Here is a 56,507-nt window from a genome sequence, read left to right as displayed (position 1 = left end):
ACTCCCCCGGTCAAAAAGCGAGCGTCCGATTCGTCATAGCCGCGCTCTTGGTATCCCCACCCGCGCGGCGTATGACAAGCGCCGCAGTGTCCGAGCGATTGAACGAGGTAGGCGCCGCGAGTCCATCGAGGGTCGTCCGGCGAGCGCGACTTGAATCCGCCGCGCGGCATGAAGGCCCACTGCCAGCCATACAGCGTCCAACGCTGGTTGAACGGAAAAGCGACGTCGGCCGGCTCGGTCGGCTTCGCGACCGGCGGGATGCGAAGCATGATGTAGGCGTAGAGCGCGTGCAGGTCGTCGTCCGACATCTTCGAGAATTCGGGGTAAGGCATCGCCGGATAAAGCACCTTGCCGCCCGGGGCGCGGCCGTGGCGAACGGCGCGCTCGAAGTCCTCGTAGGTGTAGGCGCCGATACCGAAACGCGGATCGGGCGTGATGTTGCTCGTCTTGATGGTGCCGAACGGCGAACCCATGCCGAGCCCACCCGCGAAAGGCGCTCCGCCTTGCGTCGCCGTGTGGCAACCGGCGCAGTCGGCGGCCTTGGCGACGTACTCGCCGCGCGCGAGCGTCGCCGCGTCGGCCTGCACGTGCGCCGGGGCGGCCGGCGGTGGGCCGTGGCGCGGGCCGCCCATCGCGATCGCCAGAACGGCGGGCAGTGTCAGCATGACCAAATCGGTTGCCGTGCGTGGCGGCTTTTTCATCGTGTTTGCTTCCCCGATATAAGGCGAGGCTGCGCGCCGAGCGGTAGCCGTTCGTGCGGCTGCGACGTCCTCGGCCCTCGAGCGAGCCATTGCCATGCGACCGTCAGCGCGCCGAGGAGAAAAGCCACGCCGCCCGGCACCCACATGATGAGGCCGCCTAGCATCCGGGGCGCAATGTAGATGACCGCATAGATCGGCAGCCAACTCAATACGACGAAACACCAATACAGTGCGTTTTCGCTCACATCGACGAATCATTTTCCTTCGAACGGCCCCAGATAGAGCAACGCCCGTGAGGAGCGACCGGCACGGCCCTTGCAAGGACATGCGCGCCGCGTGTGTCGACGATCGACGTCAGCGAGCGCCGGAAGCGAGTGGGCAAGGCACGCGGTAGTTTCATTCGACGCCATCGTTGCGCGAAGCGGACGCGATGCTGTCAGCACGATGCATTCCCGATTCTCCGAGCGCGCGGCAGCCGAAAGCGCAAAACGCTGCCAAACTCCATGTGTCAGCACTAGGCGCGAGTAGGAAAGTGGGGTGCGTGCCGCTTCGCCGCTAGGCTCGTCATCGCCGGCGGGCCGGCGCCGCCCTTCTCCGTCTTGAAACGAGGCTTGCCCCATGAACGACACGCCGGTGTCAGAGCGCGAATCCAGTTGGAGTGCGCGTACGACCTCGCGATTGCGCGAAGCGTTGAGCGGTCATCGACGCGGAGTACGTTTTCTGCTGCCGTTTGCCGGTCCGGCCGTCGTCGTCTCCGTGGCCTACATCGACCCGGGCAATCTGGCGACGAACCTGCAAGCGGGCGCCGCATACGGCTATGCGTTGCTGTGGGCCGTCTTATTCGCGAACGGCGCCGCGATGCTGTTTCAAGCGGTGTCGGCGCGGGTCGGCGTCGCGACCGGGGAGAGCTTGGCCAAGCTGTGCGCGCGCAGGTTGCCGCGCCCCGTCGTCTGGGCGATGTGGGGTGTCAGCGAGATCGCGGCGATGGCGACGGACCTGGCCGAATTCCTTGGCGGCGCGATCGGGTTCTCGCTGCTCGCCCACATTCCCTTGATCGCCGGTATGGCGATCACGGCCGTTCTCACCTGGGCTCTACTCTCGCTGCAACGGCGTGGCTATCGTCCAATCGAACTCGCGATCGGCGCGCTCGTGGGTTTGATCGCCGTCGCCTACGTCGCGCAACTTGCGTTCGTGTCCGTCCCATGGCGTCCCGTACTGCAGGGTCTCATCGTGCCCACGATCCCCGATCGCGAGGCGCTGCTCGTCTGCGCCGGCATCGTCGGGGCGACGATCATGCCGCATGCGCTGTTCTTGCATTCCGGACTCAGCGGCGAGCGCATCAAACCGCGCAACGAACAAGAGCGAACGCAACTGGTGCGCTACGCGAACGCGGAAACGATCATCGCGCTGACCGTGGCCGGGCTCGTCAACATCGGGATGGTCATCATGGCGTGCGGCGCGTTTCACGATGGCCATCGCGAGGTCACGGAAATCGGCGCCGCGTATCGCACGTTGACGCCTCTATTCGGCTCGATGGCCGCCGGGCTTTTTTTGACCGCGCTGATGGCGTCGGGTATCTCGAGTTCGGTCGTGGGCACGATGGCCGGTCAGATGATCATGCAAGACTTCCTGGGCCTATCGCTGCCGGTGTGGTTGCGGCGTCTGGTGACGATGGCGCCGAGCTTCATCGTGGTCGCCTGCGGTTTGGGCGTGACGCGCTCGCTCGTGCTCAGTCAAGTGGTGTTGAGCTTCGCGGTGCCGGTTCCGATGTTGGCGCTGATCGGATTCGCGCGGAGCCGCGCGGTGATGGGCGATCATCGCCTGGGGCGCGCGCTGCACATCCTGGCCATTGCCATTTTCGGCGTCGTCGTGGCGATGAACGCCGTGCTCCTCGCGCGGACTTGGCCGTTTGCGTGAACGCGGGTTCTTACGTTGCGCCGTCATGCATCGCCGCCGGCGCAAAGGTGAGCGTTTGCGGGAGATAGCGCCGGTGAGCTTCATGGCCTCGCTCCGCCTCACGTTAGCGGTACAACCGGCTATCGAACCGGCCCTTTCTCGCCTAAAAACCACGCTAGCCGGTTCAGCGCAGGCTCATATGCCGCTCTCGAGTGAGACACTAAGCGCTGTTCGCCTCACTGTGATTCCCCGAAGGTGAGCGTTTTCGGGAGCACTGAATTCCAACATGTGGGCAACCCGGACAGCCTTGGTCTCCTGAGCGAGATTCATGCGATCATCGATAGTTCCGACGTGGCTTCGCCCGTCATCGCCATTGCGACTACTGCCGGACTGCGAGCCGGCTCAATTGGAGAATCCGACGATGCAGATCACGGGAGACATGCTGATCGCTGGCGGCTCGGTGCGCGGTAACGCCGGGACGTTGCGCGCGTTCGACCCCGCCCGTAACGCCGAGATGGAGCCGATCTTCGGGGCGGGCGACGCCGGCGACGTCGATCGCGCGTGCCGGCTGGCGCAAGCGGCGTTCGATCCGTTTCGCCAAGCGCCGCTCGAGACGCGCGCGCGGCTATTGGAGGCTATCGGCGAACGCATTCTCGCGCTCGGCGATGCGCTGATCGAACGCGGACACGCCGAATCGGCGTTGCCCAAGGCTCGTCTCGAAGGCGAGCGGGCACGCACGGTCGGTCAGCTCAAGCTGTTCGCGCAACTGGTGCGCGACGGCCGCTGGCTTGGCGCGACACTCGATTCCGCGATGCCGGAGCGCAAGCCGCTGCCGCGCTCGGACCTGCGCTTGCAAAAGATTCCCGTCGGCCCCGTGGCCGTCTTCGGGGCGAGCAACTTTCCGCTCGCGTTTTCGGTCGCGGGCGGCGATACGGCCTCCGCGTTGGCGGCCGGTTGCCCCGTCGTCGTCAAGGCGCATCCCGCGCATCTGGGCACGTCCGAACTCGTGGGGCGGGCGATTCAAGAGGCCGTGGCCGAATGCGGCTTGCCGGCCGGCGTGTTCGCGCTCGTGATCGGGGCGGGCAATGCCGTCGGTGAAGCGCTCGTCGCTCATCCGGCGATCAAGGCCGTCGGCTTCACGGGATCGCGCGGCGGCGGCATCGCGCTGATGAATATCGCCGCGCGCCGGCGCGAGCCGATCCCCGTCTACGCCGAAATGAGCAGCATCAACCCGTGCTTCGTATTGCCCGGGGCGCTGGCGGCGCGCGCGGAAGCGATTGCGACCGGGTTCGTCGATTCGTTGACGCTCGGTGTCGGGCAGTTCTGCACGAACCCGGGGCTGGTCGTCGTGCTCGACGGTCCGGACCGGCAGGCGTTCGTCGAGGCCGCGTCGAAGGCGCTCGAAAAGAAGGGCGCGCAAACGATGCTGACCGCGGGCATCGCCAGCGCCTATCGCGATGGCGTGGGCAAGCGGGCCGGGGTCTTGGGCGTGACGCAAGTCGGACAAGGCGCGAGCACCGATGCGCAACATGCAGCGTTGCCCGCGCTGTTCGCGACGTCGCAATCGCGCTTTCTCGCCGAAGCGCCGCTCGAGGATGAAATCTTCGGCCCCACGTCTTTGATCGTCACGTGCGCGAACGTCGATGAGATGGTGGAGCTGGCGGAGCATATCGAAGGGCAACTGACGGCGACGCTGCACATGGAGCAAAGCGACGTCGAACTCGCGCGCCGGCTTTTGCCGACGCTCGAGCGCAAGGCCGGACGCATTTTGGCGAACGGTTTCTCGACGGGCGTCGAGGTGGCGCATGCGATGGTGCACGGCGGGCCGTTCCCGGCTACGTCCGATCCGCGTTCCACGTCGGTGGGCACGCTTGCGATCGAGCGCTTCTTGCGGCCGGTTTGCTACCAGGACTTGCCGTCCGAGCTGCTGCCGTCCTCGGTGCAGGACGACAATCCGCTGAACCTTTGGCGTCTACGCGACGGCACGTTCGAGCGCCGTTGAGAAAAGTAGCGGCCGGGTTCGCCGAAGACGGTGCCGACCGTCTTCGGTAGCGGCCCGTTTCGCCTTTCAGGGCGGCTCCGCCGCCTCGGGGGCGCTCAACCGCCTACGCGATAAACCCGGCCCGTTTGCGCGCCTTCCACGCTGCGGCAGTATGCAAGCGCGGCGCGTTGCGCGCTGACCGGTTCGAATCCGCGGAAGTAGGGGCCGTAGGCGTCGAGCGATTCTTCGAGCACGGTCGGGCTGACGAGATTGATGCGCAATCCGCGCGGCAACTCGATCGCGGCGCCGCGAACGAAGCCTTCGAGCGCGAGATTCACCGTGGTCGCATTGATGCCGTCGCGAATCGGCTCGTCGGCCAAGATGCCGCTCGTCAACGTGAACGAGCCGCCGTCGTTGACATGATGCTGAGCCGCCAGCACCACGTTGATCTGTCCCATGAGCTTATCGCGCAGCCCGATCCAAAACTGGTCCGCCGTCATTTCATGAAATGGCCCGAAGTGGAGCTTGCCGATCGTCGTGACGACAGCGTCGACGCGCCCGATTTCATGGAAGAGACGCTCGACGTTCGGTAGGTTCGTTGCGTCGACGTGATAGTCGCCGTGCGACGCGCCGACGGTGACGATCTCATGGCGTTGCTTCAATTGAGCGCATACGGCCCCGCCTAGCGTGCCGCTCGCCCCAATGACCACGATTTTCATCCTCGCTCCTCGATGAACAACCACGCGTGGCACGCCCGCCTCGTCGGGGCGTCAGTGTGTCGGCGCATTATGGGCGCGTATCGAGCCGAATGCGCAAAGGCAGCACGAGTAACACCGCCGCGATCAGCTTGGCCGCCAACTCCAGGGCCGTCACCGATGCACCGAGCGGAAACGCGACCCACTCTTGCGGCAGTAGCGGCGATACGAGGACGATCGACGCGAGGCATAGCGCGACCGTCAGCCAGCGTGCCCAAGCATGGCGCAGCGCGACGAACGCATAGAGCACGCCGACGATTACGCGCGCCGTCAACGCGGCCGCGAGCGACGGCGACACCGGCGCGGCGTTCTCCGCCGGTATCGACGCGAATTGCGCGAGCGGCAGTTCCAGCCAGGCGAGCGCGTAGCTCAGCCCGAGACACGCGAGCGCGATCGAGAATCGCCGGGCCGAGGCGGGCTCGAGCGGCGTACGCCGCGCGCGTAGGGCCTGGCTCACGCGCCGCATCGGGGCGTCGGGTAACGGGTGGCTCGCGTTCATGGTCTGCTCGCTGATAGGTGGGCACGATTCGTCGGCTTGAACTCGAGCCAGCATCGAGCGTGCACACTCGTTCCGCCATCGTATCGCAGCCGCGAACAACTGCAAGTGCGGTGGGTGGGCCGGCGCACGGTTGCGGGGCACGACACGTTCGCGCAAACGGCCGGCGAGAGATGCAAAACCCGTTCCGGCTTCGGCGGGGCTTGGCCCCGCGGCCCGTCCGCCGTGGCGGGCGGAAAAACGGCGTTTTTTTCCATAGAACCGGCGTTCCCTACAGAGTATGATTCGAATCCTGCGAGCCGGCGCCCGTGGTGAAAACGCAGTCAGGCGCTCTTCTCTCGCGGCTGCGCGACGCATCGCACGACGTCGCAGCAAGCGTATTCAGGGAGGCAGGCGACTCATGCATCACCCCGACGCCGCATTCACGCATCGCGGTTACTTGCTCAATTGCGCGCCCGCGAGGGCTGGAGACGGCATGTTTCAGCCGTACGTCGTCATCTCGCGCTCCAGCGACGGAGAGCTCGTGGCGAACCGCTTTTTCCCCAACGATTTGCGTTTTTCCGAGGAAGCGGCGGCGATCGCTCATGCGCGCGATTGGGCGGTGCGCTGGATCGACGCGAGCAGTCTCACCGTTTAGCGCGCAACCGCGCGCGTGCCGCGCGTACAAGACGGAACGAAACGCGGTAATCTCTTCGGATTGTCCGACTTTCGAAGCTGCATCGCCGCTCATTTCATCATCATGTCGAATCCGCTTTCCCGCCATTGGGGCCTCGACCAAATCGTGGCCGAGCTACGCGCCTCGCGCGAAGAGCTGCATCGAACCCGGCATCCGCGCGGCATACGAGCGCTGCCTTCCCGAGAAGCGATCGTCGGCATCGTCGAAAACCTGCGCGCCGTCATGTTTCCGACGCACTACGGCGCGCCCGATTTGACCGACGAAAGCGTCGATTACTACGTCGGGCAGACGCTGGAAAACACGTTGCGGCTGCTTTGCGAGCAGGTGCGCCGCGCGCTGCGGTTTTTGCCCGAGCACGCCGATACGCCGGAACCCGAACTCGAAGTCCGCGCGTTCGAAATCACGCGCGAACTGGGCGCGCAGTTGCCCAGTATCCGCGCGACGCTCGTCAGCGATATTCAAGCGGCTCACGTCGGCGATCCGGCGGCGCAGCACATCACCGAAATTCTGCTGTGCTACCCCGGCGTGCTCGCCGTCATGCATCACCGGCTTGCCCATGCGCTGCATCGGCTCGGTGTGCCGTTACTTGCGCGCTTCATCAACGAGATCGCGCATTCGGCCACGGGTATCGACATTCACCCCGGCGCGCAGATCGGTCCCAGCTTTTTCATCGACCACGGTACCGGCGTGGTGATCGGCGAGACGGCGATCATCGGCGAGCGCGTGCGGCTCTATCAAGCGGTGACGCTCGGCGCGAAGAGCTTTCCGGCCGATGCCGACGGTACGCTCGTGAAAGGACATGCGCGCCATCCGATCGTCGAGGACGACGTCGTCATCTATGCCGGCGCGACGATTCTCGGGCGGGTCACGATCGGGCGCGGTGCCGTCATCGGCGGCAACGTGTGGCTCACGCACAGCGTGGCGGCGGGCACGAGCGTGTCGCAGGGCAACGTACGCGAAGGCGCGCGCGGGGAAGACCCCGAGACGCGGGGACGCGGGCGGCGATGAGTCGCGCCGACGTCGTCATGTATCGGTGCACCGTCGCCGGCGTACAGGCGACGTCGGCGGATACCGCGCGAACCTTTGCGCGCCATTCGCACGACACGTTCGGCGTGGGTCTCGTGCTGCGCGGCGCGCAGCGTTCGGCCAGCGGGCGGGGGCCGGTGCAAGCGCGGGCCGGCGACATCATTACGGTCAATCCCGGCGAGGTGCATGACGGCAGCCCGTTCGACGACCGCGGCAGGGCGTGGCGCATGCTCTACTTCGAGCCGGCGCTGGTGCACGACGTGGCGGGCGAGCTCGGCGCGGCGACGCCCGCGTCGGTCGAACTCGAGCAACCCGTGTTGCACGACGAGGCATTCGCCGCGCGCTTCGAGCGTGGATTCGCCGAGGCGACGGGTGCCGGCGTTACGTCGGAGCGGCTGGCGTGCGACGAGGCGCTGTACATGCTGATGGCCGAATTCGTTCGCCGTCATTCGACGGTGCGCTTGCGTGGGCAGGCCGGCGAAGCGGCCGACGGTACGAGCGCGAGTATCCGCCGGGCGAAGGCGCGCATCGACGACGATCCTTGCGAATCCATCACGCTGACGGGTCTCGCCGCTGAGGCGGGGTTGAGTCGATTCCAGTTGCTGCGCGGGTTCGCGCGCGATACCGGCTTGCCGCCGCATGCCTACCTCATTCAGCGGCGCATTGCGCTCGCCCGGCGTCTCATCGAGCGCGGCTTGCCGTTGGCCGAGGCGGCCGCGGGCGCGGGCTTCGCCGATCAGAGCCATATGACGCGAGCGTTCGCGCGAGCCTTCGGCATTACTCCCGCACAGTACGCGGGCGCGGTTCGTTAGCCGAACCGGCGATTTTCGATTCGCCGATGACCGGGCCTCCGGTCCAGTCCCTGCAATTTCGTTCAAGACCGCTTCTCTAGCGTTCTCTAATCTGCGTCGCATTCCTTTACTTCGGAGCGACGAGATGGGTTCGCGTTTGACAGGCTATCTCTTTTGCGCACTCGCCATGATCGGCGTGGGCAGCACGGTGGTGGCGAGCAAATTGATTGCGCATGGACTGCCGCCGTTCGCGGCTACCGCGCTGCGTTTTGCGATCGCCTTCCCGCTGTTCTTGTTGGCAATGAAACTGACCGGCGAGACATGGCCGCGCGTGAGCCGCCGCGAGGCGTGGCTGCTCGTGTTGCAGTCGGGCTCGGGCAGCGTGGGCTACACCGTGTTGCTGTTGAGCGGCATGCGGCTGACATCGGCCACCGATGCCGGTGTGATCGCCGGCACCCTCCCCGCGGTGGCCGCGCTCGTGGCCATCGTGGCGCTGCGCGAGCGGCCCGGCGCGCTGACGCTGGGCGCCGTGGCATTGGCGACGGCCGGTGTGATCGTCTGCACGGCGCACTCGGGCGAAGCATCGGCGCACGGCGCGGCGGGCGCGCCGGCGCCGATGCTGCTTGGCGATGCCTTCGTTTTACTGGCCGTGGTGTGCGAAGCGCTATTCATCTTGCTCAACAAGCGGCTGAAAACCCCTGTCTCGCCGTTGCAGATGTCGACCGCGATGTCGGGTATCGGGCTTGCGCTGTCGCTCGTGCCCGCGCTGCTCGAGCGGCCATGGACCTTGCATTACGACGGCCTCGCCGTTGCGGGCGTGGTCTATTACGCGCTCGTACCGACCGTCGGTGGATTCCTGCTTTGGTTTGCGGGGGCGGCGCGCATCGCCGGTGCGCAAGCGAGCGCGTTGACCGCGTTCGTCCCGGTTTCCGCGGCCGCATTCGCGGCGGCTGTTCTGCATGAAGCGATCGGCGTTGCGCAGTGGTGGGCGATCGCCTGCGTGCTCGGCGCCGTGTTGCTGATCGCATGCGACGGCGCCCGTTCGACACCGCGCAAGGCCAAGCCGACGCAGGCGGCTCGTGTGCGAATCGGTTAGTACGGAAGACGCGAGCGCGATCCTCGAACGTTTTACACGTTCGGGACGCTCATGCCGTCCGCGTTACCGACGATGGCTAGGAACTCGCGTCGCGTCGAGGGATCGTCGCGGAACGAGCCGAGCATGCGCGAGGTCACCATCTGAACGCCGGCCTTGTGCACGCCGCGCGTCGTGATGCATTGATGGGCTGCTTCGAGAATGACGCCGACGCCCTTCGGCTGCAGGATGTCATTCAACGTATCGGCGATTTGCACCGTCATCTTCTCTTGGATTTGAAGACGCTTCGCAAATGCATCGACGAGCCGTGCGAGCTTGGAGATGCCGACCACGCGATGGTTCGGCAAGTAGGCGACATGCGCGCGGCCGATGATCGGCACCATGTGATGCTCGCAGTAGCTTTCGAAACGAATGTCTTTGAGCACGACCATTTCGTCGTAGCCCTCGACCTCCGAAAACGTGCGGGCGAGGATCTCTCGCGGATCGAGCGCATAGCCTTTGAAAAACTCCTCGTAGGCGCGCACGACGCGGGCCGGCGTGTCGAGCAGCCCTTCGCGAGCCGGGTCGTCGCCGGCCCAGCGCAACAGGACACGCACGGCCTGCTCCGCTTCATCGCGGCTCGGCCGCGCGGGTGCCGCGGACGACGCCTCCGCGTGCTTGCGTGTGCCCGCCCGGCTTGCCTTTTTTTCTCGCGAAGCTTCCTTCATCGCTGACTCCTCGTTCTTTTCGCCCGTACGGCTTGCGCAATGAGAGGCATTGTTTCACGATTTTTCCCGATGCGCCTATGCGGTCCAACGCTGTAGCACAATAGCGCACAGTCGTCCCAACACCTACGATTGCCGAGGAATTGCCGCCATGTCATTCGTCGCCATCAACGGGATACGTCTTCATTACCGCATCGACGGTACGGAGCACAGCGATGCGCCTTGGTTGGTGCTCGCCAACGCGCTTGGCGCCGACCTCACGATGTGGTCTGCGCAGATCGCGGCGTTTTCCTCGCGCTTTCGCGTGCTGCGCTTCGATACGCGCGGGTTGGGGTGTTCCGAAGCCCCGCCCGGTCCGTATACGGTGGACGATTGGTGCGCCGACGCGTTGGGTTTATTCGACGCGCTTTCGATCGAACGGGCGCATTTCTGCGGGATATCGATGGGTGGACTGATCGGTGTAGCACTCGGGGCCCGCCACGGCGACCGTATCGACCGGCTCGTCTTGGCCCATACGGCGGCTCGCCTCGGCAGCGCCGATGTATGGAGCGCCCGAGCGCAACAAGCTCGCGAGCAAGGAACACGCTCGTTGGCCGATGCAACGCTCAAGCGGTGGTTCAGCAGTGCCTTCACCGCGCGCGAACCGCTCGTGCACGCGGCGATCCGCGACGCCTTTGTTCATATGGACGGTGAAGGGTATGCCGGCAACTGCGAGGCGATAGGCGACGCGGACTTGCGCGCCGAGCTTGGGGCGATCCGTGCGCCGACGCTGGTGATGACGGGCCGAGCCGATCCGTCTGTCCCCCCCGACGATAGCCGGGCGCTTGCGCAGGGCATCGAAGGTGCACGCTTCGTCGAACTGGAGGCGCAGCATCTCTCGAACATCGAGCGGGCCGACGAATTCACGCGCACGGTGCTCGGATTTCTCTCGGCACCGACCTCGCCCTGAATGCCGGTTTAGCGGTATGGCGATGCGCGGCCGCTATTCCTCCGCGTCATGCTCGGCTACGAACCGAAGTAGATACGCGCGCAGGGCGGCTTCGAGCGCCCGGTGATCGGCTACGCTTTTCGAGCCGGCTTCGGCTTCCTCGCCGAATAGGCTGGGCGGCGCGTCGCATACCCCCACTTCGAATCCTTCGCGCAGCACGCGGATTTCGTGCGTGGCTTCGAGGTATTCGGCGACCCAATGAATACCTTCGATATGGACACCAGTGCGAACGGGTGCGGTCATCGCGAGCCTCCTCGAATCCAAGTTAGCACTTCGGCTGGCCGCGGAGGGAGGGCGTTCATGCCCCCGTCTCCCGCGTGATGCCAAAAACCACTTTGGAAAAAGAGTACGCCACTCGCGCCGCGAGCGCACGCGCTATTCGGCCGCGTGCGTGCTGCAAGTGCCGTCAGTGGCTGATCGCCTCGAGCGAACGTCCCTTCGTGGACGGGCCGATGAGCATCATGCAGATGCCCACCACCATCGATGCCCCGATGAATACCGCCACGCCCGGTACGCCGTACTTGTGCAGCAATACGCCGATCGCGAGCCCCGCGAAGGCGACCGCCAGCCGGCTCCACGAGTAGACGAAGCCCACGGCACGCGCGCGCACGCGAGTGGGGAACAGCTCCGCTTGATAGCCGTGATACGCGTACGACATGACATTGGACGCGAGCGTGAACAGCACGCCGAGGACGATCAGCAGACCCGGGGCGGACGCTTGCGAGAAGAGCGCGATGACGATGCCCATGATGAGCAGACCGCCGCAGATCTGCGTTTTGCGCTCGATCTTATCGGCAAAGAGCGTGCCGAGCAGCGGACCGAACGGGTTCGCGATCGCGATGATGAACGCGTATTGGAGGCTCGTCGTGACATGCACGCCGCGGCTGATGAGCAGCGTCGGCACCCATGCGGCGAAGCCGTAGAAGCCGATCGCTTGCGCCATGTTGAAGACCGACAGCAAGAGCGTGCGCTTCAGATACAGCGGCCCGAAAATTTCGCGGAACGAGCCGCGGCCTTCCGTTTCGGTGCCGATGGGCTTCGGCGGCGGCAGCTTGATCCCTTTCTCGGCTTCGACGCGGCGCTCGATGTCGGCGACGATGCGCTCCGCTTCGTCCACACGCCCTTGGCGTGCCAGCCAACGCGGGCTTTCGGGCACGTTGCGGCGAATGATCCAGACGAACGCCGCGCCGAGTGTGCCGATCAAAATGACGACGCGCCAGTAGTCGAGTCCGAACGGATGCGTGCCTTTGAGAACGAATGCGAGGAAGGCGACGAGCGGCACCACGCAGAACGTAATGAACTGATTGACCGCATAGGCGCGGCCGCGCTCGCCGCTCGGGATGAGTTCGGAGATGTAGGAATCGATCGTCACCAGTTCCACGCCGATGCCGATGCCGGCGATGAGCCGCCAGATGTTGATGGCTTGGCCCGAGTGCTGGAACGCCATGATCGCCGTGCAGACGACGTACCAGATCAACGACCAGGTGAAGATGAAGCGTCGCCCGAAGCGATCGGCGACGAAACCGAACACGAGCGTGCCTAGCCAGAGACCCGCGAACGTCGCGAAGACGAAGGTGCCGAATCCCGCGACCGCAATCGGCGCGAGTGCCGCGAAAAAGCCCAGCGACTCGGGCTTGAAGAGCCCCGATTGCACCATGCCCGGTGCGACATAACCGGTGAAGAACAGGTCGTAGAACTCGAATACGCCGCCGAGCGATATGAGCATCACCATGGTCCAGACGGTGCGCGACGGCGGCAGGCGGTCGAACCGCGCTGCGATTGCTAAGGATTGCTGATTGGTCATCTTCGCCTCATCGGTTCTTCTGCGTTTTTGTGGCCGAATCCTTTGAGTGCCTATGCGGCCGGCCAAGCCGATCGACGCCCGTTTGGCATGGGCACCCCCGGCACAGCTTGGCATGTGGTTAGTTACTTAACAATGGGTGCGACTACGTATGATTGAATCGACGTGAGGCCGCGCCGAATGCTGCGCCGCGGCGAACCGCGAGCGGCAATTCGGCGTTCGAGCGAGTCGATTTTTTGGAGTCACTGGATCGTTGAGAGTGCTTGACGAACGGTGTCGAAGATGCGGCCGATTTGTTCTTCGCTGATGATAAGCGGCGGTGAAAACGCCAGGATGTCGCCCGTATATCGAACGAGCACGCCCGCTTCGAAGCACTTGACGAATGCCTCGTAGGCACGGGCACCCGGTGCGCCCGGGCGTGATTCGAGTTCGATGCCGGCCACGAGGCCGAGGTTGCGGATGTCCTTTACATAGGGTGCGTCGGCGAGGGCATGCGCCGCTTGCTGGAAGGCGGGCGCCAAATCGCGAGCGCGTTCGAACAGTTGCTCTTTGCGGTAGAGCTCGAGTGTTGCAATGGCCGCTGCACTGGCCACCGGGTGCGCCGAGTAGGTGTAGCCGTGGAAAAGCTCGATCGCGCCCGGCGTGCCGCCTTGGACGATCGTGTCGTGAACGCTCGTGCTCGCTGCGACGGCGCCCATCGGCACGGCCGCGTTGTTGATGGCTTTCGCGAGCGTGATGAGGTCGGGCGTCACCCCGAAATGTTCACTGGCGGTTGCGTGGCCGAGGCGCCCGAAGCCGGTAATGACTTCGTCGAAGATCAGCAAGATGCCGTGTTTCGTGCAGATCTCGCGCAGGCGTTGCAGATAGCCTTGCGGCGGGATCAGCACGCCGGTGGAGCCGGCGACGGGCTCGACGATCACAGCGGCGATCGTGGAGGCGTCGTGCAGGGCGACGAGGCGCTCCAGTTCGTCCGCCAAATGCGCGCCCCAAGCCGGCTGCCCTTTCGAAAATGCGTTGTGTTCGAGATCGTGCGTATGGGGCAAATGATCGACATTGCCGAGCAGCGACCCCGAGAACGTCTTGCGGTTCGGCGCGATGCCGCCGACCGAAATGCCGCCGAAGCCAACGCCGTGGTAGCCGCGCTCGCGGCCGATCAAGCGCGTGCGTTGCGCTTCGCCGCGGGCGCGGTGATAGGCGAGCGCGATTTTCAAGGCGGTATCGACGGCCTCGGAGCCCGAGTTCACGAAGAAGATTCGATCGAGCCCGGCCGGCATCATCTTCGCGACTTCGGCCGCGGCCTTGAATGCGAGCGGGTGGCCCATTTGGAACGTCGGCGCGAAGTCGAGTTCTTCCGAGGCGCTTTTCACGGCGGCGACGATCTCGTCGCGGCAGTGACCGGCGTTGACGCACCAGAGCCCCGCGCAGCCGTCGAGGATTTCGCGGCCGTCATGCGAGCGATAGTACATGCCGCGCGCCGAGGCCAACAGGCGCGGCGCGGCTTTGAACTGACGGTTCGCCGTGAAGGGCATCCAGAAGTTCGAGAGGTCTTCGTTGGAGGTGGGGGAGGTCAAGGCGTGTCTCCTGGGTTGCGGCCGGGTGGGACGGGCGAGTGGGGGTGTCTCCGGTTATCTACTGTAGCGCGCTTGTCGTGGAGCGGTGTGGGTGGGGTGGAAGGCGAGGGCTTAACTTGTCCATCCCGGCAACGCTCTGTGTGCAACCGCTTTCGGCTGTGCAAGCTGCGTCGTCGAGCAGTACCGATCAGAAGGTGGCGATGGCGGGCTTTGCGACGCTGCTCGGCGTTGGTCTAGCTGCGTTGGCGGGCGAGAATGTGCAGGGCGAGCCGACGCGTGCGCAGAACGAGGTGTTGAAGAACACCGATCCGCACGCGGCTGATGCAGCGAAAAATGGTGGTGTGCTGAGCACGCTGGCCGGTGCATTCATTGATGGGATGAATGCGGAGAAAGCTGGGGTGAACTAGGGCCAGGGGCCGATGAGCCAGTTTCTCGGATCAGTGCAATCCGGTGCGAAAAAGATAACGTCTGAATTGCCCTGGGCGCAGGCAGCCCAAGGGGCGTATAACGGGGCATCGGCGGCACCGGACGCGAGCGGTAGTATGCCTGGCGGTCCGGATTTAGCGCCCGCTACAGGCTTCGAAACTAAAGAATTGACTATGCAAATGTTGAAAGAACGAGTGCAAGATGTATGTGCGGAGGTCGTGAAGAAGTTTCCCGACTGGAAGTTTGTGTCCGGAAAATTTAAGAATAGCCTGCTGAAGCATACGGATTTAATTATCGATCCGGGCTTCTCTTTCGATCGAGGTTTTGTACATCTGCAGCCATGCGTTGTTGTTAAGAACAAGCGAGCAGAAAGCCTGACCAAGCGCTTGACTGATGAGGCCATTCCCGTATCAACGGTTAGCTTTCAAACAATCGCGCACTTATTAAAATTCATGCCGGAGCAGCTGAGGTTGTCGTGTCTCATTTGCGAAAACAAATCGACGTACCTGGCAGAGATTCGTAAGGCAAATCGCTTCGATGGCAACGCAATGAAAACTATCGAGGAACGATCGTTGGATTTTGGCGATATGTCTGTAGTGTTAGAGGCGATGATGAAAGATGGGATTTCGTTTTTCGATGATTATTACGATTTGACTGATGAGGAGCACCTCCTCAAGGCGTTGCCGCCACCGTATACTACCCGGAATGGGATTATTTATGATGAGATGGAAAGGGAGGAGGGTGTCGTAATGTGTGTCGTTCATATGATGTATGGTGATTTTGATTTTGTCGAGCGTTACTGCAGTGAGGAATTCAAGACCGTATATCCAAAGCGAACGTCGGAGCTCGAAAGGATTTTGGTTGCTTTGCCGAACTTGAGGCGGCGATATGATGAAGATGGCTCTTTGGTATAGAAATGATTAAATTTCAACGGCTGGCACCGTAACGGTATACAGCTCAGTTCCAAAGAGGAACGGCAATGAAGATGTAAAGTGGTGTTGTCGAATTGACGATCATGGTATTCGAGCGCGATCAGAAATGGTTTATCATCGGCAACATGCGGATGCCGATCGCTAATCGCAGCCGTGAAGCGAACCCGGTCGAGTATCGGTCGCTACCCACAAGCTCACTCAAGCATGCGTGATGACGAGCTTGCCGAGCTGAACGTCGATCTTAAGTCGTTGGTAAGGCATGAAGCCGGCTTGCTCGAGCCAACGGCCGGAGGGCTTGAACCAAGGCACGAGAGGCGGCCCGGGGTATCCCAAAGGCTTCAAGGCCCACCAGCAATGACCCAAGAGCCCGTTGATAAGTACTTTGGTATTCCGATGAGCGAGTGGATCGAACGTATCCCCAATGAACTGGAGCTGGATGCTGTCGGGCTGTGGCAAATTATTCCGGTTGGCGCAGACGGTTTTGGGTTATCGGGGGAGCGGCTTGATGACTTCGGATATCGGTGCATCCTAGCGCTTCTTAGACGAGGCGCGGCACCGGTAAAAAGTAAGCCAAACGCTGTCGGCTGGGCGCCCGCGACGGAATACACCGGGACCCATGAAGAGGTCGCCAGGCAAATCATCGACGATTGGAGAGCCGGCAGGCTAGTACCGGATCATGACGGGCTATCGTTTTCGATTTTCTGAAGACGTTGCGGCTTCGTGCCCCCACGGAGGGGGCTCATAGTGGGGCAGACAAGAGACAGATTTCGTCCATTTATCCGTTGTCGCTGACCCCCGTGTTCGACCCGATGCATGGTCGGGGCCATTGGGAGAGCGGCCAGTGCACTCGCGTCGCCGCTGTGGGGGCGGATGACGCAAATGATGCGCAACCACGTGCGAGCGGCGGGGCTGGGCAACATCGAGAGCTGTCACTTGTTCCGTGCACGCGATGGCCACGCAGATGCTGGAAAACGGGGCGGACGTTCGGTTCATCCAGGCGATGCTGGGTCACGCGGACATCAAGACGACGCAGGTCTGCACGCGGGTGAGGATCCGGGCGCTGAAGGATATCCATTCGGCTACGCATCCGGCACGGCTCACGCGTGCGACACTGAAACCCGATGAGGCGCCGGCGACGGTGGCCGACTTACTGGAAGCACTGGACGCCGAGGCGCAAGCCGAGGGCGAAACGGAGGAATAGGTGAATTTACGGGAGTGGTTAAAATGGCGCCATGCGTGACTGAGCTTAGGGGCCGAAAAATGGGAACGAGCTACGAGAAGGACGTGGTGGCATGGGCCAACGAACAGGCTGCGTTGTTGCGCGCGGGTAAGTTCTCTGCGTTGGACATCGAACACATCGCAGAGGAGATCGAGGACGTGGGTAAGAGCCAACAGCGTGAACTGGCGAGCCGCATGGCCGTGCTGCTGGCACACCTGCTCAAGTGGCAATGCCAGCCGGAAAGGCGTGGTGCGAGTTGGCAGACGACGCTGCAGATTCAGCGAGCGGCGATTGTGCGACGGCTGAACAAGACACCGAGTCTGAAGCCCATGCTGGTCGATGACGACTGGATTAGCGATATGTGGGGCGATGCACGTCAACAGGCCGCCACGGAGATGCAGATCGGCGTGGCGCTGCTGCCAGAGTCGTGCCCGTGGACGATGGAGCAGGCGATCGATCCGGAGTTCTTCCCGCAGTGAAGCCCAAGCCAATTGGGTTGCCCTGAATATGACGCCAGCCTTCGGGCTGGCTTTTTTACGGCCACTGCGGGATGCGGCGAGCCGGCTTCCTTCTTATCCGCCCTTGGGCGGTTCTCTTCCTTCCCGTTCTACCGCCTGTGCGGCCGATACAATCGGCGTGCGGCGCTTGCGCGCCATCGTTCTTTAACTACCTTCGCCGACGCCTCGGTGGGCTGCAAAACCGCGTCTGGGCAAAAAATCCCCGAAACGAACCGCGCCTAGGCGATGACGGCCTGCAAAGCCGCGCCGCGTCGAGGCTTGCGGGCCGTTGCGGAGGGAGGTTGCCTCGGGTGTTGGATATGGGGCCATTGGCAGGGCAGCGTCCGCTGCGTTCTCGCCGGATCCCTGCTGCATAAGTTTGTTGGACGCACGCTGCCTTTCTTGAATTCCCGCTCATCGTCGCCCTGCATCGCCTCTCCCCCCGGGCAAGCCGTCGCGCTGACGAACGCAAGCCCAGCCGCCCATCATCTACTCGAGCACGCGAATGAACTGAGCCGGCACCGCATCGGTAAGCCAAACTTCGTTCTCCGACAGGAAGAACTTAGCGCCGTTCCGATGCATTTTCAGGGCCTCGATCTCGAGCACCACTGGTTTGCCGTGGCGCTTCCCCACCGCGGTCGCCGTCGATATATCGAGAGATAAGTGGACATGGTGACGAGATCCGGCGCGCAGCCCATGCTCGACGATAGAAGTTAGAAATCGAGTCGCGGTGCCGTGGTATAGCACCTCGGGAGGGACCGACTCGGGGTATGTGCGTTGCACGGTCGAGCTCGAGTGCCCCTGGACGGCCCGGATTCGTCGGCCATCTTCGGAGAGCGCAAACCGCTTCTTGTTGTTCGTCTCAACGACGACTTCGATCATCGATCGTTCGATTGCTCGCCCGTGTTTGTCGGAGCACGAAATCAAAGCATCGATATCCGCCCATCCTTCCGTATCGAGCTGCAAACCAATGGCGTGTGGTTCGTGGCGGAGTATGTAGCTCAGATATTTGCTGAGTTCGTCCAACTGCTTGGGTGGCGTAGTCATAGCGTAAAGGGGAATGGCCTTGAGGGGCTACGTCGAAGGCAACAGGTACAGCCAAAGGATAGGAATTCGCGTCCGCCCGCGAAAGGATATCCGATCGGCCAGGTATGCGTCGGATCACAACCGTGCGACATTGAGGCCCTAACGCGTCCGCGACGCCGAGGCGTGCGTCGCGGACAGAGCGGGTAAAACGGGGAACCTCATGGGAGTGGTTAAAATGGCGCCATGCGTGACTGAGCTTAGGGGCCGGAAAATGGGAACGAGCTACGAGAAGGACGTGGTGGCATGGGCCAACGAACAGGTCGCGTTGTTGCGTGCGGGCAAGCTTGCAGACCTCGACGTTGAGCATATTGCGCAGGAGATCGAGGACGTGGGTAAAAGCGAACAACGGGAATTGGCGAGCCGTATGGCAGTTCTGCTAGCCCACCTTCTGAAATGGCAGTATCAGCCCGCGCTGCGAGGCAAGAGTTGGATTCGCACGATTGCCGTCCAACGAAAGGACGCGGCTTACGTACTGCACGAAGCACCCAGCCTGCGAGGTAAATTCAATGACGCGCAATGGCTGGACTTGGTGTGGAGCAAAGCCGTCTTGAGCGCCGAGAACGAAACCGGTCTTGAAGGGTTTCCGGAAAGCTGTCCATGGACGATGGAGCAGGTGTTGGATCCGGTGTTCTTCCCGGAGTGAGTAACGCCGAGGCCAATCGAGTTTCCCGGCACTCAATCGCCCAGCGTTGCGGTCGAACGGGCTTCGGCACGTCCTCGTTCGCCGCCCGTCATTGCAGCATTTTCTTGCAAGACGGACGTCGCCCGGCGGGACTGGATCGGCTCGGAACAAGCGGCCCCGCTAGCAACCGGCGATACTCCACCGAATGCCACACTGGCTAGCGATAACGATGTCAATGACTGCGTAGTCCCGCATCGTGCCCATAAAGACCTAAAGATTTGCGGCAACGCTGCCGAAAACGGAAATAGAGCGTCGACGTCCATCGTTCCGCTGCTCCATTTCCAGCCCCGCTCCCGGGGTTTGAACGACTACAACAAACTACCGGCCAATGAAAAGCTTTTCCCACCCCAAATGTCTCACCCTCGGCTTGTCCGCTGTCCTGCTAGCGGGCTGCGCGTCTCTGCCGAAGACCGATCTGAACGCGGATGCCCGTAGCAAACTGCATTCGATCGCCATTCTCAATGTCGCGGAACCCAAAACCGAGCCAGTTATGAATTTCGGCGGCGCGGCGGCGGGGTTTGGTCTTGTCGGCGCTTTGGTCCAAGCCGGCGTTAACTCCAGCCACACAAGCACCTATACAACCAAAATAGCGACCGGTAAGGTCGTGTTCGCACCCACCGTGGCCGATGGCGTGATGGACCGCCTCACTGCGGACGGGTATCAAGTCGTCAAGCTCGACGGTCAGGACGCGAAGCTCTCGGCTGACGGCAAGTCGGATGACTACTCCGGCATTCACACCGATGCCGATGCCATCATGAACGTGTCAATCTCTACGATGGGTTACGTGTCGCCGCCCGAGAGCGCCATGTTCGTTCCGTGGGTGGTTGTTCGCGCTCGCATTCTGGATGCGAAGACCAAACAGGACATGTACTTCAAAACGTACGCCTGTGGCTACGACATCAAGTCGAACAGCGTCCACGTCGATAGCGATGCGACCTATAGCTACGGCACCTTCGGCTCGCTCGAGGAGAACTTCGATCAATCGGTCGAGGGACTGCAGTCGTGTGAAAAAAACATCGTCGCGGCCATCGGCAAGGATCTGGTGCGAAACCAATGAGCGATGGAGCCGAACGGCGCCTTCTAGCAGGCTGTTGTCCGTTCGGCATGCCCCATTAGCTCAACGAACTACGAATCGATATGCACGGAAACGCCGGCACCCGTATACACCGGCGTAGCCTTATGCCCATCGACCGTGACCGTGGTGAACTGCTTCATCGACCCAGCACCATCGATTAACTCGACCACATCACCCGCTTTCGGCGAATAACCGTTGACGAGCTTCACGTGCAGCGTGCCGCCCGCGATCGTAATCAGATTGCCGACGCGCAACCGCCCCGCGCCCGTACCGTCGATATCGAGTTCGAGCGTCGTGCCGGCGAGCTGCGTGTAATTGCCCGCAACGGTCACCGGCGACGAAGCCGCGATCGTCACACCGCCTGCGCCAACGTACACGTCGCCGGTTCCAAATGCATTAGCCGACTGCGCTTGCAACACACCGCCGTTCACCTGCGCGCCACCGGACCACGTATTGTTTCCACCCAGCGCCAACGTCCCGCTGCCTTGCAGCGTGAGTTTTCCCGTACCCGAAATGTCGTTGCGCCACAGGTCCGCCGCGTTGAACCCGCCTTGCGACGCGTCCATCGAGACAACGACGCTGCCGTTGAACGCGCCATACCCATCGGCTGCGGCGAACATATTCAGACGTCCCCAACCTTCCGCGTCGTCCATCACCGGATACCCGGACGGCAGCTCGGTCGTCTTCAGCACGACGCGCCGCTGGTCCGCGCTCAAATACGGAAAGCGTGTTTCCAGCATGACTTCCGCGCCCTTCGGCACGACGGGAGGCGCATCGGTCGATTCGATCGGCGCGAAGCCGAAGGTCATACGCCGAATGAAATTCGCCTTGTTCGTCCCATAGTCCGCGAATCGGTCCGTCGTAGTCGTCCCCGAATGCGCAAACGCGGCGAACGTCGCCGCATTCGTGTTCGTCGCCTGCATCAGGGCCGCATGCGCCTGTGCGAAAGCATTGCTCTTAAGCGTCGCATTGGCCGAAGCGGAGAGGTTCGCGGCGGTCGCGGCCAGCGCGAACATACGGCCCGAGATCACATCGAGCGGGGAGTGCATGCCCGCGAAAATGCGGTTCTCGCCGAGCTCGAGGCCGCGGCTCGCCATTTCCTGGAAGCGCTCCGGTAGCACGTAGGCCATCGTCATGGCGTCGCGCATGGCTTCGGCTTCATGACCGCTGATGAACCCGCCGTCGGTTGTCGGCGTCGTGCTCTCGGCCGGCACCAGTGTGGGATCGACCACGACGCTCGTGCTCCAACGGTACGGACGCGCGTACTTGTAAAAGCGCTTGGCCGGCTCGGTGGACGCATTCGCACCCATGGCGTTCAACAAATCGACAACCTGCCCGAAGCCCGCGTTGCCGCCGCTGGTCCCCACGCCCGTGTTGTTCCCGCTGTCGTTGTAAAGCACGGTCGTCGCGTCGGCGGGAATCGTGGTGATGGAAGTGGTCTGCTGCGCGGCGGCGCGCCACGCGCTGGTGAGCGGTCCCATGCCATCCGTCACGCTATAGCCCTTGCCGCGCCGGTCGTCGTAATACGCGGCGTCGGCTTGCGCTTGGGTGCGGCTCGTCGTCTCGTTCACCACGAACTGGATGTTCGCCGCATGCACGGCGCTATTCAATACCGCCCCGCCCGGCGTTCCGTCGTTCGGCAACCCTGTCCACGTCGATTGAACGACGGCCGGGAATGAACCGTTCGCCGGTGCCGAGACGCCCGCATCGACGATCTCGGTGAGCGGTTGCCAGATATCGAGGAATCGGGACACGACGCGCACACCCGCGTTCGTTCCCAGCGTCGCGTATCGCGCATCGCCTCGCTGATTGGTGGCGATGTTGTCCACGAACGCGGGCACATCGGGGATCTGCGCACTGTCGACGAAGCTCGGCGTAGGCGGCGGCGCCGGGATGGACGCGTTTGTAGATTGACCATTGCCGCCGCCGCATGCAGCCAGAGCAGCAATACTGGCAAGCAGCGAAAGGCGCAGCGGGGAAGCAATCGCGAGATGTCGCATGGAAAAGTATGACAATTAATGAGGAGAGCGCATTATGTTTTTCTAATGTTGCGAAATTGTTGCAGCGGCGAGCGCATGCAACGCGGCGCGCAAAAATTCTTTGAGCCAATGTCGAAATGCCCGGTGTTCGGTCGTCGTACGGGTGGAGCCCCGCTGTTCGCAAGGCGCGAAACCCCGAAGGTCAGTGGGAATGCGAAACCGCATTCGTCCTGCCACGACGAGGCCCACTCATTAACGAACTACTGAAAATGGAGCGCCTACAATGACTTCGTCCGTCAAACCCATTCCCGAAGGCATGCACACGGTTACCCCGCACCTCGTGTGCAGAAACGCAAGCGAGGCAATCGCCTTTTACGTGAAGGCTTTCGGCGCCGTGGAGTTGTTCCGTATGCCCGGACCGAGCGGCAAGATCGCTCACGCGCAGATCAAGATCGGCGATTCGGTGGTGATGCTGACCGACGAAAGCCCCGACTGCGGCATGGCCGGACCGCAAACGCTCAAAGGCACGCCTGTCAGCCTTTATCTATACGTCGAAGACGCCGATCGGACTTTCGATCGCGCGGTGTCGGCGGGAATGACCGTGCGCGCGCCGCTCGCCGATATGTTTTGGGGCGACCGTTGGGGCGAAGTCGAAGACCCGTTCGGCCACCGCTGGCACGTCGCCACGCACAAGCGTGAGCCGAGCATGGAGGAGATGCAGCGCGCGATGGCCGAGATGCCGCGCGGCTGATCGCCGGGGCTGTCGAAAATAGCCGGAACGATGGCCGCCCGGGCGCTATTGAAGCATTTCAGGCGCATCGCTGCATGCGTGCCGCAAGCACGTGCGAAGCCAGCGATGCGCGCCGTCGCCGTCCAAGCGCGGATGCCAGATCTGCGAGACGGTGACGTCGGGCGTGGCAACCGGCAACGGGAACGTGACCATTCCCGCGCGCGCGGCGTCGGTTTGGCGTTCGGGAACGCTGGCCACCAAATCGGTCGTTCGCGCCAGGGCGAGCGCGTCGGGAAAGCTCGGCACGATCACGCTGACGATGCGCTTCTCGCCGCACTCGCGCAGGGCATCGTCGATCGGCCCGAACGCATGGCCCCGGCGCGATACGCTGATATGCCGATAAGCCGCATAGCGTGCCGCGGTCACGTCTTCGCCAGCCAGCGGGTGCCCGAGGCGAACGACCCCGACGAACTTGTCGCGAAAGAGCGCCTGGATGCGCAGCTCCGGCGCCATGTGGTTCACGACGCCCACTTCGAGATCGGCGATGCCGTCGCGCAGCATCGTCCCGCTCTTGTCGGGCTTGGCCGCGAAACGCAGCCGAACGAGCGGCGCCTGCTCTTCGACGAGCCCGGCGATTCGGGCGCCATAGCGCTCGATGAACCCGTCGTTCGCGCGAATCGTAAACGTGCGTTCGAGTGAGGCCAGGTCGAGCCGAATCGATGGCCGCAAGACGTTTTGCGCATCGGCGACCACGGCGCTGACCTTACCGCGCAATTCGAGCGCAAGCGGCGTGGGCACGAGCGTATGGCCCGCGCGCACGAGCAGCTGATCGCCCGTGACGAGGCGTAGCCGCGCAAGCGCGCGGCTCATCGCGGAAGGGCTCAATTCGAGCCGCTGAGCGGCGCGTACGACGCTTTGCTCGGTGAGCAGTACGTCGAGTACGACGAGCATGTTCAGGTCGATCGAAGTCATGGCGGCCACCGGCGATTTCGCGTTCATGGCGTTGCAATCATGAATATAGTGCGCCCTACGCATCTTCCGCACTGCGAAAACAGCGATTATGCTGAACGCGATATATAAGAAAACGGTACGGGGTATCGACGCCTATTTTTTACATCGGGCGGTCACACGACGTGCGGCTCCGATCCGCATGCCTTCGACTCTGGCGCGCTTGCCGCTCCCAGGGCGGGCTTCACAGTCCCAGCCTCGAACGAACCGCTGATTCTCGCTTTCCCTTGACCCCCTGATTGAGTGCGCGGGGGCGTGTTTTCTTGCGAATAGGCCGGCCCGTTTTTATTCGGAGGCGGCGGATATTGCCGTTCCAGGCATGGCTCGTTGCAGGTGGTGCAGCTGACTTGGCATGTTTGCATTCTTTTGCGGAGCAGAAAATGGAGCAAGTGATGAAGCGCGAGGCGCCCATTCCGCCTTTGCCATTGCGCGGCGATGCGAGGGGCGTATCGCCGCTGAGCGAGCGCGAGCGCGAGGTTCTGCGTTGGGCCGCCGTGGGCAAGACCTCATGCGAGATCGGGATGATTCTCGGTGTCACGGAACGCACGATCAACTTCCACGTGGCCAGCGCGATTTCAAAACTGAATGCGTCGAACAAAACCCATGCCGCCGTCAAGGCGCTTATGCTCGGCATCATCGCTTTTAATTGACACCTCTCGCACGGCGAACGAGAGGGCCGCACCGGTCGCCTCTCGGCTCGCCTCGGCCGCCTTGCCTTTCGGCAGTCCTAACCCAATCCCGCTATGAAACCGTTCCACCCGCGCCGCGACCGCGTTCGGAACCGCTCGTGACGCCTTAGCCCGCGATAGGAACACACACGCCTTAACCGGTCTCTCGCTTATTCCACGCCCTGAGAGAAGTGTCAGAGAACCGGTATTTTCTGAGAGTTCTGCCAGTTTTCTCATCGATCGGCCTCCGTTCTAATGCGTCCCATTCGAGAGGACGCGGCTCACCGTCGCGCCGTCGATAGCGGAGGAAACCATGGCTACTGTCGTTGCTCATCGGCCGCAAATCATGCCCGGCCGGCTCATCACCGCTGCTCAATTGCGCGCCTTGCATGTAGCGCAAGCCGGTGCGTGGTCCGGATGTCATGCGTTTCGGACAGCGCAGGCCATTTGCGAGTATCCGTTGCTTGCGCGTGCGAGCGCAGGTCTGGGAGGCAACATGAATTCGAAACATGACACATGCGGCGGCGCTCGGGTCGCCGTCATCGGAGCGGGCATCGGTGGGGCCGCGGTCGCCGCGCTGATGCAGCGAGCCGGTTACAAGGTGACCGTCTATGAGCAATACGAACGATTTGCGCCGGCCGGGGGCGGCATTCATTTGAGCCCGAACTTGATGCGCGTGTTGCGCCATCTGGATGTGCATCGGCATGTATTGCTGAAGGGACAAGAGCCGTGCGCATTCTTGAATCGCGACGGAACGAGCGGCGAGATGCTGTTTGCACTTTCGCTCGGCGAGAGCGCGCATCGGCAATTCGGCGCGCCGTTCGTCGCAGTGCGCCGCGGGGAGTTGCATACGGCGCTGATGTCGGCCGTGACGCCAGGTAGCGTGCGATGGGCCAAGCGCTTGGCGGGAATCGATTGGGGCGGCGAAACGATTGTGCTCGGGTTCGACGACGGTAGCCGCGTCGAGTGCGACGCGGTGATCGCTGCCGATGGTTTGCGCTCGAGCGTGCGCGGCGCATTGCGCGGGCGCGAGCAACCGGTCTTCTCGGGACAGGTCGCGTTTCGTGGATCGTATCCGCGCGAGGATCTGCGCGGCTTGGCCGTCGACGACCTGACGAAGTGGTGGGACGCCGAACGGTTCGTTCTATCGTATTGGCTCGATCGCGCTCGGCGCGATTTCTACTTCGCGGCGATGATGCCGCAAGCGAGTTGGTCGACCGAGGCGTCGTCGATGCCCGCCGATCCGGACGAGATGCGCCACGCGTTTCGCGATTTCCATCCCGACGTCAAACGAATGCTCGCCCACGCTCCGCGGGCCGGCGTCGCCAAATGGGCGCTGTTCGAGCGGCCGCCGCACTTCGAATTCGGGACGTCGCGCATCGTGTTGATTGGCGATGCATGCCATCCCATGCGGCCGTTCATGTCGCAAGGCGCGGCCATGGCGCTCGAAGACGCCGTGATGCTGACGCGTGCGTTGGTGGGCGCCGGCGATTTCGAACCCGCGTTCCGCAGCTTCGCTCAGGCGCGTCGCAAGCGGCTTACGCAAGTGCACCGGGTCTCGGCTGCCAATACGTTCATGCGCGGTGAAACCGATGCGCGATGGGTGTTCGGTTATGACGCGCTCGGTGCGCAGGCTTCGCCCCGGCTGCCTGCATTGCGAACGATGCCGGCATGGGCGATGGCCGCATGACGACGCGTTAGCCGGCGCGCCGGTATCGGGCGAGCCAAACGACCGCGAGCGTCGCGGCAAACAGTAGCGCGCATCCGCCGGAGAAGTCGTCGAGCGCGAGCATGTGGGCTTGTACTTCGACGGCCTTGGCGATCGCCGCGAGAGCCGCATCGTGCGAACGGCCGGCATGGCGCAACCCCTCGAACCATTCGTTGAAACTGCGGTTCAGCGGCGTGAGCCGGTCGACGAGATAGGTGCTGTGCACGCGCGCGCGGCGTTCGAGGTAAGTCGGCGCGAGCGAGGTCGCCACGCTCGTGCCGATCCGGCGCAGTGCGTTTTGAAGCCCGGAAGCGGCCGGCAGCCTCTCGCGCGGCAAGCCCGCGAGCGAGAGCGACACGAGCGGCGTAATGAAAAACGCCGTGGCCGCGCCCATCAACAGCGAATTGGCGGCGATCTCGCTGATCGGTACGTCGGTGTCGAACCGCATGCGCCATAGAGAGGCGGCGCCCCAGCCGAGCAGGGCAAGCGTGGCGAAGCGGCGCGGATCGACGCGATGCTGAATGCGCCCGATCAGCGGCGCCACCACGATCCCAGCGATGCCGAGCGGCGCGGTGGCGATGCCGGCCCAGGTCGCTGTATAGCCTTGCTGGGTTTGCAGCCAAAGCGGCACGAGCACGAGCGCCGCATAGTAGACGCCGAATCCGACGGTGACGGCAAGCGTGCCCGCGGAAAAATTCAAATCGGCGAATAGCTTCAAATCGACGATCGGATGAAGCTCGGTGAGCTCCCATATGACGAGAGCGACCAAGCTCACGATGCCGATCGCAGCGAGCACGCGAATGGGCGTAGCGGCAAACCAATCGAGGTTTTGGCCTCGGTCGAGCATCAGTTGCAAAGAGCCGAAGGACAGCGCGAGCAAGAAGAGGCCCACGGCATCGACGGGGAGCTTGCGCGTGCTGTTGTCGCGCCTCCCGAGCGCGCGAAGCAAAATGAAGAGCACGGCCGCGCCCGCCGGCACGTTGATATAAAAGATCCAAGGCCAAGCGATGTTGTCGGTGATCCATCCGCCCGCTATCGGTCCAAGCACGGGCGCGATAAACGTCGTGGTTTGCCAAACGGCGAGCGCCTTATTGCGTTTCGCCGGCGGGAAAACGGCGACGAGCAAGGCTTGCGATAGGGCGGTGATCGGCCCCGACGCGGCGCCTTGCAACGCGCGCAGCACGATGAGCGTGCCGAACGTCGGCGCCAGGCCGCACAGCATCGAGGTCGCGATGAACAGCGCCACCGAGATGCGGAACAGCCGCACTTGTCCGAAGCGCTGCGCGAGCCATCCCGTCAGCGGGAGTGTGATGGCTAGCGGCGTGGCGAACGACGTCAGCATCCAGGTGCCCATATCGGGCGAGACGCCGAGATCGCCGGCGATCGTCGGTACCGCGACGTTCGCAATGGTCAGGTCCAACGTCTGCATGAAATTGGCGGTGCTGATCGCGATAGCGACGGCCACGAGCGTGCCGCCGTGCAACGGCTCGAGCGGCAGCGGCGTGGGCCGTGGCGTCTCGCGGCGAATGGACGCGCTCATTGCCGCCTACCTTTGTCGTCGTTCGCACCGGCTCTGGCGCTATTCGCGCGAATCGTCTCGTCGACTAGCGCCTCGCCCGCCTTCGCGTCGTCGGCATAGACATACGTGGTGTCGGCCGTGCGCGGCAATGCTGGCATGCGCAGGCCCGGGGCCGTCGAGGCCGATGCCGAAGTCAGCGCGCCATGCGATGCGCCCGGTCGATCGACGCGCACCTGAGCATCCATCGACATACCGATGAGTAGCGGATTGGCGCGCAGCTCGCGTGCATCGAGCGCGATGCGAACCGGTACACGCTGAACCACCTTGATCCAATTGCCCGTTGCATTTTGCGCGGGTAACGCGGCAAAGGCGGCGCCGGTGCCTGCTTCGAAGCCTTGTATCGTTCCGTGGTAAGTCACGGCGCCACCATAGAGATCCGAGGTCAGCGTGACGGCTTGGCCCGGATGCAATCGGCCAAGCTGAGACTCCTTGAAATTCGCGTCGACCCACACGCGATCGAGTGGAACGATCACGAGCAACGGCGTGCCCGGTGTCACGTGCTGCCCCACTTGCACGATACGGCGCGTAATGCGACCGGAAATCGGCGCGCGTACGACCGTGCGCGCCAGCGCGAGCGCCGCGCTGCGCACGCGCGCCGCGGCTTCTTTCACGAGCGGGTTCGACGCGACCGTGGTGCCCTCGATGTGAGCGAGGCTCGAACGGAACGCGGCGCGCTGCGACTCGAGCGCGGCTTGCGCGGCCGCGACCGCACTGCCCGCATGGCGCAACTCCTCCTTCGAGACGGCGCCTTGCGCCGCGATCGCGCCACGCCGGTCGAAGTCGTCCTGCGCGCGCGCCAATTCCGACGCTCTGAGGCGAATTTGCTCGCGTGCCTGATCTGCGTCGGCACCGGCGGAGCGGTAGTCGCGAACGGCATGGGCCAACGCTTCGACCGCCGCGTCGAGCGAGAGGCGCGCATCGGTCGGGTCCATCCGCACGAGCGGCGCGCCGGCCTCGACGGTATCGGTGTCTTGCACGAAGACGGCGACGGCGGTTCCTTCGATACGCGGCGAGACTTCGACGACGTCGCCGGCGACATAGGCATCGTCCGTCGAGACGACATTGCGCATGAGCGTCCACCACCCACTGCCGGCGGCGATCGCGGCGATGACGAGGCCGAGAGCGAACCAACGGAAGGCGAGGCGCCGATGCCGCGCGAGTCGCTCCGCAAGCGCAGCCGCGGCGTTGCCGGTGGCGCCCACGGTCATTGGCGAGGCGGCTGGCGCTGTCGCTGTTGCGGTTGCGGTTGCGGTTGCACTAGGCAGCGGTGACGACGACGAATGCATGGAGACCCCCAGGAGTGGCGCGTCCGCCGGTCGTGCATCTATCGTTGGATATAACCGTAGGAGGCGTGCCGGTGACGGGCAACTGACAGAAATCTCAGTTCGCCGGCACGGTGCTTGGCTGGACCGCCATGCGATCGCCTCGTGGTCGGATGCGATCAGTTAGGAGTCCTTGATGATCGTGGAGCGATAGGCACTTGCGGGCAGATGAGGCGGTATGCGCAATGTAGTGGCAGATTCCGCGACCGAAAACTGGCAGGAATATCAGCGGGCTCGGAGGCCGGCGGCCGGCGTTGTCGCCGCGCATTGGACCATGGTGAGGATATTCGGGAGATAGGGGCAGGCAATAGAATGCGATTTAATCAATTGACACCGGATAAATCATTAGATTTCTGGTCGCGTCAGGGTGATGAGCCTACCGGTCGCGCTCGTCGAACGAGCCGTTGCCACCCCGTTTCGATTTGCTTTTCAGTAACAACATAAAGTCTGCCTTTATCTTCGATTCAACCGCATTGAGACGGTAGCTGGATAAAGCGCACAGAAACTCATTTGATGGATGGATGCCGCCTGAGCGCCGCCTGAGGCCCATTCGGCGCTGGTCCGGCTCCCGCGTTCTCTATAAAATTTTCCGAACATACGCGCGAGCGTCCCACATTTTCGGTTTCAATAAGTAATAAATCCCTACTCTGAACGATGCGTCAGCGCACTTAAGAATTCATTCAAAACTTTTCTTGTAGTCAGGCTACTTATGCGCTATTACTAACCCCGGAGTTTCGCTACATCCCGCTGAAAACCGATTCCGCCCAATTCGTTCTTCGGGCGGAGCGGTATTCCGCGCCGCATGACTGAGTTTCATCCGTAAGACGCCTTGCGACGAGACGATGCGCTCGTGCTTTCGCTCGCCCGTTGCGGGTGCTGCGCAAGCGCCGCAAGGCGGTGCATCGCCATGCCACTAATCACGGAGACAAGCCCATGCAGCTCAAGCGTTTATCCCTCGCCATCGCTTCCGCCGCCTTCTGCCTTTTCGCCCAAACGGCGGCCCATGCTGCCGACGCACCGGCGGCCAACACGTTCTGGGACGACGCGGCGCACCGTCGTGCCGATATGCTCGTGAAGCAACTCACGCTCGACGAAAAGCTGCAGTTGATCCATTCGAAGTACCAAATGAGCGACGTGCCGGGCGGCGGTGCGGGCTACATCGAAGGGGTGCCGCGTTTGGGTATCCCGAGCATCAATATGGTGGATTCGGCCACGGGAGGGGGCAGCACCGTGCAGCCGAGCACGACGTTCCCGGCCACCATCGCGCTGGCGGCGAGCTGGGATCCGATGCTGGCCTATCAATTCGGCGGCGTGATCGCTCGTCAGTTGCGTCAGCAAGGATTCGCGATGGGGCTGGGCGGGGGCACGAACCTGGCCCGCGAAGCACGCGGCGGCCGGATGTTCGAGTACCTCGGCGAAGATCCCGTCTTGGCCGGCGAGATGCTGGCGGCACGCACGCGTGCCACGCAAAACAACAAGGTAATCGCCACGGTCAAGCACTACGTCGGCAACGAGCAAGAGACGAACCGTATGGGCGGGAACGACAGCATCGACGAACGCACGCTGCGCGAGCTCTATCTGCTGCCGTTCGAACTTGCCGTTGAACAAGGCCAGCCCGGAAACGTGATGTGCAGCTACAACAAGATCAACGGCACATACGCGTGCGAAAACCCCCACGTGCTAAACGACGTATTGAAGGGCGATTGGCACTTCCAAGGCCAAATCCAGTCCGATTGGGGTGCCGCGCATAGCACGGCGCCGGCCATCAACGCGGGCTTGGACGAGGAAGAGGACGTCGGCCCGACGGTCTTCCTCACGCCGGACCTCGTCAAGCAAGCGCTGGCCAATCACCAAATCACGCAGGCAAGACTCGACGACATGGTGCGCCGCAAGCTGTACGTCATGATTCGTACGGGCGTGATGGACGATCCGCCGAAGGGCGGTCAGACGATCGATTTCGACGCGGCTCGCGCATTCGCGCAGCATGCGGAGGAACAATCGATCGTACTCCTAAAGAATCAAGACCGGCAGTTGCCGCTCGACGCGTCGAGCGTGAAGCACATCGCCGTCATCGGCGGGCACGCGGACGTCGGCGTCATCACGGGCGGCGGGTCGGGCGACACCCGCGATCCGGTCACGGGGGCATTCCCCGGCTGCGGCGGGCTCACGTTCCCGAACTCCACGGGATGCAACTGGTGGCCCAACCCTTGGATCAAGCTGCCCACGCCGATCACGGCGGCGATCAAGAACCTCGCGCCGAATGCGACGGTCACCTTCGCGGGTAGGGAGGACATGCAATCGCCGTTCAGGGCCTACACGCAGCAGGAAATCGATGCTGCCGTGAACCTCGCGCGCCAATCGGACGTGGCGATCGTATTCGTCACGCAATCGGGCGGCGAGGACTTCGGCGAACTGCATAGTCTCGCGCTCGCGAATCCGTCCAACCAGGACGCGCTCGTGCAAGCCGTGGCGCAAGCGAACCCGCACACGGTGGTGGTCCTCGAAAGCGGCAACCCGGTCTTGATGCCGTGGAAGGACCAGGTCTCGGCTATCGTCGATGCTTGGTACCCCGGCGAAGGCGGCGGCAATGCGATCGCCAACGTGCTGTTCGGCAAGGTCAATCCTTCGGGCAAGCTGCCGGTCACGTTCCCGTTGCGCGACGCCGATACGCCGACCTGGGACGGCGGCGATATCGCGCAAAATCCGGTGTATTCGGAGGGGCTCAAGATGGGCTATCGCTGGTATGACGCGCAGCATATCCAGCCGATGTTCCCCTTCGGCCATGGTCTGTCGTACACGCATTTCGCCTACTCGGATTTGCGCGTGCATCAGCACCGGGATCACTCCGCCACGGTGTCCTTCATGCTTCGCAATGACGGCCCTGTTGCCGGTGCCGAGGTGCCGCAGGTTTATCTCGCTGGTTTGAACGACCCCGTGGAGCCGCCGAAGCGCCTGGTGGGATGGGAGAAGGTGAGCCTGAACCCGGGTGAGGCACGCTGCGTCCGCGTGGAAATCCCGGCGCAAATGCGGCGCGTTTGGGATACGAACCGCAATGGCTGGAAGATCGCCCCGGGCGGGCAGTTCTACGTCGGCGCATCGTCGCGCGATATCCGTCTCGAGCAGTAACAGGCTTCGTTCGCGCCGCTAATCACGCTAATGAGCTAGCCTGGCAAGACGCGGCCGGTCGAGTGCACCTCGGCCGGCCGCGTTCGCGTTCGCCGTCGAAAAGCCTATCGCCCGCATAGAAAATGCCAATTGGGGAACGCTACCGTCACGTCCTAGATTGAAGGAGCCGGACTTTGCGCAAAGCCCGGCGGCTCAGCATACCCTCTTCCTCTACCGCATCAAAAATCGGCCACGAGCCGCGCGCCGCGCGCCGATCCACGAAGGAGGCTCGCAATGTCTCAGTTGAAAGGCTCCAAGACGGAAGGCAATTTGAAAGCGGCGTTCGCCGGCGAATCGCAGGCCAACCGCCGGTATCTCTATTTCGCATCGAAAGCGGACGTCGAAGGTCAAAACGACGTCGCCGCGCTCTTTCGCTCGACAGCGGAAGGCGAGACGGGACACGCCCACGGCCATCTCGAGTATCTCGAAGCGGTAGGCGATCCCGCGACGGGGCTGCCGTTCGGCACGTCCCGGTTGAATTTGCAGTCGGCGATCGCGGGCGAAACGCACGAATACACGGATATGTACCCCGGTATGGCGAAGACCGCGCGTGAAGAAGGATTCGACGAAATCGCGAATTGGTTCGAGACGCTCGCCAAAGCCGAGCGCAGTCACGCCAATCGCTACGTCAAGGCGCTGGAGGCGTTGGCCGATTGACCGATTGAGAGTCGGGATCGCCCGCGCGGGCGGTCCCCGGGCGCGCCGTCGTATCGATCGATGGCGCACGCCGCGCACGCGGCGCATGGTGCCGCGCGCTTGGTTTGCAGCGCGCGTTCACCGTAACGCGCGAGGCGTCACGGAGCGTCACCTCATGCCCCACAAGGAAGGCAGTATCGAGGCGCCCACGCGCCACCCGCTCGATTGGCGTTCACCCGATTTTTACGACCCAGCGTCGATCGACGATGAGCTCGCCCGCGTGTTCGACATCTGCGCCGGCTGCCGGCGCTGCGTGTCGCTATGCGGCGCGTTTCCCACGCTGTTCGATCTCGTCGACGAAACGCAAAGCGGCGAGGCGCACGACGTCGATCATACGGCCTACGCGAAGGTCGTCGATCAATGTTATCTGTGCGACCTATGCTATATGACGAAATGCCCCTATGTTCCGCCGCACGCGTGGAACGTGGACTTCCCGCATCTCATGCTGCGCGCCAAAGCCGCGCGTTATCGGCGCGGCCAGGTGGCGTTGCGCGACAAGCTGCTTTCGAACACCGATGCGCTGGGCCATTTCGCGGGCATCCCGATCGTGACGCAGGCGGTGAACGCGATCAACGAAACAAAACCCGCGCGCGCCGCGATGGAGGCGACGCTCGGCGTGGACCGAAACGCGTGGCTTCCGCGCTTCGCGGCGCGCAAGTTCCGCTCGAGTGCGAGCGCCGGCCCCGAGGTGCCGATCCGCGACGGCGAGCGAACACCGGGCAAGGTCGCCGTCTATGCGACGTGCTACGTCAATTTCAACGAGCCCGGTATCGGCCACGACCTGCTCGCCGTGCTCGCGCACAACGAGATCGCCTATACACTCGTCGATAAGGAGGCCTGCTGCGGCATGCCGCTGCTCGAGCAGGGCAACCTCGAGGGCGTGGCCGCTAAAAAAGAGCAGAACATCCCCATGCTCGCGCGTTATGCCCGCGAGGGATACGCGCTCGTGGCCGCGATTCCGAGCTGCGTGCTGATGTATAAGCAGGAACTGCCGTTGATGTTTCCCGACGATGCCGACGTGCGCATCGTGGCGGACGCGTTCTGGGACCCGTTCGAGTACTTCGTCGCGCGTCATCGCGACGGTCTTTTAAAGACCGACTTCAAGCGTCCGCTAGGAAAGGTGTCTTATCACGTCCCGTGTCACGGGCGCGTTCAGAATTTGGGACGGAAGACCTTCGATGCGCTTTCGTTGATACCGGGCACGGAACTGAACGTAGTGGAACGATGCTCCGGCCACGCCGGAACGTTCGGTGTGAAGAAAGAATTCCACGCAACCGCAATGCGAATCGGCAAGCCGGTTTTCAAAGCGATGTCGGAGCATTCTCCAGCTTATATCGCCTCCGATTGTCAGCTCGCGGGACACCATATCGAGCAAGGCATCCGCGAGAGCGGCGGGGCCGCCGCGCCGCTCTCGCATCCTTTATCGTTGCTGCGAATCGCGTACGGCATCTAACTCGACTGCGTTGCACTTTTGCTAGGAAAAGGAAATGACGATCCTACGCGATTCACTATTGACTCTCGAAGCGTATGCCAAAGTGCGCGATCGCTTCCGGGACCATGTTATTGCCCATAAGAGAAACCGGTGCGTTCGACTTGGCAATCATCTGACGTTTCTCTTCGAAGATGAAACGACAATTCGGTATCAGATACAGGAAATGCTGTATATCGAAAAAATTTTCGACGAGCCGGGAATCGCTGCCGAATTAGAGGCGTATTTACCGCTCGTACCCGACGGCAGCAATCTCAAAGCGACGATGCAGATAGAGTACGAGAACGAAATCGAGCGGCGAGCGGCGCTCGGGAGGCTCATCGGTATCGAAGACCGGGTGTTTATCCGTGTCGGGGACGAGTCACCCGTCTTTGCCATCGCCGACGAGGACCTCGAACGCGAGAATAGTGAAAAAACTTCCGCTGTCCATTTTTTATGTTTCGAATTGACCGATTCCATGAAATCGGCGTTACACGGCAAGGCCCCTCTGTGGATCGGCTGCGATCACCCGAACTACCGCGTGGCCCCTATCGCCATTGAGGAGCCTGTCCGAAAAGCCCTAATCGAGGACCTTCTATAAATTAGGGTACGTTTGCTTGACGCAAACGATTGCGCGGTCGATTTATTGCGCGAGATGACAGTTCTGCGCGTCGTTACGAGCCGCGAAATCGTTTCGGAATCACTTCGTTACATATCACCCGATTGCGGTCCGCAAAAAATATTCTAATATGGACACCTCTCAGGAATTCACTTACGCATGCCAGTGGTCCGCGCTAGGGCGATAGTTCTGCGCGGCCATTTAGGCGTGGCATGATTTTTGTTACGTCGTCCCGATGGTATGCTTTCTGCACTATTTTCCCGTGCACGAGCGTGACTGCCTTTTGTGCTTCAACCGAGGGCAAAGCCGCACTGCCCGCGTGCGATTTTTGATTGGTGGTAACCGAGAACAAAACAATTTGTGCAACCTGGCGGTCGTCCGGAGCAGGCCATTTCGGATTGACCAAGTGTCGCAGCCCGGCCAGGCTGCGGGGAGAAAAACATGTTCTTTGAGGAATTGACCGACGACGAGTGGGCTCGCCTGGCGCCGCTGGCGGCCGACGAGCCCGTGCACCCGCATCGCCGTGGCCGGCCTCGTGCCGAGCCACGCGTCGTGACGAACGCGGTGCTGTGGATTCTGACGACAGGCGAGCGCTGGTCGAAGTTGCCCGCTCGATATCCGTCGGGACCCACGTGCCGGCGCCGTTTCGACGATTGGCTCGCGGACGGTACGCTCGGACAGATCGTTGCGATCCTATCCGAGTTCGGCCGCACCTTCGCCTACGTGCCCCAGCCGGACGCCATGGTTCAAGCCGCGCCGAAGGCCGCGCCCATGCCCGCGCCCGAATCGCCGCGCTTGCGCGGCGTGTTCTGGACGAACCCGGAATCGTGGCACGCGGCCAGCGAAGCGGTCGAAACGCTCGATGCGAACGGCGTCAACGCCCCTTGCGCGAGCACGGTGCGCCGCGAGTTGCCGGTCGTGGCATCGTCGCGCCGCGCGCCGACGCCCGGCGCGGTGTTGCGCGCTGCCAGCGAGCGATCCGATCAAGCCCCGCCCGTCGATTCGCTGACCGTTACCAAACGCTCCGACGATTACCGTGGCTACGTGATTCACGCCTGCGCGCAGCCCGTGGCGAAACAACTGCAATTGAGTTACCGCGCGTCGGCCGAGATCGTCAAAGAAGGGCGGCGCATCGAGCGCTCCGGGCTGATCGGTCCGCGCTTCACCGACAACGCAACGGCCGAAGGTTATGCGCTCGAATGGGCGCGTGATTGGATCGATCGGCACGAAGCCGCCGCGCAAGCGCGCTTGGAATCGGCCGAACAGATGAGCGCTGTCAGCACCGCCCAACCGGCGAGCGCCGAGGATGCCACGCTGGCGCCCGCGTTGGCCGCGGCGCCCGCACAGGCTTCGCAGCCCGCGCGCGTGCTCGATCCCAGCATGATTCGCAGCCGTACTCCGCAATGGCTCATTCATGCGCATCCCGACGGCCGCGGCGACACCAAGCCCCCCGAGTTGCTCTTCCACGCTTGACGCGTACCGTTGTAAAACTTGCACGGACGATCCCGCCGGGCGCTCGCATGCGAGCGCGCCGGCGGCTGGCGCGAGTCGCAATCGAGCCGCGCTTTTAACGCGCGGCGAGCGGGTACGAGCGGTGTGGGTCATCGGTGTGACAGCGTGCATTGGGACCTAAGAAGTGTGACAGGAAGTAAATCGACAAAAAAACCGTAACGGCGTCTGGAGCGCTTGCGAGAGGCGTTCCTTGCGTCTGCCACAAAAAAATTCGAAAAGATTGCCGACGGATGCAAGCACCCGATTTTTTTCGGATTTGCTTCGCTTGCCGTCGGCTTTTTGTTGTCGCCAGATGATCACTTTGCCGATGACGGGCGGCTCGCGCGCGAGTTCGTCCGTCCGACGCTGCCCCATTTCTCGTTGTTCTTTGAAGGGCCACCACTATGAATGTGACCATCATCGGCTGCGGCTACGTCGGCCTCGTAACGGCGGCATGTCTCGCGGACGTCGGTAACGACGTTTGCTGTTACGACGTCGATCAGGACAAGATCGCCATCTTGGAATCGGGCGGTATTCCGATTCACGAGCCGGGCCTGCACGAAATCGTCGCGCGCAACAAGGCGGCCGGCAGGCTGTCGTTCACCACCGACCCGCGTCGCGCGATGACCCAGCGCGAGGCGATCTTCATCGCCGTCGGCACGCCGAGCGGCGAAGACGGATCGGCCGATCTGCAATACGTGCTCGCGGCGGCCTCGGAGATCGGCCGCCATATCGAGGGCTTCACGGTCGTCGTCGATAAGTCGACGGTTCCCGTGGGCACCGCGCGCCGAGTGCGGGAGGCGATCGCCGAACAATTGGCCCAACGCGGCGTGGACGCCATGTTCTCCGTCGTGTCCAACCCGGAGTTCCTCAAGGAAGGCGCCGCGATCGAAGACTTCACGCGGCCGGAACGGATCGTCATCGGTTGCGACGAGGACGTGCCGGGCGAACATGCGCGCGACACGATGAAGCGGCTCTATTCCCCCTACAACCGTAACCGCGACCGCATGCTGTTCATGGATGTGCGTTCGGCGGAGTTCACGAAGTATGCGGCCAACGCGATGCTGGCCACGCGCATCTCGTTCATGAACGAGTTGGCGAATTTGGCGGAGCGCGTGGGCGCGGATATCGAGGCCGTTCGCCGCGGCATCGGGTCCGACCCGCGCATCGGCTATCACTTCTTGTACGCCGGCTGCGGCTACGGCGGTTCGTGTTTTCCGAAGGACGTCCGCGCGTTGATGCAAACGGCGCAGGAGCAGGGCCAGGCGCTGCGTATTCTCGATGCCGTCTCCGAAGTCAACGCCGCGCAAAAGCAGGTGCTGGTCAGCAAGATCGTGGCGCGTTTCGGTCAAGACTTGAGCGATCGCTCGTTCGGCGTGTGGGGGCTCGCATTCAAGCCCGGCACCGACGACATGCGCGAAGCGCCGAGCCGCGTGCTGATCGCCGCGCTGCTCGAGCGTGGCGCGCGCGTGGTCGCCTTCGACCCGGTGGCGATGAAAGAAGCCCAACGCGCGTTGGCCGCCGACCTGCGAGGCGAACCCGAAGCGCTGGCTCGCTTGACGCTCGTCGAGGACCAAATGGACGTGGCGGCCAATGCCGACGCGCTCGTCATCATGACGGAGTGGAAGGCGTTCAAGAGCCCGGACTTCGACAGCCTGAAAGCGCGGCTCAAACAACCGATCGTGTTCGACGGACGCAACCTGTACGAGCCTTCGGCGATGGATGAACTCGGGATCGAGTATCACTCGATCGGCCGGTCCGGCGCCCCTCGCTCGGCCGATGACGCGCTGGGCGCGCTCGGTCGCTCGGCCGCCGTCTCGCTCTGATCGAGCGGCGCTCGTTCGGCATCCGATCGGTGAGGGCATTCGGGAGCGGTGGTGCGCCGGGACGTTTCGTATCGGCGCGCATACGCTAAGGGTTCGCGGCATTCGGCGTGCGTGAGGCGACACGTGTATCATCGCCCCCGCGCCGCTCAATACCGAAAAGCCCCATTCATACGATGTCAGTCGCCGAACTCAAGCGCCGCCGCACGTTTGCGGTCATTTCCCACCCCGATGCGGGGAAAACCACCCTCACCGAAAAGCTCCTGCTTTTTTCGGGTGCGATCCAAATTGCCGGTACGGTGAAGGGTCGGAAGAGTAATCGCTACGCGACCTCCGACTGGATGGAAATCGAGAAGCAGCGCGGCATTTCCGTCGCGAGCTCGGTCATGCAGTTCGAATACGGCAACGCCGTCATCAACTTGCTCGACACGCCGGGTCACGAAGACTTCTCCGAAGATACCTATCGCGTGCTCACGGCCGTCGATGCGGCGGTCATGGTGATCGACGGCGCCAACGGCGTCGAGGCGCAGACCCTCAAGCTGCTCGAAGTGTGCCGCAGCCGCCGCACGCCGATCGTTACGTTCATCAACAAGCTCGACCGCGAAGTGCGCGCGCCGCTCGATTTGCTCGACGAAATCGAGCAGCATTTGGGCGTATCGGCCGTGCCGTTTACGTGGCCGATCGGGATGGGCAAGGAGTTCCAGGGCGTCTACGACATCATCCGCGATCAAGTCCGCGTGTTTCGCGCGGGTCAGGACACGGCGGGGGGCGAGGTCGAGACGCTTTCGGCGCTGGACGACGAGGAGGGCGAGCGCCGCTTCGGCTTCGCGTGGACGAAGGCGAAGGAAGAGATCGATCTCATCTGCGCCGCCACGCCCGCGTTCGATCGCGAGGCGTTCCTGGCGGGCCAGCAATCGCCCGTGTTGTTCGGCTCGGCCATCAACAACTTCGGCGTGAAGGAAATTCTGGATGCGCTCGTGGAGCTCGCGCCGCCGCCGTCGATGCGCATGGCGGTGGAGCGGCCCGTGCAGCCCGACGAGCCGAAGTTTACGGGCGTCGTGTTCAAGGTGCAGGCCAACATGGACCTCGCGCACCGCGACCGCGTGGCGTTCATCCGCGTCTGTTCGGGACGGTTCGAGCGCGGCATGGCGTTGAAGGTCACGCGCTCGGGCAAGACGTTTCGCGCGAACAACGTCGTCACCTTCCTTTCGCAGCGCCGTGAGACGGTCAGCGAAGCGTATCCCGGCGATATCATCGGTATCCCGAACCACGGCACGCTGAGCTTGGGCGACACGTTGACTGAAGGGGAGGCGCTGCAATTCGTGGGGCTGCCGTTCTTCGCGCCTGAAATCTTCCAAACGGTCGAGGTCGTGGACCCGATGCGCGCCAAGCAGCTTGGGGAAGCTTTGAAGCAACTCGGCGAAGAGGGCGCGATCCAGGTGTTCCGCCCGGCACATGGCGGCTCGATCATCCTCGGCGCCGTGGGGCAACTGCAGTTCGAGGTCGTCTCGCACCGGCTGTCGGCGGAGTACAAGGTCGATGTCCGCATCATGCCGGCGCGCTATCGGATGTCGCGCTGGGTCACGTGCAGCGATCCCGCGGAATTGCGCCGGTTTACCGATGCGTATGCCGCTCGCATGGCGCTCGACGCGGCCAACGCGCCCACGTACCTCGCCTCGCATATTTCGGAGATCGAGGTGGCGCAAAAAGCATGGCCCACTATCGTCTTCAACGAACTGCGGGAACACTCGGGCGCACCGTTTAAAAAGAACCTTTAAAGAAGGGCCGCATCGGCAGATCTGCTCGACGTATCGCGCAAGCTAGCGCGTGAGATCGGCCAGTCGCGCAGCGAGCGTATCGATGGCGAGACGCACTCTAAAGGGCAGATGCGGCGTTTGTATCCATAGCGCGTATGCGTCGTAAAGAAACGCGGGCCTCTCGGGCACGAGCTGGACGAGCGTGCCCGCCTCGATGCGGTCGCGAACGAGCCAAGAGGGCAGCCAAGCGAGACCTAGCCCGCTGACGGCGGCATCGGCGATCGCGTCGAGATCGTCGAGCCGGACACGGTTGACCGGAACGAACTCGTCCGGCGCCGCATCGTCGCGTGGAAAGAGCCACGGCCGAATGCGGCCGGAGCGCCGGTAGACGAGCCCCTCGTGGCCGGCAAACTCTGCCACCCGGTGTGGCGTGCCGTGCGTTTCCAAGTAGGAGGGCGCGGCGCATACCACCATCCGTTGCCGCGCCACACGGCGAGCCACGATCCCCGCCTTGTCTTCGAGATCTCCCGTTCGAATCGCCAGATCGTAGTCGCCTTCCGCCAAGTCGACGAAGCGGTCGTTGAACGACAGGTCGAGCTCCAGCGACGGATGCTGCCTGACGAGCTCGAGCAAAACCGGCGCGACGCAACGTCTACCGAAATGAACGGGCATCGTCACGCGCAACTTGCCCCTCGGGTCCGAACGTTGGTCCGCCGCGAGCGCTTCGGCCGCATCGGCCTCCGCCAGCACGAGGCGGCATCGCTCGTAGAAGGCGCGTCCGAATTCGGTCAGGCTTTGGCGGCGCGTCGTGCGCGTGAGCAGTTGCGCGCCGAGCCGTGTTTCCAAGAACCGGACATGCTTGCCGACCATCGGGCCGGATAGATCCAGCGCGTCGGCCGCGGCGGCGAACGAACCCAGATCGACCGCTTTCACGAACACGGCCATGCTGGTCAGGCGATCCATCATTCGAAACTCCTGGTTATTTGTGTCCTGTCTCCCTGCGATTTTTCCGTATCGGAGCTCGGGGCATAGTGTATTCAATACAACTACTTTCGAGTCGATATGACACGCATCGTCCGTTTTTATGAGCATGGCGGCCCCGAAGTGCTGCGCATCGAGTCAGTCGATCTGGCTCCGCTCAATGCCGGCGAGGTTCGCATTCGCGTCAAGGCACTCGGGCTCAACCGTGCGGAAGCGCTGCTGCGCAAAGGGACCTACATCGAGACGGCGAGCTTGCCGTCGGGACTCGGTCTCGAGGCCGCGGGAATTGTCGAGTGCGTCGGCGAAGGTGTCGAGGGCATCGCGCCCGGCGATGCGGTCAGCGTCGTGCCGCCGCTGTCGATGGTGCGCTGGCCGGCGTATGGCGAGCGCGCGACGTTTCCGGCGGAACTCGTCGTCAAGCATCCCGCGTCGCTCGGTTGGGAAGAGGCGGCGGCCGTGTGGATGTCGTCGCTTACCGCCTATGGAGCCTTGATCGACGTCGCGAAATTGGCGCGCGGCGAATTCGTCGTCGTCACGGCGGCGTCGAGCAGCGTCGGTCTGGCCGCGATCCAGATCGCCAACGCCATGGGTGCGATACCCATCGCCGTCACGCGTACCTCGGCCAAGCGCCAGGCTTTGCTCGAGCACGGCGCGGCCTATGTGGTCGCGTTCGAGGAGGAGGATTTGGCCGCTCGCTTGCGCGATATCGCCGGCGGGCAAGGGGTGCGGGTGGTGCTCGATCCGATCGGTGGGCCGATCTTCGAACCGCTGACGGCCGCGATGGCGCGCGGCGGCATCTTGATCGAATACGGTGGGCTAAGCCAACGACCGACGCCGTTTCCTTTGGCCGAAGTGCTCGCTAAAACGCTGACGCTGCGCGGTTATCTCGTTCACGAAGTGATTAGCAGTCCTACGCGATTGGCGGCGGCTAAGGCGTTCGTGCTCGAGCATTTGGCTATGGGGGCGCTGCGGCCGGTGATCGCCAAGACCTTCGCATTCGACGATATCGTGGCCGCGCATCGGTTCTTGGAATCGAACGAACAGTTCGGAAAGATCGTCGTCAACGTATAGGCCGCGCGGCGGTCCGTTACTTCTTGCTCGATGAGATTTCGATCGTGCGCGAGCGCGGAGCGTCGGAGATGGCATTGGAATGGGCCGTCGCGCGGGCCTCGCTCGCGTCGATTTCCCGGTGCACGGCTTCGAGCCGCTCGTTCGGCACCAGCAGCCAAGTTGCATCGAGCGCGGTCGCGATCGATTCGAGCGTCGAGGCTTTCGTGTCGCCGCGGCCGCGCAGGACCGCGGACAGATTCGGCACGGCCATGCCGACGCGTTCCCCGACGGCGGCCAAGCTCATGCGCCGGCGCGCGCGCAGCGCGGCAAGCTGATCCGTGAAATGCATAAGGCACCGCCTCCCTGAATGTTATGCCGCAATATAACATTTATGCGCATAATCCCCGCCATGATGGTGAGCCATAAAGGCGCCGATGCCTCAACGCGCCGTGGGGGGAGTGCCTGGGCCGGGCTCGCGGCCGTTATCGTTTTGCGCCCATTCCCGTGCATCGCCGCCCATTGCGGCGAACCACTGCGCCGTATCCACATAGCGCTGGCCCTTCGCCTTCGCATAGCCGAGCCGTGCCTGCGCATAAAGCCGTTGCGCTTGCAGCACGTCCACGAGGCTGGCGGTGCCGACGCGGTAGCTTTCTTGCAGCAACTGGAGCGATGCCTGCGCGGTGTCCAAGGCCGTGCGCTGCGCGGCCAACGCGTCGGCGTCGTGTTGCAGGGCCCGTAGCGTGTCCGCCACCTGACCGAACGCTTGCAACACCGTTTGCCGGTAAACGCCGAGCTGCGCGTCGAAGGCATCGACCGCCGCTCGTTTCTGCGCGCTCAACGCTCCGCCGTGAAAGAGCGGGGCCGTTAGCGCGGCTGCGACAGTCCATAGACCGTTGCCGGCGTCGAAAAGCGGTCCCATCGATGCCGCGGCTTGCGTCCACGACGCGCTCAGTGTCACGTTCGGGTAAAGCTGCGCCGTTGCGACGCCGATCGCGGCGCTTGCCGCATGCAGTTGCGCCTCGGCAGCGCCGATATCCGGACGGGACCGGAGCCAAGCCGAGGGAAGCGCGACGGGCACGTCGGCCGGCAAGGTCAGCATCGCAAAGTCGAAGCGCGGCGGTTGCCATTGCGCGGGCGTCTTGCCGACCAAGATCGCGAGCGCGTCGTCGGCGGCGCTGAGCTGCTGCTCCAGCGGCGGGGATAGCGCGAGATCGGCGGCCAGTTGGCTGCGTGCGGCAAGCTCGTCGCTGAGCGCGGCTTTGCCGACTTGGCGCTCGATCGCCACGAGTTCGACGTTGTGCTTGTCCACCGAAATGATGTCGTCGACGGCGCGCAATTGCTCACGAACGGTGGCGGCCGTCAGTGCCTCGGTCACCGTGTTGCCGGTGAGCGTGAGGTACGCGGCGGCGAGCGCGTACCGCTGGTAGTCGGCCAGTGCCGTCTGCGCCTCGATTTCGCGGCGCTTTCCGCCGAACAAGTCCAGTGCGTAGCTGACGGTCGGACCGACAGTCAATAGATTCGCGGTCGCGGATGCGCCGTCCTTGCCTCCAACGCGGGCCCGCTCACGCTGAGCGCTCGCACCGAGGTCGACTTGCGGATAAAGTCCGCCTCGAGCCACGACGATCGCCTGCTGCGACTGGGCTAGCGTGGCGCGTGCGGTATCGAGCGTCGGGCTGCCGGCGATGGCTCGCGAGACCGTGTCGTCGAGTGCCGGTGAACGATAGGCAGACCACCAACGCGGATCGATGTGCGCGTCCCATTGCAGGTGTTGCGCGATGTCGGCCGGACCCGCCGCGGGCAGTTCGGTCCGATCGGCTAGGTAACCGGTGACGTTTGGCGCCGCCGGTCGCTCGAAGTCGGGACCGGCCATGCACCCGGCAAGCGCCACCGCGAAGAAGGACGACATCAAGGCCCATGCCGTGGCGCGGCGCGCGCGAGGCGCCGGCAGCGCTGTGCCGGGTGGGCGATGCCGCCCGGATGCGTGGATCGAGCGGTCACTCATAGCGCAGAGCCTCGATGGGATCGAGCCGCGACGCTTTCTTGGCCGGGTAGTAGCCGAAGAACACGCCGACGGCCGCGGAAAACGCAAAGCCGCCGACGATGGCAGCGGGCGAGAGGAGCGTCGGCCAGCGGGCGATGACTGTAACGAGTTCCGATACGGCGATGCCGAATACGATTCCGCCGATGCCGCCGCTCACGCTCAAGAAGACGGCCTCGATCAGAAATTGCAGCAGAACGTGTAGGCGCCGGGCGCCGATCGCCATCCGCAGGCCGATTTCGCGCGTGCGCTCGGTGACCGATACCAGCAAGATGTTCATGATGCCGATGCCGCCCACGAGCAGCGAGATCGATGCGATCGCGGCCAGCAAGAGCGCCATGATGCGGCTACTGCCCTCCGCCGTCTGAGCGATCTGGCTCAGATTACGGACGGCGAAGTCGTTGTCGTCCGACGCGCGCAGGCGATGGCGGCGACGGAGCGTGCCGGTCACCTGAGCGATGGCCGTTTGGACGAGTTGCGGGCTCGCGGCCTGGACGTAGATCTGGTTGACGTACCCGGTGAGCCGCGGCGGCGTGCCATACGGATTCGGCACCGGCGGAAAGTTGGGGTTGGCGTTCGTCTGCGCTTGGCTCGGGACCGCCACGCCCAGCACTTTACGCTCGGCGCTGCTGAACGGGATGATGATGACGTCGTCCTGGTCTTGTCCGTAGGCCGTTTGCCCTTTGGCGGCGAGCAGCCCGACGACGCGCAACGCCGCGCCTTTGACGAGGATCGTCGCGCCGATCGGGTTTTCGGCGGCGCCGAAGAGCTGCTGATAGACCGTTTGGCCGATGAGGGCGACCATCGCGGCGTCGCGCTCGTCGTCCTCGTCCACGGCGCGACCCGAGGCGATGTGCCAACCGGTGATATCGAGGTAGGCGGGCGCGATGCCTTGAATGCTGGTCGCCCAGTTCCGTCCGCCATACTCGACTTGCCCCAGTTGCCGGATGAGGTAGCTCACGGTGCTGACGGCGGGCGCATCGCGCTTGAGCGCGCGTGCGTCGTCGACGGTCAGCGTCGATGCGCTGCCGGAGCCGGCGCGCACCCCCGTTGCGGTCGTGGCGCCTGGAACGACGACGAGCAAATTCGTCCCAAGGCTCTCGATCTGCTTGCGCACCGCCTCGTTCGCGCCCTGACCGATCGCCACCATGGCAATCAACGCAGCCACGCCGATGAAGACGCCCAGCACCGTGAGCGCCGAGCGCATTTTGTTGCGCCAAAGGGCGAGCGCGGCGGCCGACAGCGTCATTTTCGCGAAACCCGTCGCGACGGCACCGGCCGTGCGGGCCGGTATCGCGGCGGGCCCGGCGGCGCTGGAAGAAGGCGCCGCACGGCCGGAAGCGTTACGCTCCGCCTGCGTCGAGACGCGGCGCTCATCGGCCACGATCTTGCCGTCGCGCATGGTGACGACGCGATCCATGTATTGCGCGATATCGGGTTCGTGCGTGACGACGATGAGCGTGACACCTTGCTCGCGATTGAGCGTGCGCAGCATCACCATGATCTCGTGCGACGTGCGCGTATCGAGGTTGCCCGTCGGCTCGTCGGCGAGAACGATGCTGGGGCGGCCGATGAGGGCCCGGGCGATCGCGACGCGCTGTTGCTGACCGCCCGAAAGCTGACTGGGCCAATTGCTCTCGCGCGTGCCCAGCCCCACGAAGCGCAGCGCGGCGCGGGCACGTTCGAGCCGCTGCGCATGATCGGCCGGACCGCCGGCTGCATAGAACAGCGGCAGCGCGACATTCTCCAATGCGCTCGTGCGCGCGAGCAGGTTGAAGCTTTGAAACACGAAGCCGATGCGGCTGGAGCGAATACGCGCGAGTTCGGGCTCGGTGAGCGTTGCCGTATCGGCGCCTTCGAGAACATAACGCCCGCTGCTCGGCCGATCGAGGCAGCCGAGCACGTTCATCAACGTCGATTTGCCCGATCCGGACGAACCCATGATGGCGATGAACTCGCCGCGCTCGATCGTCAGGCTCACGTCGTCGAGCGCGCGCAACTCGGTGCCGCCCGCGGCGTACACCTTCGTCACATTCGTCAGCTCGACCACCGTTTCGCTCATTGCCGGCCTCGCGCGCGTCACCGCTGGAGACGGGGACCGACGGCCGTCGGCGCGGATGCGCCGCCCGTCGTTTCGCCGATGATGACGGCGTCGCCCTCGTGCAGATCGCCGCTCGTTATTTCGGAGTACGAATCGTCGTCGAGGCCCGTCGTCACCGTCACCGCCACGGGACGCGCGTTGCGCAATACCCAAACGCGTCCCGAGCCGGCCGGCAATGCGGGCAGCGCGGGCTGCGCCGATGCCCGCGAAGGCGTGAAGCGCAGCGCCGGGTCGGGCGCCCGCAGCACACGCTCGCGCGTCGAGAGGACGATCCGGGCGGTGGCCGTCATGCCTGGCTTGAGGCTCAAATCGGTATTGCGTACGCCGATCACGACGTCGTATGTCACGACGTTTTGGACCGTTTGGGGGGCTTGCCGCACTTGCACGACGCGGCCCTCGAACCGGCGCTTCGGATAGGCTTCGACGGTAAACGTCGCCGGCGTGTTTTCGTGCAAGCCGCCGATGTCGCTTTCGCTGACGTTCGTATCCACCTGCATTTGCGTGAGGTCGGTCGCGATCAGAAACAGCGTCGGCGTTTGGAAGCTGGCCGCGACGGTTTGTCCGATCGTGATGTTGCGCGAGACGACGGTACCGTCCACGGGCGAGACGATGTTCGTGTAATCGAGGTTGACCTCGGCCGTGCGCAATCCGGCGCTGCGCTGCTCGATCACGGCTGTATCGACGGCCACTTGCGCGCGTGCCTGATCGTAAGCGCTGCGCGCGTTCTCGGCCGTATCGCGCGAGACGATGCCGTGTTGCAGCAGCGTGGCGTTACGTTCGGCGGCGCTCTTGGCGTATGCGAGCTGCGCTCGATCCTTCACGATTTGCGCGCGTGCGTTGGCGAGATCGGCGCGCGCTTGGTCCACGAGCGCCTGATAGGGGCGCGGATCGATCTTCGCGCATAGCTGCCCCTTGCGCACGCGTGTATTGAAGTCGCAGAACTGTTGTTGGATCACGCCCGACACGTAGCTGCCGACGATGATCGTCAAGACGGGATTGACCGTTCCGGTCGCGCTGATGGAGTGCGCGATATCGCCGCGCGTAATCGATTGGGTAACGTAATGAGGCGGCGCGGGTTGCATCGACCACCACCAGGCTGCGCCGGCGGCGACGAGGGCGGCTGCGGCACCGAAGTAGGCGAGGTATCTGCGCAGATGCGCCGGATGCGGCTTGGCGGCACTACGCGCGGACGGGGCGGGCGGCGCGGGCGATGCCGAGACCGCCGACGCGTCCGACGTATCGGGCGCGTGCGAGCCGGCCGCGCGCGCGGGATCGCTTGCGCCCGCCTCACGGACAAGGGGCGCATCGTCGCCATGGTCGCCATCGTCACCGGCGGATCGAACGTTCGACACGCAATTCCTCTATTTCAACGAGACGCCGGTCCGCACGGACGCCGATCGTCCGCCGGGCCGCATGCCCCGATGCGGCCATCATCGGCCCGCCTATGCCCAGAGGCCTTGACCCGTATCAAACGATCGCCGCCCGGGCCTGCGTAGAGTGCCGAACATGGCCCCCGATTTCGTCACCCGCTGGCGCGCGCGGTTGCGCGCGAATTCGATGCCCTTCTGGGTGCTCGTTGCGCTTGCGGTGGCGGCGAGTTCGTACGGGGCATGGCATTGGTCGTCGTTGTTCGGATCGGCCGATCTGCCGCCGCGCATCGTCGTCTCGGGCAACATCGAGGCGCATGAAAGCGTGCTTAGCGTGACCCAGGTTCAGGCGCCCATCGTCTATTTGCCGTTCGACGAGGGCGCCCGCGTGGCCCAGGGCACGGTACTCGCCCGGCTCGACGACCGGCTGTACCGGCGGCAAGTGGAGATCGATCGGGCGAGTCTCGCCGTGCAGGCGGCGCAAGTGGAGGCCAATCGCAGCACGCTGGCGGCGGCGACGAGCAGTGTGACCAGCGACCGCTTCGACCTAGCGCAAAAACAACTGGACTACACGCGGGCCGATACGCTCGCCAAGCACCAGGCCGTTTCGCAACAAGCCCGCGATCTCGCGCTGACGGCGCGCGAGCAATCGGCGGCGCAACTCGCGCACGATCAGGCGCTCGTCGATGCCGCGCGCAACGCCGTCGTGCTGGCGGCGGCCAACGTCGAGGCGGCCCGTGCCAAACTGGCCCTCGACGAGACGACGTTGTCGTACGCGGAGCTACGGGCGCCGTTCGATGGCGTCATTACGGTGCGTGAAGCCGAATTGGGGCAACTGGCCGGGCCCGGCGTCGCCCTGTTTACGATCGACGAACTGGATCACGTCTGGTTGCGGGCCTATGTGAACGAACCGGACGTCGGTCGCATTCGGCTCGGACAGCGCGTCGATATCAGCACCGATGCCTATCCGGCCAAAACCTACAGCGGACGAGTCAGCTTCATCTCGCCGCGCGCGGAGTTCACACCCAAGACCGTCGAAACGCATGCACAGCGCGTCACCCTCGTCTATCGCATCCGGATCGACATCGACAATCCAACGCACGAGTTGCTCCCCGGCATGCCGGCCGATGCGTCGATCGCGGTGCGCGCGAGCGGGCAATGAGCGAGACGGCGATCGTCATCGAGCACGTCGGACGCCGCTTCGGCGCGCTCCAAGCCGTGCACGACGTCACGCTCGCGATCGAACGCGGGGAGATTTTCGGGCTCGTCGGTCCCGACGGAGCGGGCAAGACCACGCTCATTCGCATGCTCGCGGCGGTATTGCATCCCGATTCCGGCCGCATCGTGCTCGAAGGAATCGACGTGGCCGCCGATCCGGAGCGCGCCAAAACCGCCCTCGGCTACATGCCGCAGCGCTTCGGTCTGTATGAGGATTTGACCGTCGCCGAGAACGCCTTCTTCTACGGCGAGCTGTTCGAAGTGCCGCGCAAGTCCTATCGCGAGCGCATGGCGCAACTGCTCGACGCGGCCGGGCTCGCGCCATTCAAGCATCGGCTCGCGGGGCAGTTGTCGGGCGGCATGAAGCAAAAGCTCGGGCTCGTGTGCGCGCTCATCCACACGCCGAAGGTGTTGTTGCTGGACGAGCCGACGACGGGCGTCGATCCTGTTTCCCGGCGCGAGTTCTGGGCCATCTTGTACCAATTGCGCGATCAGGGCGTGACGATCGTTATGTCGACGGCCTATATGGACGAGGCGCAGCGGTGCTCGCGGCTTGCGTTGCTGCATGCGGGCGAGGTGCGCGATTGCGCGACGCCGGAGTCGCTCAAACGTGGTTTGCGAGGCGCGTTGCTCTCGATCTCCGGCGCGGCCCCGCGCGCGATTCGCGATGTGCTCGCGGACGCGCCCGGCGTGCTCGGCGTGTTGCTGATGGGCGACCGCGTGCACGTGCGGGTCGACGACGCATCGCGCAGCGTCGAATTGAAAGCGCGGCTCGGCGCCGCGGCGATCGAGCATACGTCGATCGAGACGGTGGAGCCCGGCATCGAGGACGTCTTCGTGGCGCTGGTGGGAGATGCCATATGAACACCCCGGCTCCGGTCGTGGTTGCGCGCGGCCTCACGAAGCGCTTCGGCAATTTCACGGCTGTCGATGGACTCGATCTCACGATCGGCAAGGGTGAGGTGGTCGGCTTCATCGGCCCGAACGGTTCGGGTAAATCCACGACGATTCGCATGCTGTGCGCGCTGCTCGCGCCGAGTGCCGGCAGCGCATCGGTGGCGGGCTACGATGTCGCGCGCGAACCCGAGGTAGTGCGTACTCACATCGGCTATATGTCGCAGAAGTTCTCGCTCTACGGCGATTTGACCTGCCGCGAGAATCTGCGCTTTTTCGCGGGCATTTACCGCGTGCCGCGCGCGGTGTTCGCCGAGCGGATGCGGTTCGCCATCGAGATGGCGGGTATCGAGGGGCGCGAAGATACGCTCGTGAGAACCTTGGCGGGGGGCTGGCGGCAGCGCCTCGCGCTCGGCTGCGCGATCTTGCATCGACCGCCCGTGCTGTTTCTCGACGAACCCACGTCGGGCGTCGAGCCGCAAGCGCGCCGGCGATTCTGGGACCTGATCCATCAGTTGGCCGGCGACGGCGTGACCGTGCTCGTCTCCACGCATTACATGGACGAGGCCGAGTATTGCAACCGCATCGCGCTGATCGATGCGGGCCGCCTCATCACCGTCGGCAGCCCGAACGAGCTGCGCGGCGAACAGTTGGGCGGGGTGCTCTACGAGTGTGCGAGCCCGGCGCTGGGCGAGGCCGTCGTCGCGCTGCGCGAAGCGCCGGGTGTGCTCGATGCCGCGATTTTCGGCGACAAACTGCACGTGCTGCTCGCCGATGGGCCCGGCGCGCCGGCCGCATCGACCGCCGCGGCCTTACCGGCTTGGCTCGCGGGCAAAGGCATCGAGGCGGTTGCGCTCGCGCCGATTCGCCCCGGCTTGGAAGACGTGTTCGTGCAACTCGTTACGCGGGCGAGCGCAAAAGGGGACATCGCGAGCGGCTCGGCGCGGGTGGGGGAGAGCCCATGAAGCCGCGTCGTCTGCTCGCCATCGCCTACAAGGAAGCCCTGCAAATCTGGCGCGATTCGCGCAGTCTCGCCATCGCGTTGCTGATGCCGCTGATGCAGATGCTGCTGCTCGGGTACGGCGTGAGCCTCGACATTCGGCATGTGCCGCTGTGCGTGCGCGACGAGGCCCACACGCAGGCGAGCCGCGAACTCGTCGAGCGCTTCGTCGCGTCGGGGTGGTTCGCCTCGCAGCGCGCTTTGGCGAGCGAGCCGTCCGTGCGCGAGGCGATCGACCGCGGGCGCTGCGCGGGCGTCGTCACGATTCCCGTCGATTTCACGCGCGTGTTGACGACGACCGGCGTTGCGCCGGTGCAAGCCGTTTTCGATGCGACCGATACGAACACGACGAACATCGCGATCGGCTATGCGCAAGGCGTCGTCGCGAGAACCACGGCCGATTTCGAAACGCGCTGGGCCGCCGATCACGGGATGCCCGTGCCCACCGTAGGCACGATCGATTTCGAACCGCGCGTTTGGTACAACGAGGGGTTGGACAGCCGCAATTTCATCATTCCGGGCGTGGTCGCCGTCATTCTTGCGCTCGTCGGCGCGCAATTGACCTCGCTGACGGTCGCCCGCGAATGGGAGCGCGGCACCATGGAGCAGTTGATCTCGACACCGGTCACGGCCCTCGAACTCATGCTCGGCAAGCTCGTCCCTTACTTCGCGATCGGCTTTACCGATGCCGTTTTCTGCATCGTCGGCGCTGTGTATTGGTTTCACGTCCCGTTTCGCGGCAGCCTGCTCACGCTGGCGGCTACCACGGCCTTGTTCACGCTGGTCGTGCTCGGTATCGGCTATTTGATGTCGGTGCGTATCCACAGCCAACTCGGCGCGAGCCAAGTCGCGTTGCTGCTGACCATGTTGCCCACGACGATGCTCTCGGGCTATACCTTCGCGATCGAGCAGATGCCGGCGCCGATTCGGGCCGTCACGCTGCTGGTGTACGCCCGCTATTACGTGACGATCTTGCGCTCAGTGTTTCTGAAAGGCAGCACCTTGATCGACCTCGCGATTCCGGTCGCGGCGCTCGCCGCTTATGCGCTCGTCATCGGCTGGCTCAGCGTGCGCGCCTTTCGCAAGCACCTCGATTGATTCGTTTAGGAACCCTAACTTAAAAACGATTGAGCGAGTGGGAGCCGTCGATGTTCGAACGCGTGTACGCGATGCTCGTCAAAGAGTTTCTCGAATTGAAGCGAGACAGGTGGGCGCTCTTTCGGCTCGTCGTGCCGCTCGTGATGCAGGTGTTCGTCTATGGCTATGCGGCGACGTTTACCGTTAGCCACGTTTCCACGGCCGTGCTCGATCTGGACGGCAGCCAAGCGAGCCGCGATTTGATTGCACGCTTTACGGCGAACGGCCGCTTCGACATCGTCGATTTCGCTCGCTCGCAAAAGGAGATTGCGCACGAACTCGATACCGGGAACGTGCAAGTGGCGGTCGTCATTCATGCCGGCTTCGCGCAGTCGCTCAACGATGGCGCCGGCGCGCCGTTGCAAGTGCTCGTCGACGGCACGAACTCGAACACCGCCCTGATCGCGCTTGGCTATGTCAGTAGCATCGTGACCCAGTACCAAAGCGATCGCGTCGCGGCGGCTTGGCCCTCGCGCGCCGGCTTGGCGCCCCGGGCCGTCTCCGTTGCGATCCGCGAGCGGCCTTGGTTCAATGATGGACTCGACGATCGATGGTTCTTCATTCCCGGCGTGGTCGGCACGTTGACGCTGCTGCAAGTGGTCAGCTTGACCGCATTCGCCATAGTGCGCGAACGCGAAGTGGGCACGCTCGAGCAGATCATGGTCAGCCCGATCCGGCCCGTCGAATTCATTCTCGGCAAGACCGTGCCGTCGTTTTTGATCGGCCTGGGCGATGTGGCGATCGTCACGGCGCTCGGCGTCGCCTGGTTCGGCGTGCCTTTTGTCGGCAGTGCGTGGGTCATGATGGCGGGCGTGGTGCTTTTCTTGTTCGCCGTCATCGGCCTCGGATTGTTGCTTTCGACGTTCTCGCGCACACAGCAGCAAGCGTTCGCGCTGAACTTCTTCCTCGTCAATCCGATTTTCATCTTGTCGGGATTCGCGTTTCCGATCTCCGCGATGCCGCGCGTGCTGCAATGGCTCACGTACCTCAATCCGCTGCGCTACTTCCTCGTCGTGTTGCGCGCCGTGTTTCTAAAGGGCGTCGGTTTCGAATCGCTATGGCCGCAGTTCGGGGCCATGGCGTTATTGGCGCTGGCGATGTTGACCGCCAGCGTGCTGCGGTTTCGCAAGTCGCTCGATTGATGCAAGCGCGCGCAATCGACATCGGCATCGCCTATGCTACCGGGGCGGTAACCGGCGTTCGATGCGGCTTTCTTCCTTTTTTCTCCGGTAGGTGTGCGCAGCCATGACCGTACGCAACCTCGATGTGTTATTCCGGCCGAAATCGGTCGCTGTCGTCGGCGCTTCGGCTCGGGCTGAAAGCGTCGGCGCCAAGGTGTGGCGCCAGGTGCTGGCCGGCGGGTTCGAGGGGCCGGTTTGGCCCGTCAACCCGAAATACGCCGACCTCGATGGACGGGCCGTCTTCAGCGACGTCGCCGATCTGCTCGAACCGCCCAGTGTTGCGCTGATTTGCACGCCGAGCCAGACGTGGCCCGAGATCGTCGACAAGCTTGGCCGGCTCGGCACGCGCGCGGCCATTGTCGTGAGCGATACCAAGTCCGGGGCGGACTCGCCCGAGCTCGCGCGGGCGTTGGCGGCGGCCAAGCCCTACTTGCTGCGGATCGTGGGGCCGGGCAGCGTGGGCGTCGTCACGCCGGCGCTCCATGCGCATTTGGGCGCACCGTCTTCCACGGTCAAGGCGGGCGGCGTGGCATGGGTCTCGCAATCGAACGCCCTGACGAACGCCGTGTTGGGGTGGGCCGAGGCGCGAGGCTTGGGCTTTTCCCACGCGATCGCGCTGGGCGGCGAGGCCGATGTCGATGCGGGCGACGTGCTGGACTATCTCGCGAGCGACTCCGGCACGCGGGCGATTTTGCTCGAATTGTCCGTCGTGCGAGCGGCGCGCAAGTTCATGTCGGCGGCGCGCGCCGCGGCGCGCAACAAGCCTGTGCTCGTGCTGCGCACGGGCCGCTCCGATCCGCGAGACGCGCTGTTCGCATCCGCGTTTCGGCGGGCGGGCATGGTGCGCGTCGAATCGCTCGACGATTTGATCGACGAGATCGAAACGCTCGGCGTCGGCCGTATCGCGGCGAGCTCCTCGGCCACCGTGGTGACGAGCGACCGCGGCGTCGCGGCGCTGGCGGCCGATGCGTTCGCGCAAGCCGGCACGACGCTCGCGCAGTGGCCGGGGGCGGCGCAGGCTTCAGTGTCCGCGGCGTTGCCCCATGCCGCGCCCGGCAATCCGCTCGTGCTCGGCAACGATGCGCTGCCCGAACATTTCGGGGCGGCCCTAGAGGCGCTCGCGCCGCACCGCGAGACCGGCACGGCCTTCGTCGTGCACGCCTCGACGTTGAGCGCGCCCGTGGCCGACGTCGCGCGCGTATTGATCGAGCGTCAGCGTTTCGCCTATCGCGGGCTGTTGGCTTGCTTCTTCGGCGGCGTGGACGAAGCGACGCGCGACGCGCTGCGCGCGCATGGGATTGCGGTGCATTCGACGCCGCACCGGCTCGCACGCGCATTCGCCCGTTTGGTGGACTATCGGCTCGGCCGACAGTTGCTGATGCAGACCCCGGAGGGGTTGCCCGCGCATGTCCCCGCATCCATCGAGGCCGCGCAGGCGCAGGCGAAAGCGGCGCTCGATGCGGGGCGCACCGAGCTTGGCGGAGAAGAGGCGGCGCGGATGCTGCGTGGCTTTGGATTGCAGGTCGAGGCGCGTGGAGCGAACCCTGCGCCCGGCGCGCAGCATGACGACGAGCATGTCGTCGATGTCACCGTGACCTTGCGGGACGATCCCGACTTCGGACCCGTGTTCGAATTTATCGCGCCGGCCGCCGACGGCTTGTCGGCGCCGTTCGTCGCGTACGGCCTGCCTCCGCTCAATCCGGTGCTGGCGCGCGAGATCGTCTCCCGGTCGCCCTACGCGCGGCTCGCGGCCGTCGGGCCCGTGCTCGACGCGCTCACGGCGTTGTCGGAAGTCGTCTGCTGCGTGGAGTGGATCGTCGGCATGACGGCGTCTCTGAAGGTGACGCGCACGCAGGTGGCACTCATCGCACCTTGCGTGACGCTCGGTGCTGCGCGCGGGCGGCTCGCGATCGTGCCGTATCCGCGGCAACTCGAGGAGACCGTCGATTGGCGCGGCCGTCGCTTGACGATACGGCCGATCCGTCCGGAAGACGAGGCGGCTCACAGCGCGCTCATCGCGGCCATGACGCCGGACGACTTGCGCTTGCGATTTTTCGGGGCGGTAAGCGGCTTCGACCATACGCAGCTCGCGCGCATGACGCAGATCGACTACGACCGCGAGATGGCATTGATTGCGACGGCGGACGAAGGCGGGCGCGAGGCGACGCTGGGCGTCGTACGCACGATCACCGACCCGGATAACGAGTGCGCCGAATTCGCGGTGGCATTGAGATCGGATCTGAAAGGGCGGGGATTGGGCCGAATGCTGATGGAGCGGATGGTGGCTTATGTCCGCTCGCGCGGCACCCGATGGATCGTCGGCGAGGTGTTGCGCGAGAACGCCCCGATGCTCGGGCTCGTCAAGACGTTGGGCTTCGAGATGCGTTCGACAGCGGATCCCGCCGTCGTCGAGGTGAGGCTACCCTTGCGTGATGCGGCGCCTGCGTCTTGATTGCGCGTGGCCGGCCGCCGTTGCGGCCGGCAGATCTGCGTGGACGACCGGTTAAGCCGCGAGCTTAGCGGCGGCGTCGTCGACAAGCGAACGCTGAATCGAAAGCTCCTCGAGCCAGTTATCGGCATAGACGACGCCCGTTTCCTTTTCGAGGCGGGCGATCGTAGCCGCGTTGCGCGCCGTATCTTTCGGCGTGGCCAAGAAAGTTTTGATCGACTGCCCAGCCTTGAACGCATCGAACAGGGGCACGCGAATGTCGTCGGGCAACGCGCGAGTCCACTGGTACGTCTTGCCGTTGTGCGTCAGCGAGGGCGGCAACGTGCGTTCTTTCTTGGTGGCGGCGATGAGCCCGTAAGCGCGTGCGGCCTCGGCGATCTGCTCGGGCGAGAACAATTCGTCGGGCGTGATTTCGAACTGGGCGATGTGGGTTTCGATCGCGTGCATGGCCGCGGCGCGGTCGTCGCGCTTTTGCTGCGCGCGCTCGACGATGCCGCGCAGTTCGTCGGCTTCTTCGCTCGTGATGGCGAAGCTGGCTTGCTTTTGCTGGAGTTCGGAAAAGCGTTGGAATTCGGTGTCAGTCAGAAGTTTTGCCATGAGATCGAACGACGGCGCGCGCAAGCAAGGCCGCACGCGCTTTTTTTGAAGGGCCGCTATTTTAGCAGCCTGCTGGGGTGGGGAG

General features: G+C 63.9%; 49 protein-coding genes and 2 pseudogenes (1 of these 51 running past the window's edge). 31 read left to right on the top strand and 20 right to left on the bottom strand.

All coding sequences use genetic code 11. The annotated features are described in order from the left end of the window. Both C0Z18_RS25010 and C0Z18_RS33855 read right to left on the bottom strand, forming a co-directional pair. Nucleotides 1–632: pseudogene (locus tag C0Z18_RS25010) on the bottom strand (c-type cytochrome) (its annotated part extends 307 nt beyond the left edge of the window); the annotation flags it as partial. A gap of 230 nt (nucleotides 633–862) precedes the next feature. Next, nucleotides 863–988 (bottom strand): annotated as a pseudogene (locus C0Z18_RS33855) (cytochrome c oxidase subunit 3); the annotation flags it as partial. A 331-nt stretch (nucleotides 989–1,319) separates the two neighbouring features. Here C0Z18_RS33855 and C0Z18_RS25000 point away from each other — a divergent pair. Both C0Z18_RS25000 and C0Z18_RS24995 read left to right on the top strand, forming a co-directional pair. Beyond that, nucleotides 1,320–2,618: an Nramp family divalent metal transporter gene (locus C0Z18_RS25000; protein WP_102648137.1), complete on the top strand. Its 1,299-nt coding sequence runs from the start codon at nucleotides 1,320–1,322 to the stop codon at nucleotides 2,616–2,618. Between the two features lie 400 nt (nucleotides 2,619–3,018). After that, nucleotides 3,019–4,599: an aldehyde dehydrogenase (NADP(+)) gene (locus C0Z18_RS24995; protein WP_102648199.1), complete on the top strand. Its 1,581-nt coding sequence runs from the start codon at nucleotides 3,019–3,021 to the stop codon at nucleotides 4,597–4,599. Between the two features lie 95 nt (nucleotides 4,600–4,694). On the opposite strand, the gene C0Z18_RS24990 is transcribed toward C0Z18_RS24995, so the two are convergent. Further along, nucleotides 4,695–5,297: a short chain dehydrogenase gene (locus C0Z18_RS24990; protein WP_102648136.1), complete on the bottom strand. Its 603-nt coding sequence runs from the start codon at nucleotides 5,295–5,297 to the stop codon at nucleotides 4,695–4,697. Between the two features lie 67 nt (nucleotides 5,298–5,364). Then, complete coding sequence (locus tag C0Z18_RS24985; protein ID WP_102648135.1) at nucleotides 5,365–5,832, bottom strand: hypothetical protein; 468 nt, start codon at nucleotides 5,830–5,832, stop codon at nucleotides 5,365–5,367. Between the two features lie 397 nt (nucleotides 5,833–6,229). On the opposite strand from C0Z18_RS24985, the gene C0Z18_RS24980 reads away from it, so the two are divergent. The 4 genes from C0Z18_RS24980 to C0Z18_RS24965 all read left to right on the top strand — a co-directional run bounded on the left by C0Z18_RS24980 (nucleotide 6,230) and on the right by C0Z18_RS24965 (nucleotide 9,418). Beyond that, nucleotides 6,230–6,466 (top strand): hypothetical protein, encoded by a 237-nt coding sequence (locus C0Z18_RS24980; protein WP_102648134.1) that lies wholly within the window; start codon nucleotides 6,230–6,232, stop codon nucleotides 6,464–6,466. A gap of 102 nt (nucleotides 6,467–6,568) precedes the next feature. Then, entirely contained in the window at nucleotides 6,569–7,513 is a 945-nt protein-coding gene (epsC, locus tag C0Z18_RS24975; RefSeq protein WP_102648198.1) for a serine O-acetyltransferase EpsC, read from the top strand. Continuing rightward, nucleotides 7,510–8,343, top strand: a complete 834-nt coding sequence (locus C0Z18_RS24970; protein WP_102648133.1) for an AraC family transcriptional regulator — start codon at nucleotides 7,510–7,512, stop codon at nucleotides 8,341–8,343. Before epsC ends, C0Z18_RS24970 begins: the two co-directional genes overlap by 4 nt. A gap of 124 nt (nucleotides 8,344–8,467) precedes the next feature. Next, entirely contained in the window at nucleotides 8,468–9,418 is a 951-nt protein-coding gene (locus tag C0Z18_RS24965; RefSeq protein WP_102648132.1) for a DMT family transporter, read from the top strand. 32 nt (nucleotides 9,419–9,450) lie between these two features. Here the strand turns inward: C0Z18_RS24965 and folE are convergent, their stop codons facing one another. Continuing rightward, complete coding sequence (folE, locus tag C0Z18_RS24960) at nucleotides 9,451–10,122, bottom strand: GTP cyclohydrolase I FolE (RefSeq protein ID WP_102648131.1); 672 nt, start codon at nucleotides 10,120–10,122, stop codon at nucleotides 9,451–9,453. Between the two features lie 148 nt (nucleotides 10,123–10,270). Between folE and pcaD the strand changes: the two genes are divergently transcribed. Next, nucleotides 10,271–11,068 carry a 3-oxoadipate enol-lactonase gene (pcaD, locus tag C0Z18_RS24955; protein WP_102648130.1) on the top strand — a complete coding sequence of 266 codons (798 nt, stop codon included), beginning with the start codon at nucleotides 10,271–10,273 and terminating at the stop codon, nucleotides 11,066–11,068. Nucleotides 11,069–11,101: 33 nt separating this feature from the next. Here the strand turns inward: pcaD and C0Z18_RS24950 are convergent, their stop codons facing one another. From C0Z18_RS24950 to C0Z18_RS24940, 3 genes are all read right to left on the bottom strand, one after another. Continuing rightward, nucleotides 11,102–11,350: a hypothetical protein gene (locus tag C0Z18_RS24950; protein ID WP_102648129.1), complete on the bottom strand. Its 249-nt coding sequence runs from the start codon at nucleotides 11,348–11,350 to the stop codon at nucleotides 11,102–11,104. Between the two features lie 163 nt (nucleotides 11,351–11,513). Further along, nucleotides 11,514–12,839, bottom strand: coding sequence for an MFS transporter (locus C0Z18_RS24945; RefSeq protein WP_199189544.1), 1,326 nt, complete (start codon nucleotides 12,837–12,839; stop codon nucleotides 11,514–11,516). Nucleotides 12,840–13,150: 311 nt separating this feature from the next. Further along, nucleotides 13,151–14,437: an aspartate aminotransferase family protein gene (locus tag C0Z18_RS24940; protein WP_102648127.1), complete on the bottom strand. Its 1,287-nt coding sequence runs from the start codon at nucleotides 14,435–14,437 to the stop codon at nucleotides 13,151–13,153. Nucleotides 14,438–14,595: 158 nt separating this feature from the next. Between C0Z18_RS24940 and C0Z18_RS24935 the strand changes: the two genes are divergently transcribed. Both C0Z18_RS24935 and C0Z18_RS24930 read left to right on the top strand, forming a co-directional pair. Next, a complete protein-coding gene (locus tag C0Z18_RS24935) occupies nucleotides 14,596–14,886 on the top strand; it encodes a hypothetical protein (RefSeq protein ID WP_233217481.1) in 291 nt (96 codons plus the stop codon). Between the two features lie 12 nt (nucleotides 14,887–14,898). Next, a complete protein-coding gene (locus C0Z18_RS24930; protein WP_146014092.1) occupies nucleotides 14,899–15,819 on the top strand; it encodes a hypothetical protein in 921 nt (306 codons plus the stop codon). A gap of 216 nt (nucleotides 15,820–16,035) precedes the next feature. Here C0Z18_RS24930 and C0Z18_RS33640 read toward each other — a convergent pair whose 3' ends face one another. After that, nucleotides 16,036–16,179 carry a SymE family type I addiction module toxin gene (locus C0Z18_RS33640; protein WP_233217480.1) on the bottom strand — a complete coding sequence of 48 codons (144 nt, stop codon included), beginning with the start codon at nucleotides 16,177–16,179 and terminating at the stop codon, nucleotides 16,036–16,038. A 12-nt stretch (nucleotides 16,180–16,191) separates the two neighbouring features. On the opposite strand from C0Z18_RS33640, the gene C0Z18_RS33275 reads away from it, so the two are divergent. The 3 genes from C0Z18_RS33275 (at nucleotide 16,192) to C0Z18_RS24915 (ending at nucleotide 17,535) form a co-directional block, all read left to right on the top strand. Further along, a complete protein-coding gene (locus C0Z18_RS33275) occupies nucleotides 16,192–16,542 on the top strand; it encodes a hypothetical protein (protein WP_199189546.1) in 351 nt (116 codons plus the stop codon). Between the two features lie 244 nt (nucleotides 16,543–16,786). Further along, on the top strand, nucleotides 16,787–17,038 hold the full coding sequence (locus tag C0Z18_RS33270) for a tyrosine-type recombinase/integrase (RefSeq protein ID WP_199189542.1): 252 nt from the start codon (nucleotides 16,787–16,789) through the stop codon (nucleotides 17,036–17,038). A gap of 59 nt (nucleotides 17,039–17,097) precedes the next feature. Next, the gene (locus C0Z18_RS24915) at nucleotides 17,098–17,535 is read left to right on the top strand and encodes a DUF29 domain-containing protein (protein WP_102648195.1); all 438 of its coding nucleotides are present in this window, start codon (nucleotides 17,098–17,100) and stop codon (nucleotides 17,533–17,535) included. A 507-nt stretch (nucleotides 17,536–18,042) separates the two neighbouring features. Here the strand turns inward: C0Z18_RS24915 and C0Z18_RS24910 are convergent. After that, complete coding sequence (locus C0Z18_RS24910) at nucleotides 18,043–18,600, bottom strand: RNA 2'-phosphotransferase (protein WP_102648125.1); 558 nt, start codon at nucleotides 18,598–18,600, stop codon at nucleotides 18,043–18,045. Nucleotides 18,601–18,850: 250 nt separating this feature from the next. On the opposite strand from C0Z18_RS24910, the gene C0Z18_RS24905 reads away from it, so the two are divergent. After that, nucleotides 18,851–19,282, top strand: a complete 432-nt coding sequence (locus C0Z18_RS24905; protein WP_102648194.1) for a DUF29 domain-containing protein — start codon at nucleotides 18,851–18,853, stop codon at nucleotides 19,280–19,282. 367 nt (nucleotides 19,283–19,649) lie between these two features. Then, nucleotides 19,650–20,378 (top strand): hypothetical protein, encoded by a 729-nt coding sequence (locus tag C0Z18_RS24900; protein ID WP_233217479.1) that lies wholly within the window; start codon nucleotides 19,650–19,652, stop codon nucleotides 20,376–20,378. 68 nt (nucleotides 20,379–20,446) lie between these two features. Here C0Z18_RS24900 and C0Z18_RS24895 read toward each other — a convergent pair whose 3' ends face one another. Next, entirely contained in the window at nucleotides 20,447–22,396 is a 1,950-nt protein-coding gene (locus C0Z18_RS24895) for a phosphatase PAP2 family protein (RefSeq protein WP_102648124.1), read from the bottom strand. Nucleotides 22,397–22,658: 262 nt separating this feature from the next. On the opposite strand from C0Z18_RS24895, the gene C0Z18_RS24890 reads away from it, so the two are divergent. After that, entirely contained in the window at nucleotides 22,659–23,126 is a 468-nt protein-coding gene (locus C0Z18_RS24890) for a VOC family protein (protein WP_102648123.1), read from the top strand. A gap of 45 nt (nucleotides 23,127–23,171) precedes the next feature. Here C0Z18_RS24890 and C0Z18_RS24885 read toward each other — a convergent pair whose 3' ends face one another. After that, on the bottom strand, nucleotides 23,172–24,077 hold the full coding sequence (locus tag C0Z18_RS24885; protein WP_102648192.1) for a LysR family transcriptional regulator: 906 nt from the start codon (nucleotides 24,075–24,077) through the stop codon (nucleotides 23,172–23,174). Nucleotides 24,078–24,418: 341 nt separating this feature from the next. Between C0Z18_RS24885 and C0Z18_RS24880 the strand changes: the two genes are divergently transcribed. Both C0Z18_RS24880 and C0Z18_RS24875 read left to right on the top strand, forming a co-directional pair. Beyond that, entirely contained in the window at nucleotides 24,419–24,763 is a 345-nt protein-coding gene (locus C0Z18_RS24880; protein WP_233217478.1) for a helix-turn-helix domain-containing protein, read from the top strand. Nucleotides 24,764–25,094: 331 nt separating this feature from the next. Beyond that, nucleotides 25,095–26,471 (top strand): FAD-dependent monooxygenase, encoded by a 1,377-nt coding sequence (locus C0Z18_RS24875; protein WP_233217477.1) that lies wholly within the window; start codon nucleotides 25,095–25,097, stop codon nucleotides 26,469–26,471. A gap of 7 nt (nucleotides 26,472–26,478) precedes the next feature. Here the strand turns inward: C0Z18_RS24875 and C0Z18_RS24870 are convergent, their stop codons facing one another. Together C0Z18_RS24870 and C0Z18_RS24865 are read right to left on the bottom strand one after the other, a co-directional pair. Further along, the gene (locus C0Z18_RS24870) at nucleotides 26,479–28,029 is read right to left on the bottom strand and encodes a DHA2 family efflux MFS transporter permease subunit (protein ID WP_102648121.1); all 1,551 of its coding nucleotides are present in this window, start codon (nucleotides 28,027–28,029) and stop codon (nucleotides 26,479–26,481) included. Then, nucleotides 28,026–29,276, bottom strand: a complete 1,251-nt coding sequence (locus tag C0Z18_RS24865) for an HlyD family efflux transporter periplasmic adaptor subunit (protein ID WP_102648120.1) — start codon at nucleotides 29,274–29,276, stop codon at nucleotides 28,026–28,028. The genes C0Z18_RS24870 and C0Z18_RS24865 overlap by 4 nt, the downstream gene beginning before the upstream one ends. Nucleotides 29,277–30,323: 1,047 nt before the next feature. On the opposite strand from C0Z18_RS24865, the gene C0Z18_RS24860 reads away from it, so the two are divergent. From C0Z18_RS24860 to C0Z18_RS24825, 7 genes are all read left to right on the top strand, one after another. After that, nucleotides 30,324–32,516 (top strand): beta-glucosidase family protein, encoded by a 2,193-nt coding sequence (locus tag C0Z18_RS24860; RefSeq protein ID WP_102648190.1) that lies wholly within the window; start codon nucleotides 30,324–30,326, stop codon nucleotides 32,514–32,516. A 273-nt stretch (nucleotides 32,517–32,789) separates the two neighbouring features. Then, nucleotides 32,790–33,212, top strand: coding sequence for a rubrerythrin family protein (locus C0Z18_RS24855; protein WP_102648119.1), 423 nt, complete (start codon nucleotides 32,790–32,792; stop codon nucleotides 33,210–33,212). Nucleotides 33,213–33,366: 154 nt separating this feature from the next. Next, a complete protein-coding gene (locus tag C0Z18_RS24850; RefSeq protein WP_102648189.1) occupies nucleotides 33,367–34,704 on the top strand; it encodes a heterodisulfide reductase-related iron-sulfur binding cluster in 1,338 nt (445 codons plus the stop codon). A 34-nt stretch (nucleotides 34,705–34,738) separates the two neighbouring features. After that, nucleotides 34,739–35,320, top strand: a complete 582-nt coding sequence (locus C0Z18_RS24845) for a DUF3501 family protein (protein WP_102648118.1) — start codon at nucleotides 34,739–34,741, stop codon at nucleotides 35,318–35,320. Nucleotides 35,321–35,779: 459 nt separating this feature from the next. Beyond that, nucleotides 35,780–36,811 carry a transposase gene (locus C0Z18_RS24840; RefSeq protein WP_102648117.1) on the top strand — a complete coding sequence of 344 codons (1,032 nt, stop codon included), beginning with the start codon at nucleotides 35,780–35,782 and terminating at the stop codon, nucleotides 36,809–36,811. 422 nt (nucleotides 36,812–37,233) lie between these two features. Next, the gene (locus C0Z18_RS24830; RefSeq protein ID WP_102648115.1) at nucleotides 37,234–38,655 is read left to right on the top strand and encodes a UDP-glucose dehydrogenase family protein; all 1,422 of its coding nucleotides are present in this window, start codon (nucleotides 37,234–37,236) and stop codon (nucleotides 38,653–38,655) included. 173 nt (nucleotides 38,656–38,828) lie between these two features. After that, nucleotides 38,829–40,430 carry a peptide chain release factor 3 gene (locus tag C0Z18_RS24825; protein ID WP_102648114.1) on the top strand — a complete coding sequence of 534 codons (1,602 nt, stop codon included), beginning with the start codon at nucleotides 38,829–38,831 and terminating at the stop codon, nucleotides 40,428–40,430. Between the two features lie 42 nt (nucleotides 40,431–40,472). Here the strand turns inward: C0Z18_RS24825 and C0Z18_RS24820 are convergent, their stop codons facing one another. Beyond that, a complete protein-coding gene (locus tag C0Z18_RS24820) occupies nucleotides 40,473–41,375 on the bottom strand; it encodes a LysR family transcriptional regulator (RefSeq protein ID WP_233217476.1) in 903 nt (300 codons plus the stop codon). Between the two features lie 96 nt (nucleotides 41,376–41,471). On the opposite strand from C0Z18_RS24820, the gene C0Z18_RS24815 reads away from it, so the two are divergent. Beyond that, nucleotides 41,472–42,461, top strand: coding sequence for a zinc-dependent alcohol dehydrogenase family protein (locus tag C0Z18_RS24815; RefSeq protein WP_102648112.1), 990 nt, complete (start codon nucleotides 41,472–41,474; stop codon nucleotides 42,459–42,461). Between the two features lie 16 nt (nucleotides 42,462–42,477). On the opposite strand, the gene C0Z18_RS24810 is transcribed toward C0Z18_RS24815, so the two are convergent. The 4 genes from C0Z18_RS24810 to C0Z18_RS24795 all read right to left on the bottom strand — a co-directional run bounded on the left by C0Z18_RS24810 (nucleotide 42,478) and on the right by C0Z18_RS24795 (nucleotide 47,931). Beyond that, nucleotides 42,478–42,789: a helix-turn-helix domain-containing protein gene (locus C0Z18_RS24810; protein WP_102648111.1), complete on the bottom strand. Its 312-nt coding sequence runs from the start codon at nucleotides 42,787–42,789 to the stop codon at nucleotides 42,478–42,480. 90 nt (nucleotides 42,790–42,879) lie between these two features. Next, a complete protein-coding gene (locus C0Z18_RS24805; protein ID WP_102648110.1) occupies nucleotides 42,880–44,442 on the bottom strand; it encodes an efflux transporter outer membrane subunit in 1,563 nt (520 codons plus the stop codon). Continuing rightward, nucleotides 44,435–46,540 carry an ABC transporter permease gene (locus C0Z18_RS24800; RefSeq protein ID WP_102648109.1) on the bottom strand — a complete coding sequence of 702 codons (2,106 nt, stop codon included), beginning with the start codon at nucleotides 46,538–46,540 and terminating at the stop codon, nucleotides 44,435–44,437. Before C0Z18_RS24800 ends, C0Z18_RS24805 begins: the two co-directional genes overlap by 8 nt. Nucleotides 46,541–46,557: 17 nt before the next feature. Beyond that, nucleotides 46,558–47,931: an efflux RND transporter periplasmic adaptor subunit gene (locus C0Z18_RS24795; RefSeq protein ID WP_233217475.1), complete on the bottom strand. Its 1,374-nt coding sequence runs from the start codon at nucleotides 47,929–47,931 to the stop codon at nucleotides 46,558–46,560. A gap of 205 nt (nucleotides 47,932–48,136) precedes the next feature. On the opposite strand from C0Z18_RS24795, the gene C0Z18_RS24790 reads away from it, so the two are divergent. The 6 genes from C0Z18_RS24790 (at nucleotide 48,137) to C0Z18_RS24765 (ending at nucleotide 55,828) form a co-directional block, all read left to right on the top strand. Continuing rightward, nucleotides 48,137–49,108, top strand: a complete 972-nt coding sequence (locus C0Z18_RS24790) for an HlyD family secretion protein (protein WP_102648187.1) — start codon at nucleotides 48,137–48,139, stop codon at nucleotides 49,106–49,108. Continuing rightward, nucleotides 49,105–50,028 (top strand): ABC transporter ATP-binding protein, encoded by a 924-nt coding sequence (locus C0Z18_RS24785; protein WP_102648108.1) that lies wholly within the window; start codon nucleotides 49,105–49,107, stop codon nucleotides 50,026–50,028. The genes C0Z18_RS24790 and C0Z18_RS24785 overlap by 4 nt, the downstream gene beginning before the upstream one ends. Then, on the top strand, nucleotides 50,025–51,023 hold the full coding sequence (locus tag C0Z18_RS24780) for an ABC transporter ATP-binding protein (RefSeq protein WP_102648107.1): 999 nt from the start codon (nucleotides 50,025–50,027) through the stop codon (nucleotides 51,021–51,023). The genes C0Z18_RS24785 and C0Z18_RS24780 overlap by 4 nt, the downstream gene beginning before the upstream one ends. Further along, entirely contained in the window at nucleotides 51,020–52,156 is a 1,137-nt protein-coding gene (locus C0Z18_RS24775; protein ID WP_102648106.1) for an ABC transporter permease, read from the top strand. The genes C0Z18_RS24780 and C0Z18_RS24775 overlap by 4 nt, the downstream gene beginning before the upstream one ends. Before the next feature lie 50 nt (nucleotides 52,157–52,206). Beyond that, a complete protein-coding gene (locus C0Z18_RS24770) occupies nucleotides 52,207–53,337 on the top strand; it encodes an ABC transporter permease (protein ID WP_102648105.1) in 1,131 nt (376 codons plus the stop codon). A gap of 103 nt (nucleotides 53,338–53,440) precedes the next feature. Further along, complete coding sequence (locus tag C0Z18_RS24765; protein ID WP_102648186.1) at nucleotides 53,441–55,828, top strand: bifunctional acetate--CoA ligase family protein/GNAT family N-acetyltransferase; 2,388 nt, start codon at nucleotides 53,441–53,443, stop codon at nucleotides 55,826–55,828. A 51-nt stretch (nucleotides 55,829–55,879) separates the two neighbouring features. On the opposite strand, the gene C0Z18_RS24760 is transcribed toward C0Z18_RS24765, so the two are convergent. Further along, nucleotides 55,880–56,422 (bottom strand): hypothetical protein, encoded by a 543-nt coding sequence (locus C0Z18_RS24760; RefSeq protein ID WP_102648185.1) that lies wholly within the window; start codon nucleotides 56,420–56,422, stop codon nucleotides 55,880–55,882. Nucleotides 56,423–56,507 lie beyond the last annotated feature (85 nt).

The organism is Trinickia dabaoshanensis (assembly GCF_002879885.1).
In the GTDB taxonomy this organism is placed as follows: domain Bacteria; phylum Pseudomonadota; class Gammaproteobacteria; order Burkholderiales; family Burkholderiaceae; genus Trinickia; species Trinickia dabaoshanensis.
The sequence above is the reverse complement of the archived record's forward strand: the minus strand, read 5'-3'. Positions and strand labels throughout refer to the sequence as shown.

Bases quoted from the DNA above. Each gene is read 5' to 3' on its own strand.
- C0Z18_RS24875 (WP_233217477.1), top strand. From the start codon at position 25,095: ATGGCTACTGTCGTTGCTCATCGGCCGCAAATCATGCCCGGCCGGCTC.
- pcaD (WP_102648130.1), top strand. From the start codon at position 10,271: ATGTCATTCGTCGCCATCAACGGGATACGTCTTCATTACCGCATCGAC.
- C0Z18_RS24800 (WP_102648109.1), bottom strand. From the start codon at position 46,540: ATGAGCGAAACGGTGGTCGAGCTGACGAATGTGACGAAGGTGTACGCC.
- C0Z18_RS24770 (WP_102648105.1), top strand. From the start codon at position 52,207: ATGTTCGAACGCGTGTACGCGATGCTCGTCAAAGAGTTTCTCGAATTG.
- folE (WP_102648131.1), bottom strand. From the start codon at position 10,122: ATGAAGGAAGCTTCGCGAGAAAAAAAGGCAAGCCGGGCGGGCACACGC.
- C0Z18_RS24785 (WP_102648108.1), top strand. From the start codon at position 49,105: ATGAGCGAGACGGCGATCGTCATCGAGCACGTCGGACGCCGCTTCGGC.
- C0Z18_RS33275 (WP_199189546.1), top strand. From the start codon at position 16,192: ATGACCCAAGAGCCCGTTGATAAGTACTTTGGTATTCCGATGAGCGAG.
- C0Z18_RS24990 (WP_102648136.1), bottom strand. From the start codon at position 5,297: ATGAAAATCGTGGTCATTGGGGCGAGCGGCACGCTAGGCGGGGCCGTA.
- C0Z18_RS24945 (WP_199189544.1), bottom strand. From the start codon at position 12,839: ATGGTGATGCTCATATCGCTCGGCGGCGTATTCGAGTTCTACGACCTG.
- C0Z18_RS24905 (WP_102648194.1), top strand. From the start codon at position 18,851: ATGGGAACGAGCTACGAGAAGGACGTGGTGGCATGGGCCAACGAACAG.
- C0Z18_RS24840 (WP_102648117.1), top strand. From the start codon at position 35,780: ATGTTCTTTGAGGAATTGACCGACGACGAGTGGGCTCGCCTGGCGCCG.
- C0Z18_RS24810 (WP_102648111.1), bottom strand. From the start codon at position 42,789: ATGCATTTCACGGATCAGCTTGCCGCGCTGCGCGCGCGCCGGCGCATG.
- C0Z18_RS24930 (WP_146014092.1), top strand. From the start codon at position 14,899: ATGAGCCAGTTTCTCGGATCAGTGCAATCCGGTGCGAAAAAGATAACG.
- C0Z18_RS24805 (WP_102648110.1), bottom strand. From the start codon at position 44,442: ATGAGTGACCGCTCGATCCACGCATCCGGGCGGCATCGCCCACCCGGC.
- C0Z18_RS24940 (WP_102648127.1), bottom strand. From the start codon at position 14,437: ATGCCCTTCACGGCGAACCGTCAGTTCAAAGCCGCGCCGCGCCTGTTG.
- C0Z18_RS24895 (WP_102648124.1), bottom strand. From the start codon at position 22,396: ATGCGACATCTCGCGATTGCTTCCCCGCTGCGCCTTTCGCTGCTTGCC.
- C0Z18_RS24790 (WP_102648187.1), top strand. From the start codon at position 48,137: ATGCCCTTCTGGGTGCTCGTTGCGCTTGCGGTGGCGGCGAGTTCGTAC.
- C0Z18_RS24890 (WP_102648123.1), top strand. From the start codon at position 22,659: ATGACTTCGTCCGTCAAACCCATTCCCGAAGGCATGCACACGGTTACC.
- C0Z18_RS33270 (WP_199189542.1), top strand. From the start codon at position 16,787: ATGGCCACGCAGATGCTGGAAAACGGGGCGGACGTTCGGTTCATCCAG.
- C0Z18_RS24860 (WP_102648190.1), top strand. From the start codon at position 30,324: ATGCAGCTCAAGCGTTTATCCCTCGCCATCGCTTCCGCCGCCTTCTGC.
- C0Z18_RS24845 (WP_102648118.1), top strand. From the start codon at position 34,739: ATGACGATCCTACGCGATTCACTATTGACTCTCGAAGCGTATGCCAAA.
- C0Z18_RS24825 (WP_102648114.1), top strand. From the start codon at position 38,829: ATGTCAGTCGCCGAACTCAAGCGCCGCCGCACGTTTGCGGTCATTTCC.
- C0Z18_RS24865 (WP_102648120.1), bottom strand. From the start codon at position 29,276: ATGACCGTGGGCGCCACCGGCAACGCCGCGGCTGCGCTTGCGGAGCGA.
- C0Z18_RS25000 (WP_102648137.1), top strand. From the start codon at position 1,320: ATGAACGACACGCCGGTGTCAGAGCGCGAATCCAGTTGGAGTGCGCGT.
- C0Z18_RS24980 (WP_102648134.1), top strand. From the start codon at position 6,230: ATGCATCACCCCGACGCCGCATTCACGCATCGCGGTTACTTGCTCAAT.
- C0Z18_RS24970 (WP_102648133.1), top strand. From the start codon at position 7,510: ATGAGTCGCGCCGACGTCGTCATGTATCGGTGCACCGTCGCCGGCGTA.
- C0Z18_RS24855 (WP_102648119.1), top strand. From the start codon at position 32,790: ATGTCTCAGTTGAAAGGCTCCAAGACGGAAGGCAATTTGAAAGCGGCG.
- C0Z18_RS24820 (WP_233217476.1), bottom strand. From the start codon at position 41,375: ATGATGGATCGCCTGACCAGCATGGCCGTGTTCGTGAAAGCGGTCGAT.
- C0Z18_RS24915 (WP_102648195.1), top strand. From the start codon at position 17,098: ATGGGAACGAGCTACGAGAAGGACGTGGTGGCATGGGCCAACGAACAG.
- C0Z18_RS24830 (WP_102648115.1), top strand. From the start codon at position 37,234: ATGAATGTGACCATCATCGGCTGCGGCTACGTCGGCCTCGTAACGGCG.
- C0Z18_RS24950 (WP_102648129.1), bottom strand. From the start codon at position 11,350: ATGACCGCACCCGTTCGCACTGGTGTCCATATCGAAGGTATTCATTGG.
- C0Z18_RS24885 (WP_102648192.1), bottom strand. From the start codon at position 24,077: ATGACTTCGATCGACCTGAACATGCTCGTCGTACTCGACGTACTGCTC.
- C0Z18_RS24985 (WP_102648135.1), bottom strand. From the start codon at position 5,832: ATGAACGCGAGCCACCCGTTACCCGACGCCCCGATGCGGCGCGTGAGC.
- epsC (WP_102648198.1), top strand. From the start codon at position 6,569: ATGTCGAATCCGCTTTCCCGCCATTGGGGCCTCGACCAAATCGTGGCC.
- C0Z18_RS24870 (WP_102648121.1), bottom strand. From the start codon at position 28,029: ATGAGCGCGTCCATTCGCCGCGAGACGCCACGGCCCACGCCGCTGCCG.
- C0Z18_RS24775 (WP_102648106.1), top strand. From the start codon at position 51,020: ATGAAGCCGCGTCGTCTGCTCGCCATCGCCTACAAGGAAGCCCTGCAA.
- C0Z18_RS24780 (WP_102648107.1), top strand. From the start codon at position 50,025: ATGAACACCCCGGCTCCGGTCGTGGTTGCGCGCGGCCTCACGAAGCGC.
- C0Z18_RS24995 (WP_102648199.1), top strand. From the start codon at position 3,019: ATGCAGATCACGGGAGACATGCTGATCGCTGGCGGCTCGGTGCGCGGT.
- C0Z18_RS24850 (WP_102648189.1), top strand. From the start codon at position 33,367: ATGCCCCACAAGGAAGGCAGTATCGAGGCGCCCACGCGCCACCCGCTC.
- C0Z18_RS24900 (WP_233217479.1), top strand. From the start codon at position 19,650: ATGAAAAGCTTTTCCCACCCCAAATGTCTCACCCTCGGCTTGTCCGCT.
- C0Z18_RS24965 (WP_102648132.1), top strand. From the start codon at position 8,468: ATGGGTTCGCGTTTGACAGGCTATCTCTTTTGCGCACTCGCCATGATC.
- C0Z18_RS24815 (WP_102648112.1), top strand. From the start codon at position 41,472: ATGACACGCATCGTCCGTTTTTATGAGCATGGCGGCCCCGAAGTGCTG.
- C0Z18_RS24910 (WP_102648125.1), bottom strand. From the start codon at position 18,600: ATGACTACGCCACCCAAGCAGTTGGACGAACTCAGCAAATATCTGAGC.
- C0Z18_RS24760 (WP_102648185.1), bottom strand. From the start codon at position 56,422: ATGGCAAAACTTCTGACTGACACCGAATTCCAACGCTTTTCCGAACTC.
- C0Z18_RS24765 (WP_102648186.1), top strand. From the start codon at position 53,441: ATGACCGTACGCAACCTCGATGTGTTATTCCGGCCGAAATCGGTCGCT.